This window comes from Roseateles sp. (genome assembly GCF_049240545.1).
Classification (GTDB): domain Bacteria; phylum Pseudomonadota; class Gammaproteobacteria; order Burkholderiales; family Burkholderiaceae_C; genus Paucibacter_A.
Genome location: NZ_JBMLSK010000374.1, coordinates 27,033 through 74,869, shown reverse-complemented (window position 1 = coordinate 74,869; position 47,837 = coordinate 27,033). Strand labels below are relative to the sequence as shown.

Annotated in this window: 36 protein-coding genes and 1 riboswitch; of the genes, 19 read left to right on the top strand and 17 right to left on the bottom strand. The window is 63.0% G+C overall.

Annotated elements, in window-relative coordinates:
- The 3 genes from ACOVRJ_RS22850 to ACOVRJ_RS22840 form a co-directional block, all read left to right on the top strand.
- Positions 1–1,032: CAP domain-containing protein (locus tag ACOVRJ_RS22850; protein WP_422046122.1), on the top strand; the 1,032-nt coding region annotated here is incomplete at its 5' end.
- A gap of 173 nt (positions 1,033–1,205) precedes the next feature.
- The gene (locus ACOVRJ_RS22845) at positions 1,206–1,400 is read left to right on the top strand and encodes a YqaE/Pmp3 family membrane protein (RefSeq protein WP_422046121.1); all 195 of its coding nucleotides are present in this window, start codon (positions 1,206–1,208) and stop codon (positions 1,398–1,400) included.
- Positions 1,401–1,418: 18 nt separating this feature from the next.
- Positions 1,419–2,018 carry a hypothetical protein gene (locus ACOVRJ_RS22840; protein WP_422046120.1) on the top strand — a complete coding sequence of 200 codons (600 nt, stop codon included), beginning with the start codon at positions 1,419–1,421 and terminating at the stop codon, positions 2,016–2,018.
- Between the two features lie 83 nt (positions 2,019–2,101).
- Here ACOVRJ_RS22840 and ACOVRJ_RS22835 read toward each other — a convergent pair whose 3' ends face one another.
- Positions 2,102–3,373 carry a Glu/Leu/Phe/Val family dehydrogenase gene (locus tag ACOVRJ_RS22835; protein ID WP_422046119.1) on the bottom strand — a complete coding sequence of 424 codons (1,272 nt, stop codon included), beginning with the start codon at positions 3,371–3,373 and terminating at the stop codon, positions 2,102–2,104.
- Positions 3,374–3,523: 150 nt separating this feature from the next.
- Positions 3,524–4,045 (bottom strand): ABC transporter ATP-binding protein, encoded by a 522-nt coding sequence (locus ACOVRJ_RS22830; RefSeq protein WP_422046118.1) that lies wholly within the window; start codon positions 4,043–4,045, stop codon positions 3,524–3,526.
- A gap of 25 nt (positions 4,046–4,070) precedes the next feature.
- Here ACOVRJ_RS22830 and ACOVRJ_RS22825 point away from each other — a divergent pair, with 25 nt between their 5' ends.
- Both ACOVRJ_RS22825 and ACOVRJ_RS22820 read left to right on the top strand, forming a co-directional pair.
- A complete protein-coding gene (locus tag ACOVRJ_RS22825) occupies positions 4,071–5,069 on the top strand; it encodes an alpha/beta hydrolase (RefSeq protein WP_422046117.1) in 999 nt (332 codons plus the stop codon).
- Between the two features lie 49 nt (positions 5,070–5,118).
- Positions 5,119–5,721, top strand: a complete 603-nt coding sequence (locus tag ACOVRJ_RS22820; protein ID WP_422046116.1) for an urease accessory protein UreE — start codon at positions 5,119–5,121, stop codon at positions 5,719–5,721.
- 56 nt (positions 5,722–5,777) lie between these two features.
- On the opposite strand, the gene ACOVRJ_RS22815 is transcribed toward ACOVRJ_RS22820, so the two are convergent.
- From ACOVRJ_RS22815 to glpD, 3 genes are all read right to left on the bottom strand, one after another.
- On the bottom strand, positions 5,778–7,889 hold the full coding sequence (locus tag ACOVRJ_RS22815) for a TonB-dependent receptor plug domain-containing protein (protein WP_422046115.1): 2,112 nt from the start codon (positions 7,887–7,889) through the stop codon (positions 5,778–5,780).
- 187 nt (positions 7,890–8,076) lie between these two features.
- Entirely contained in the window at positions 8,077–8,826 is a 750-nt protein-coding gene (gene lepB / locus ACOVRJ_RS22810; protein WP_422046114.1) for a signal peptidase I, read from the bottom strand.
- A 174-nt stretch (positions 8,827–9,000) separates the two neighbouring features.
- A complete protein-coding gene (gene glpD / locus ACOVRJ_RS22805) occupies positions 9,001–10,554 on the bottom strand; it encodes a glycerol-3-phosphate dehydrogenase (RefSeq protein WP_422046113.1) in 1,554 nt (517 codons plus the stop codon).
- Positions 10,555–10,577: 23 nt separating this feature from the next.
- Here glpD and glpK point away from each other — a divergent pair, with 23 nt between their 5' ends.
- Positions 10,578–12,071, top strand: a complete 1,494-nt coding sequence (gene glpK, locus ACOVRJ_RS22800; RefSeq protein WP_422046112.1) for a glycerol kinase GlpK — start codon at positions 10,578–10,580, stop codon at positions 12,069–12,071.
- Between the two features lie 23 nt (positions 12,072–12,094).
- Here glpK and ACOVRJ_RS22795 read toward each other — a convergent pair whose 3' ends face one another.
- The 3 genes from ACOVRJ_RS22795 to ACOVRJ_RS22785 form a co-directional block, all read right to left on the bottom strand.
- The gene (locus ACOVRJ_RS22795; RefSeq protein ID WP_422046111.1) at positions 12,095–15,262 is read right to left on the bottom strand and encodes an ATP-binding protein; all 3,168 of its coding nucleotides are present in this window, start codon (positions 15,260–15,262) and stop codon (positions 12,095–12,097) included.
- 27 nt (positions 15,263–15,289) lie between these two features.
- Positions 15,290–16,444 carry a response regulator gene (locus ACOVRJ_RS22790; RefSeq protein WP_422046110.1) on the bottom strand — a complete coding sequence of 385 codons (1,155 nt, stop codon included), beginning with the start codon at positions 16,442–16,444 and terminating at the stop codon, positions 15,290–15,292.
- A 111-nt stretch (positions 16,445–16,555) separates the two neighbouring features.
- The gene (locus tag ACOVRJ_RS22785) at positions 16,556–17,137 is read right to left on the bottom strand and encodes a TMEM165/GDT1 family protein (RefSeq protein ID WP_422046109.1); all 582 of its coding nucleotides are present in this window, start codon (positions 17,135–17,137) and stop codon (positions 16,556–16,558) included.
- A 55-nt stretch (positions 17,138–17,192) separates the two neighbouring features.
- Positions 17,193–17,344, bottom strand: a riboswitch (yybP-ykoY riboswitch).
- Between the two features lie 121 nt (positions 17,345–17,465).
- On the opposite strand from ACOVRJ_RS22785, the gene ACOVRJ_RS22780 reads away from it, so the two are divergent.
- The 3 genes from ACOVRJ_RS22780 to ACOVRJ_RS22770 are packed head-to-tail and all read left to right on the top strand — an operon-like array spanning position 17,466 to position 20,145.
- A complete protein-coding gene (locus ACOVRJ_RS22780; RefSeq protein WP_422046108.1) occupies positions 17,466–17,855 on the top strand; it encodes a VOC family protein in 390 nt (129 codons plus the stop codon).
- 11 nt (positions 17,856–17,866) lie between these two features.
- The gene (locus ACOVRJ_RS22775) at positions 17,867–18,115 is read left to right on the top strand and encodes a TfoX/Sxy family DNA transformation protein (protein WP_422046107.1); all 249 of its coding nucleotides are present in this window, start codon (positions 17,867–17,869) and stop codon (positions 18,113–18,115) included.
- A gap of 35 nt (positions 18,116–18,150) precedes the next feature.
- On the top strand, positions 18,151–20,145 hold the full coding sequence (locus tag ACOVRJ_RS22770) for a cation:proton antiporter (RefSeq protein ID WP_422046124.1): 1,995 nt from the start codon (positions 18,151–18,153) through the stop codon (positions 20,143–20,145).
- On the opposite strand, the gene ACOVRJ_RS22765 is transcribed toward ACOVRJ_RS22770, so the two are convergent.
- From ACOVRJ_RS22765 to ACOVRJ_RS22755, 3 genes are read right to left on the bottom strand one after another with little or no spacing between them, the layout of a single operon-like run.
- A complete protein-coding gene (locus ACOVRJ_RS22765) occupies positions 20,135–21,799 on the bottom strand; it encodes a SulP family inorganic anion transporter (protein WP_422046106.1) in 1,665 nt (554 codons plus the stop codon). The genes ACOVRJ_RS22770 and ACOVRJ_RS22765 overlap by 11 nt on opposite strands.
- A 44-nt stretch (positions 21,800–21,843) precedes the next feature.
- Positions 21,844–23,940, bottom strand: a complete 2,097-nt coding sequence (locus ACOVRJ_RS22760; protein WP_422046105.1) for a diguanylate cyclase domain-containing protein — start codon at positions 23,938–23,940, stop codon at positions 21,844–21,846.
- Positions 23,937–26,024: a diguanylate cyclase gene (locus ACOVRJ_RS22755; protein WP_422046104.1), complete on the bottom strand. Its 2,088-nt coding sequence runs from the start codon at positions 26,022–26,024 to the stop codon at positions 23,937–23,939. The genes ACOVRJ_RS22760 and ACOVRJ_RS22755 overlap by 4 nt, the downstream gene beginning before the upstream one ends.
- Positions 26,025–26,308: 284 nt before the next feature.
- Here ACOVRJ_RS22755 and ACOVRJ_RS22750 point away from each other — a divergent pair, with 284 nt between their 5' ends.
- The 4 genes from ACOVRJ_RS22750 to ACOVRJ_RS22735 are packed head-to-tail and all read left to right on the top strand — an operon-like array spanning position 26,309 to position 29,323.
- Positions 26,309–27,049: a TetR family transcriptional regulator gene (locus ACOVRJ_RS22750; RefSeq protein ID WP_422046103.1), complete on the top strand. Its 741-nt coding sequence runs from the start codon at positions 26,309–26,311 to the stop codon at positions 27,047–27,049.
- Positions 27,046–27,561, top strand: a complete 516-nt coding sequence (locus ACOVRJ_RS22745; RefSeq protein ID WP_422046102.1) for a DUF2867 domain-containing protein — start codon at positions 27,046–27,048, stop codon at positions 27,559–27,561. Before ACOVRJ_RS22750 ends, ACOVRJ_RS22745 begins: the two co-directional genes overlap by 4 nt.
- A 7-nt stretch (positions 27,562–27,568) precedes the next feature.
- Positions 27,569–28,900 (top strand): ABC1 kinase family protein, encoded by a 1,332-nt coding sequence (locus ACOVRJ_RS22740; protein ID WP_422046101.1) that lies wholly within the window; start codon positions 27,569–27,571, stop codon positions 28,898–28,900.
- A 30-nt stretch (positions 28,901–28,930) separates the two neighbouring features.
- Positions 28,931–29,323: a DUF6463 family protein gene (locus ACOVRJ_RS22735; RefSeq protein WP_422046100.1), complete on the top strand. Its 393-nt coding sequence runs from the start codon at positions 28,931–28,933 to the stop codon at positions 29,321–29,323.
- A 301-nt stretch (positions 29,324–29,624) separates the two neighbouring features.
- On the opposite strand, the gene ACOVRJ_RS22730 is transcribed toward ACOVRJ_RS22735, so the two are convergent.
- The 6 genes from ACOVRJ_RS22730 to ACOVRJ_RS22705 all read right to left on the bottom strand — a co-directional run bounded on the left by ACOVRJ_RS22730 (position 29,625) and on the right by ACOVRJ_RS22705 (position 36,007).
- Positions 29,625–30,965, bottom strand: coding sequence for a diguanylate cyclase domain-containing protein (locus tag ACOVRJ_RS22730; protein ID WP_422046099.1), 1,341 nt, complete (start codon positions 30,963–30,965; stop codon positions 29,625–29,627).
- A gap of 3 nt (positions 30,966–30,968) precedes the next feature.
- Positions 30,969–31,619: a chemotaxis protein CheC gene (locus tag ACOVRJ_RS22725; protein WP_422046098.1), complete on the bottom strand. Its 651-nt coding sequence runs from the start codon at positions 31,617–31,619 to the stop codon at positions 30,969–30,971.
- On the bottom strand, positions 31,616–31,987 hold the full coding sequence (locus ACOVRJ_RS22720; protein ID WP_422046097.1) for a response regulator transcription factor: 372 nt from the start codon (positions 31,985–31,987) through the stop codon (positions 31,616–31,618). Before ACOVRJ_RS22720 ends, ACOVRJ_RS22725 begins: the two co-directional genes overlap by 4 nt.
- 197 nt (positions 31,988–32,184) lie before the next feature.
- Positions 32,185–33,876 carry an ABC transporter ATP-binding protein gene (locus ACOVRJ_RS22715; RefSeq protein ID WP_422046096.1) on the bottom strand — a complete coding sequence of 564 codons (1,692 nt, stop codon included), beginning with the start codon at positions 33,874–33,876 and terminating at the stop codon, positions 32,185–32,187.
- A 140-nt stretch (positions 33,877–34,016) separates the two neighbouring features.
- Positions 34,017–35,060: an ABC transporter permease gene (locus tag ACOVRJ_RS22710; protein WP_422046095.1), complete on the bottom strand. Its 1,044-nt coding sequence runs from the start codon at positions 35,058–35,060 to the stop codon at positions 34,017–34,019.
- An 8-nt stretch (positions 35,061–35,068) separates the two neighbouring features.
- The gene (locus ACOVRJ_RS22705) at positions 35,069–36,007 is read right to left on the bottom strand and encodes an ABC transporter permease (protein WP_422046094.1); all 939 of its coding nucleotides are present in this window, start codon (positions 36,005–36,007) and stop codon (positions 35,069–35,071) included.
- 429 nt (positions 36,008–36,436) lie between these two features.
- Between ACOVRJ_RS22705 and ACOVRJ_RS22700 the strand changes: the two genes are divergently transcribed.
- The 6 genes from ACOVRJ_RS22700 (at position 36,437) to ACOVRJ_RS22675 (ending at position 47,746) form a co-directional block, all read left to right on the top strand.
- Positions 36,437–38,299 carry an ABC transporter substrate-binding protein gene (locus tag ACOVRJ_RS22700; RefSeq protein WP_422046093.1) on the top strand — a complete coding sequence of 621 codons (1,863 nt, stop codon included), beginning with the start codon at positions 36,437–36,439 and terminating at the stop codon, positions 38,297–38,299.
- 190 nt (positions 38,300–38,489) lie between these two features.
- Positions 38,490–40,334: an ABC transporter substrate-binding protein gene (locus ACOVRJ_RS22695; protein ID WP_422046092.1), complete on the top strand. Its 1,845-nt coding sequence runs from the start codon at positions 38,490–38,492 to the stop codon at positions 40,332–40,334.
- A 40-nt stretch (positions 40,335–40,374) separates the two neighbouring features.
- The gene (locus ACOVRJ_RS22690) at positions 40,375–42,249 is read left to right on the top strand and encodes an ABC transporter substrate-binding protein (protein WP_422046091.1); all 1,875 of its coding nucleotides are present in this window, start codon (positions 40,375–40,377) and stop codon (positions 42,247–42,249) included.
- A gap of 12 nt (positions 42,250–42,261) precedes the next feature.
- Positions 42,262–44,106 (top strand): ABC transporter substrate-binding protein, encoded by a 1,845-nt coding sequence (locus tag ACOVRJ_RS22685; protein ID WP_422046090.1) that lies wholly within the window; start codon positions 42,262–42,264, stop codon positions 44,104–44,106.
- Between the two features lie 5 nt (positions 44,107–44,111).
- Positions 44,112–45,947: an ABC transporter substrate-binding protein gene (locus ACOVRJ_RS22680; protein ID WP_422046089.1), complete on the top strand. Its 1,836-nt coding sequence runs from the start codon at positions 44,112–44,114 to the stop codon at positions 45,945–45,947.
- Positions 45,944–47,746, top strand: a complete 1,803-nt coding sequence (locus tag ACOVRJ_RS22675; protein ID WP_422046088.1) for an ABC transporter substrate-binding protein — start codon at positions 45,944–45,946, stop codon at positions 47,744–47,746. Before ACOVRJ_RS22680 ends, ACOVRJ_RS22675 begins: the two co-directional genes overlap by 4 nt.
- The last annotated feature ends 91 nt before the right edge of the window (positions 47,747–47,837 follow it).

Genomic DNA, 47,837 nt, shown 5'->3' with positions numbered 1-47,837 from the left:
GCTCCTGCTCCTGCTCCTGCTCCTGCTCCTGCTCCTGCTCCTGCTCCTGCTCCTTCTCCTGCTCCATTCAGCACTTTGCAGACGACTGTGCCCGCCGCCACCTACACCTCCGGCAGCTCCGAGCAGGTCGCCTATGAGCATTTGAATGCCGCTCGACTGAAGTGTGGATTTGGCCTTCTTGCTCAATCCAAGGCTTTGGATACCGCCGCTGCTGCTCACAGCAACTACACTGCGCTGGCTTCGATTGCCGGCCTGAATGTTATGAATACCCACACCCAAGTGGCCGGCTCACCTGGCTTTACTGGCGTAACGCCAACAGACCGGGCCGCAGCAGCGGGTTACAAGGGTTCCGCTGGTGAAAACGCAGGCACACGGCCTGTCCTTGCAGACAGCACCAACGGCAGCATTGGTTTTTACGCCAGCCGAGGCTTCTTGAGCACTGTGTTCCATTTGAGCGCTGCGCTGGGCAACTTCCGTGAAGTTGGCTTGGGCATCAAGTTCTATACGATTCCTGAGCATATGGTTGCTGGTATTCCGATTCCCAAACCAGCACAGAATGTGGCCGCCGTAACCTGGAATTTTGGGCGCGCAGCCGGCGCTTCAATTCAAGAATCAGGCGAAGCCTTGGTGAACTATCCATGCGAAGGCTCAACAAACGTTGCAACCTCCTTCCAGCCAGAAAGTCCTGACCCGTTCGAAGGCATGAATTTCGGCCCACAGGTCAGCAACGGCCAGCCGATCTTCTTGAAGGCTACCGGCGTCGGTTCGACTGGTGCGGTGAAGCTGCTCAAAGTCTCGAATGCTTCGTTGACTTCCGCCTCGGGCAAGTCGGTGCTGCTGTTCACCTACGACAAGTCGGTGACGAGCATCAAGCAAAGCCTGCGCGAGCAGAACATGGTGAACAACGAGGTCTTCTTGATCCCGCGTGAAAACCTGGCTCCCAACACGGTCTACACCGCCCAAGTGAGCGGCACGATTGACGGCGCTCCGTTCGCCAAGGCTTGGCAGTTCACCACAGGCGACGGGAAGTAAAGCCAAGAAGTTGCCCCACGCGGCAACTGCCACATAAGAAGGCCGCGTCTTTTCTGAGGCGCGGCCTTTTTCCTCTTTCAGTCGTTTTGCTCGTCAACGAACTCTTGCAGCCCGCCGTTCAGTCGCGAGAGGCTCACTTCAAAAAAACAGCTCCCCTCAGAAAGGCCACAAGCATGCGTCTCATATTGGCACTCTTTCTCCCATTTACCGTGTTCTTCACCATCGGCAGGCCGTTTGCCGGGGTGTTTTGCTTTCTCTTGCAGGTCACGATTCTTGGGTGGATTCCAGCCTCAATTTGGGCCGTTTACGCCTTGGGGCAGTACAAGACAGACCAGAAAATCAAGCAAGCCTTGGCTAAGGCCCAGTAACAACAGGAGGAAGAACGAATGATGAAAAAGCTTTTTGCGTGCGCACTGCTTGTGGCTGGCGCCCATGCCAACGGCGGGACGATGGACCTGACCGGGGCCCAGGTTTCGATCAAGGACTCAATGACCCTGTCGGTCATTGGGGCCGCAGGTTCCGGTGGTCGTGCTGAACAACGCTTTCGTTGGGACCCGAGCAGTGATAGCTTTGTCCGCACTGGGACGAAAGACACGGCTTATTGTTCGACGGGAGCATTCCGTGACGCGGGCACCAGCGACGGCGCCTTTTCTTTGAGCTTCTCCTCGTCTCGCATCGACAAGTCCATGACTGTGACTCTGGAGAGAATCCAAGGTTTCGCCAACTTCCCGGTTGGCGTTGCTGGAGTCACCCTGTATCAAGGGAAAAAGTGGTTTCGACTCGAAGAAACAGCGGGTGTCCAGGGGAATAGCTTGTACGCCAAGCGGATAGAACCAACCAGTTCAGGCTGGTTGGTGCTGCCAGTGGGCGGGCGGGCCGTTTACCGGATCGAAGGGGTGCCACCCTCACTTGATCTCGGCGCGCCGCTCACAGCCGTAGTGACGAAAGATGCGCTGCGATATGAGTGCAAAGAGATCTCCGAGTGAAATTCAGTAAGCAAAACAGTTGATGCATGAAAAAAAGGCCACCCGAGGGTGGCCTTTCGCCTTTACCTGAGTGCCTCAGTACATCAAGGGTACAAACCGCGCTCTTCGCGTGCTTCGAGCACGCGAGTGCAAGCCACCACAAAGGCGGCGGTGCGCAGGCTGATGCGGTGCTGCTCCGACACCTCCCAGATGTGCTTGAAGGCGCCGGTGATGATCTTGTCCAGGCGGACATTGATCTCGTCTTCGGTCCAGAAAAAGCTGCTGAAGTCTTGCACCCACTCGAAGTAGGACACGGTCACGCCGCCCGAGTTGGCGATCACGTCCGGCACCACCACGATGCCACGATCCGCCAGCACGGCGTCGCCGTCGGGCGTGGTCGGGCCGTTGGCGCCTTCCAGCACCAGGCGGGTTTGCAGGCCTTCGGCGCGCTCTTTGCTGATCTGGCCTTCCAAGGCGGCCGGGATCAGCACATCGCTCTTGACCTTCCAGAAGTCTTCGTTGGCGATCTTGTCGCCGCCGCTGAAGCCACCGACGCCGCCGGTCTTGGCCACATGGTCGAGCAGGTTCTGCATATCAAAACCGCGCTCGTTCAGGATGGTGCCGGTGTGGTCTTGCACGCACACGATGCGCGCGCCGCTGGCCGCGAACAGCTTGGCGGCGATGGAGCCGACGTTACCGAAGCCCTGCACGGCGATGCGAGCGCCTTCCATCTCGATGCCCAGACGGCGCATCGCTTCGCGACCGATCACGAACACACCACGGCCGGTGGCCTGCACACGACCCAGCGAGCCCCCCAAAGCGATGGGCTTGCCGGTGACGACGCCGGTGGCGGTGGCGCCCACGTTCATCGAGTAGGTGTCCATCATCCAGGCCATGATCTGGCCGTTGGTGTTGACGTCGGGCGCCGGGATGTCCTGCTGCGGGCCGATGATGATGCCGATCTCGCTGGTGTACCGGCGTGTAACTTTTTCCAGCTCTTTTTGCGAAAGTTGCTTGGGATCGAGGCGGATGCCGCCCTTGGCGCCGCCGTAAGGCAGGTTGACGGCCGCGTTCTTGATCGTCATCCAGGCCGACAGGGCCATCACTTCTTCCAGCGTCACATCGGGGTGGTAACGCACGCCGCCCTTGCCGGGGCCGCGGGTCAGGCTGTGCTGGACGCGATAGCCTTCATAGTGAGCGATGGTGCCGTTGTCGAGCTCGATCGGCACATCCACAATCAGCGCCCGCTTCGGGCGGCGCAGCGTTTCGACCCAGCGCGCCAGATGGCCCAGATAGGGCTCCACAGCATCGATCTGAGACAGGTAGGTGCCCCAGGGACTGTTGCGCGTGGGCGCAACAAAAGACAGGTTGGACATTCAGTAATGCTCCGTAACTTTTGGTGGCCCGAACGGTATCTCGACTTCGATACCACTCGGCCCCAAAAGCCAAGCCTTGTCTACATGCCGCTATGCGGCTTGCGCATAACCTTGAGGAAGGCCTGTCGGAGCAGCGTTGCCCGGTGCGGCTCAGTGCCAGTCGTAGCTGAGCTTGAGCATCACGCCGGCGTCGCCCAAGATGTTGACCTGCGCCGCCCATTTGTTGTCAAAGGTCCAGCCCAGACCGGCCAGCACGCCGGGCGAAAAGCCGCGGTAGTTGAAGGGCACTTTGTCTTTGTACTCGCCCTTGTAGCCATACAAAATACCGGCCGTCCACTGGGCATAGAGCTTGGGATAGCTGGCCATCAAGCCGGTGTAGCGCTTGCCCACATAGAGAAAGCCACTCTCCTGGCCGAAGGAGTTGCTGAAGAAAGAGGCGCCGGCCAGCCAGTCGTTGTGCTGTTGGCGCTCAATGCCCACCGCCCAGACATAGCGATGCTCGGGGCTCGGGTGAAAATGCAAGGTGTAGGGGGAAACGGCAAGACGCCAGTGGCCGTTTTTGTCGTCCAAGGCTTCGGTCAGATCCATGGCCGCAGCCTTGCCCGACAAGGCTGACAAGGCCAGTCCCATCCACAAGAAAGAAGAAAGCATGCCGGAGCGTTTTGTTCGCATGGTCATAAAAGCAGGAAAGCAAGGGATGGCGCGGATTCTCTCCGATGCGCGCAAGCGCCGACTTTTGCCTTGGCGCAGCGGCGCTGTGCTGTGCCTGGCCCTGAGCTTGAGCGGCTGCGCCTGGCTGTCCGCCAAGGAGCGCGCCCTGGTGCTGCGGCCTTCACCGGGGCGGCCCGCGGCATTCCTGGATGACGCGACGGGTCTGCGCCCCGGCGACCTACGCTACACCCTGCAGGTCCCCAGCCAAAATGGCGCGACGCCCCCCAACACCGAAGACCGCCTGGCGATCTGGTGGCTGCCGCATCCCGACCCGCAAGCGCCGACCCTGCTGTACCTGCACGGCACGCTGCGCAGTTTGTACGGGAACCTGCCCAAGATCGAGGCGGTGCGCGATGCGGGCTTTGCGGTGCTGGCGGTGGACTACCGGGGCTGGGGCGACAGCAGCCCCATCATCCCTGACGAGGCCAGCATCGATGCCGACGCCGCGCGGGCCTGGGCTGAACTGGTGAAGCGCCAGCCCGATGCGAGCAAGCGCGTCATCTTTGGCCACTCGATGGGCGGCGCCGTGGCGGTCAGCCTGGCCAGCCAGCTGCGCCGTGGCGTCGACTATGGCGGCCTGGTGCTGGAGTCCACCTTCACCCGCATGCCCGATGTGGCGGCCTCGGCCGGCACGCTGGGCCGCATCGGCGCGGCCATCACCTCGCTGAGGTTTGAGTCCATCGACAAGATCGCCCGCGTCGATGCGCCCACGCTGATCTTGCACGGGGATGCCGACAAACTGGTGCCGGTGGACCTCGGCCGGCGCTTGCGCGATGCGGCTCGGCCCGGCGTTTGCTGGGTGGAAATTGCCAAAGGCAGCCACAGCGGTCTGCACCGCGAGGCGGCTGAGCGCTACAAGCAGTCCTTGCAAGGCATGGTCAGCGTCTTGCCGCCGCGCTTCTCCGGGCCCGAGGCAAGGCCTTGGCCGGCCGGGGTTTGCTCGGCGCTCAGCACAGCGCCCAAGGCGAATGCCGTAAAGTCTTGACCCATCTTCACCCCAACCCGCGCCCCCTCGGCGCGCGACCCGAGTCCCCATGCTGATCATCAACAAACTGCTGCCCCAAGGGGCCGGCCTGGCCCCGGTGCTGCTGAAGCGCGCCGGCGTTTTGTCTTTGCCCTTTGCGGCGCGCCAGCACCACGAAGCCAATCTCAGCGATGGCCAGGGCCATGAGCTGGGCCTGCGCTTGCCGGCCGGCACCACGCTGCGCGGCGGCGATGTGCTGGTGGCCGAAGACGGCTCGCTGATGCGCGTCGAAGCGGTGGCCGAGCCCCTGCTGCTGGTGCGCCCCTCCGCCCAACAAGGCCTGGGCGACCTGCTGCGCCTGGCCCACCAGCTGGGTGAGATGCATGTGCATATGGAAGCGCATGAGGACCATCTGCGTCTGCCCGGCGACCCGGAGTTGGCGCAATGGCTGGAGCGCCAGCATTTCGCCCTGGCGCCGCTGGAAGCGCCCTTCGATCCACCGGCCTTGCTGAGCCAACTGCCCGAAGTGCTGGCGCATCAAGAAGGCCATGTGCATGGGCCGGGCTGCGGGCATGACCATTCACACGATCATGGCCATGGTCATTCACATGATCACGGGCACGACCATGGCCACGGTCATGTGCACGGCCCCGGCTGCAAGCACGATCACTGAGCTGAAAACAGAGGCCGAGTCCGTCTGAGAGGACTCGGCCTTGATCAGGCATCGACTCAGAACTTGTACTCGAAGCCCACGTTCGGCATCAGGCCGAGCTCCGACACCTTCTTGCGCTTGCTGTAGTCGGCCGTGTATTCATAGCCGCTGATGTTGTTGCGGTTGTAGGCATTGTTCAGCTCGAAGTAGTAGCTGGCCCGCTTCGAGTATTGCCAGTCGGCGCGCAGGTCCAGACGGTGGTAAGCCGGCAGACGCTCGGAGTTCAGTTCGCCATAGACCGGGCGCAGGCGGCCGCCCGCATCACGCCGGGTGCCCACCACCGGGGTGATCAGATTGCCGCTGTGATAGCTCCACTTGGCGCCATAGGTCCATTTGTCCGAGTACTTGTAATTGCCCACCAGGCTGATCACCACCGGCTGGTCGTACTCGAACTTGAACTCCTTGCCGGTGACGTCGTTCTTGCGCTTGGTTTCCGCCAGGCTGACCGAGAGCCAGCCGGAGAGCTTGTCGGTCAAGTCCTTCTTGACGAACAGCTCCAGGCCCTTGGACGTGCCGCTGCCGCCATTGATGTAGTTCAGCGTCGGGTCGCTCAGCACGAAGTTCTCAAAGCTCTTCTGGTAGACCTCGGCCTTCACCGACCAGCCCTGCGACAGGCGCTGCGTCACGCCCAGCACGGTTTGTTCGGACTGCACATGGCCGAGCTTCGGATTGCCGAACTCCTTCAGGACCTGGATGCCATCGGGGAACTGGTTGTGCTTGCCCCAGGCCGCATTGATGACCGTGTTCTTCAAGGCGCGCCATTCCAGACCCAGGCGTGGCTCGGTGTAGTTGCGCTTGAGGTAGCCATCTCGGGTGTAGTGGACGCCGACGGTGGCGGCAAAGTCGGGCGTCAACTGCCAGCGGTCCTTCAGGTAGAGATTGGTGTAGTTGATCGACAAGTCATCCTGCAAGTTCTTGCGCGGCGCGCTGCTGATGTCGCAATCGGGCTCGAATTCGGTGCAGCGCGCATCCAGCAGGTTCAAGCCCAGCTTGAGCTTGTTGACAAAGGCCACCGCACCGGCGGTCACATCATGCGAGTCCCCCAGGCGCAGGCGCAGCTGATTGCGCAAGAAGTAGCTGTCTTGCTTCAAGTCCAGATCGGCTGCGCTGCCCGCCTTGGACTTGTTGACGTAGTCCATATGGCCAATGGCCAGCTTGTTGCTGATCTGCGGGCTCAGCACCGAGTCCCAGACCACGGCCTGGGTGTTGCTGGACAAGTTGGCGCGCGAGGTGCCCGCCAAGGCCGGCTCCTGAATCGCCACATCGCTATCGGCCGGCCGGAACAGCTTGAGCTTGTCGGCCGCGCCCGTGGCATGGAAGGTCAGCTCATTGCTGGGGTTGAGCTTCCACAGGTATTTGGCCTGGTAGTCGCTGAAGCTGGGCATGCTGTAGACCACGCCGCTGTCCTTGTCGGTCTGGTCCTTTCGGATGATCAGGTCGATATAGCTGCGCTTGGCGGCAAAGTAAAAGCTCTGGTTTTGCGCCACCGGGCCTTCGACCAAGACATCGGCGCCCAGCGCGCCGACATTGACCACGCCGCCCAAGCGGTCGGTGCGCGGCTTGCGCAAGGTGATGTCGACCACGCCGCCATGCACATCATCAAACTCCGGGCCAAAAGCGCCGGTGTAGAGATCAAACTGCTGGACCAGGTCTTTGTGCACCACGCTGAAGTAACCACCCAGGTGATAGACATAGCCGACCGGCAGAAAGTCGATGTAGTAGGTGTTGTCCTCGGGGCGCGAGCCGCGAATCGCCGGGGCCGCATTGCTGTCGCTGGTGGACACCACACCGGGCAGGCTTTGCAGCGCCCGCACCGGATCACCGCCGGTGCCGGCAACCCGCGTCAGCTCTTCGCCGGTCAAGACAAACTTGCTGGCCGGCTGACGGTTGGAGCTGACCTGCACCGGCGCCAGCTTCTGGGGCTGCTCGTCCGCACTTGGGTTCGAAGCAGCCGCCGAGACTGCCGCAGGGCTGGGCGCCTTGGGCGCGCTTTGTGCCATCGCCTGCGCGGCGAAACTGCCACCCCAGATGGCCACCAAGGCCATCCACAGCGGGCGCAAAGGCGCGATCTGATGGGCTTGAGATTGGGCGCTTTGCCGATTCGAGCTGCGCTGCTGACTGCTGTTCATAAATCCCTCATCGTGGTTGGTAGCGGGCTCCACAAACGCAGACCGCTCGCTGCGGGCCGCAGTCTCGCTGGTGTCGGAGACAAACGCCGGTCGAAGCAGCAAAGTCGCGGAATACGCACCCAAGGGTGTCGATACGAGACACCGCCCGCAGAAGTCATGCCTGCCAAAAGTCAGGCAAGCACCGACCTCAACGCAGGGCCGCCACCCAGCGCTCCCAGCGCGGCTGCCAGCGATCGGTGATGTCGGCCGAGACCAGGATGTGTTGGGCGCGCCCGGCCAGCAAGCGGCGCGGCACCGGGCCGATGAAGCGCGAGTCTTCGCTGTTGTCGCGGTTGTCGCCCAGCATGAAGTAGTGGCCTTCGGGCACGCGCATGGGGCCGAAATGCGGCTCCTTGTCGGCCATGTCCTTCGATTTTGGCGCTGAGGAAAGGTCACCAAAGCCACGCAGCACCAGCACACGGCGGCTGTGGCCGGCCACGGTTTCGGTGGCTCGCTTGGCCGCGACCACAAAGCCGGCGCCAACGGTTTCGGTGGTGGCGGCAAAGTCGCTGTAGGCCGCCGCCTCGCCGTTAATGAACAAGGCATTGCCGCGCAACTCGATCTCATCACCGGGCAGGCCGACTAGGCGCTTGATCAAACGCGTGCCGTTCTGGGGCGAGGCAAACACCACCACATCGCCGCGCTGCGGCTCGCCCAGCGGCGCCAGGCTGATATCGCTGAGCGGCAGCTTGGCGTCATAGGCCAGACGGTTCACCAGCACCACATCGCCTTCCAAAATGCTGGGCCGCATCGAGCCGGTGGGCACCGGGTTCCAGTCGGCCACGGCGGTGCGGAACACGCCGAAGCACAGCACGAAGAGGATCAGGCCGCGGTTCTCACGCAGCCATGCGCTGCTCCAGGTCTTGATTGCCGAAGTTTGAGGCTTGCCGTTCGCCATGATGCATTAACTCCCGCTGCTGGGTCTGCGTCTGGCACAAGAGGTGCCGACTTCGGAGTGAAGTCTGGCCTAGGCTTGGTGCTCAAGCCAGGGCGATGCGGCGAATAGCGGGTCGGCTGAGATGAATGGCGGCCTGGGTGACTCCAAGCCGGGGTCACTGCGGGCGGGGTAGCGTCAGACCGGGTTCTGATGAAACCAGGCGGCCACTTGTTGGCGCTGGGCCGGCGTGTAGTGCAGGCCCAGCTTGGAGCGGCGCCACAAAACGTCTTCGGCGCTGCGGGCCCATTCCTCACGTTGCAAATAGCGCAGTTCCATGGCGTACAGGCCCGGCGCCACCTCTTGGCCCAGATCGCTCAAGCGGCTGGCCGCGCCCAACACGCGGTCCACCCGGGCACCGTAAGCCCGCGCCAAGCGGCGCGCCAGTGGGGCCGGCAGATAGGCGTAGCGCGACTGCACGGCCGCGACCAAGCGTTCGAAGTCTCCCGCCGGGTCGGCCGCTGCGCCGGGCTGAGGTGCACCAATCCAAGTTTGTAGATCACCGCCGGGCAAGTGGGCGCCTTCGGTCCAAGGCTTGCGGGTCTCACCCAGCATTTGGCCGACCAGTTCGGCCGCGTCTTCCGCCAGCTTGCGGAAGGTGGTGATCTTGCCGCCCCAGACGCTCAGCAGCGGCGCACCGTCAGTGTGCGTTTCGAGCAAGTAGTCGCGCGTCACGGCGGAGGGATCGCCGGATGCATCGTCGAGCAGCGGCCGCACGCCGGCATAGCTCCAGACCACGTCGCTAGGTAGCACCGGCTTGACGAAGTAACGGCTGGCCTGCTCGCACAGGTAAGCAATCTCTTGCTCATTGATGCTGGCCTTGGCAAAGCCGGCCAGCGCATCGGGCGGCAGTTCCACATCGGTGGTGCCGATCAGGGTGTAGTCGCCCTCGTAGGGAATAGCGAAGATGATGCGCTTGTCGGGGTTTTGGAAGATGTAGGCATGGTCATGCGTGAAGCAGCGCTTGACGATGATGTGGCTGCCCTTGACCAAGCGCAGGCTCTTGGTCGCCAAGGCCTCGCCCCGAGCGGGCTGGGCCACCTGACGCAAAAAGGATTCGGCCCAAGGGCCGGCCGCATTGACCAGGGCGCGAGCACGCACCTGGCGCTCGCCCAGCGGGGTTTGGATGCGGGCGGTCCAGCCCTCGGCGTCGCGCTGCACTTGGGTGACTGGGCTGCGGGTCAGCAACTCGGCCCCCTTGGCTTGGGCGTCCAGGGCGTTCAAGAGCACCAGGCGGGCGTCGTCCACCCAACCATCGGAATAAACAAAGCCGCGCCGGTACTGGGTCTTCAGCGGCTCGCCCAAAACCGAGGCGCGCAGGTTCACGCCCTTGGAGCCAGGCAAGACCTCGCGGCGCGCCAGATGGTCGTAGAGGAACAGGCCCATACGGATCAACCAGCTGGGGCGCATGGCCTCGTCATGCGGCATCACAAAACGCAGCGGCCACATGATGTGGGGGGCGCTCTTGAGCAGCACCTCGCGCTCTTGCAGCGCCTTGCGCACCAGCGAAAACTCGTAGTACTCGAGGTAGCGCAAGCCGCCGTGGATCAGCTTGGTGCTGCTGGAGGAAGTGTGGGCCGCGAAGTCCGAGGCCTCGGCCAGCAGCACCGTCCAGCCGCGCCCTGCCAGATCGCGAGCAATGCCCGCGCCATTGATCCCACCACCCACCACCAGTACGTCAAAATGATCCATCACGCTACTCTAAGGCAAGACCGATGCGCTATTTGTTGGCACTCGACCAAGGCACCTCCAGTTCACGGGCCATTGTTTTTGATGCACAGGGCCAGATCGTGGCCATGGCGCAGCGCGAGTTCAAGCAGATCTACCCGCAGCCCGGCTGGGTCGAGCACGACGCAATGGAGATTTGGGCCAGCCAGCTGGACACCGCCCGCGAAGCACTGCGCAAGGCCGGCCTGACGGCTGCCGACATCCGTGCTTTAGGCATCACCAACCAACGGGAAACCACGGTGCTGTGGAGCCGCAAGACCGGCCTGCCGCTGCACCACGCCATCGTCTGGCAAGACCGGCGCGCCGAGCCCACTTGCGCGGCGCTGCGCGAGCAGGGCCTGGGGCCCTTGGTCCAGCAGAAAACCGGTTTAGTGATCGACGCCTATTTTTCCGGCAGCAAGCTGAAATGGCTGCTTGACCATGTGCCCGATGCACGTGCGCAGGCCGCACGCGGCGAGTTGGCTTTTGGCACCATTGACAGCTGGCTGGTCTGGCAACTCACCAACGGCGCGGTGCACGCCACCGACGTCAGCAATGCCTCGCGCACCCTGCTCTTCAATGTGCACAGCAACAGCTGGGACGATGACTTGCTGGCCGCGCTGGACATTCCGCGCTCGGTGCTGCCCGAGGTCTACCCCTCGGCGCACCGCTTCGGCCAGGTGGCGGCCGAGCACCTGGGCGGCGAGATCCTGATTGGCGGCATCGCCGGCGACCAACAGGCCGCGCTGTTCGGCCAAGCCTGCTTCAAGCCGGGCATGGCCAAGAACACCTATGGCACCGGCTGCTTCATGCTGATGCACACCGGCTCGCAGTTTCAGAGTTCAGCCAATGGCTTGATCACCACCAGCGCCGCGCAGGCCACGGCCACGCCCGAGTTTGCGCTGGAGGGCAGCGTCTTCATCGGCGGCGCGGTAGTGCAGTGGTTGCGTGATGGGCTGCAAGCCATCAAGGGCAGCGCCGAAGTTCAAGCCTTGGCCGAAAGCGTGCCCGATGCCGGCGGCGTGATGTTCGTGCCCGCCTTCACCGGCCTGGGCGCGCCCTACTGGAATGCCGACGCACGCGGCGCCATCGTCGGCCTCACGCGCGGCTCCAGCGTGGCCCATATTGCACGCGCAGCGCTGGAGAGCATCGCTTTTCAGAGCGCCGCGCTGCTGCAGGCCATGAGCCGCGACGCGCTGGCCGCCGGCGGCGCGCCGGTCAGCGAGTTGCGCGTGGACGGTGGCGCCTGCGTCAACAACCTCTTGATGCAGTTCCAGGCGGATCTGCTGGGCATCCCGGTGCTGCGCCCCAAGGTGATCGAAACCACGGCCTTGGGTGCAGCCTATCTGGCCGGCCTGTCCAGCGGTCTGTACAGCGACTTGGCGGAGCTAGCCGGGCATTGGCAGGCCGAGCGGGTGTTCCGCCCGACGCTGCCGCGTGAGCGCGCACATGAACTGATGAGTCAGTGGGAACACGCGGTTCGGCAAGCCTGCGCGACTTGAGATCCAGCTGCTGCCGCTTGGCCTCACTGCGCCCGCAGTCCATAACGCCGATGCCACTCGGCAACCTCGCTGACCAGTGGGCCTAACTCACGGTTCAGCGCATCCAGCACTTCCGGTACTTCTGCCGGATTACCTTTGGGGCCGGCCGCCAGCTCCAGGGCCGAGGCTCGCTGCGCCAAGCTGTCCAGCCCCAGATTGCCGGCTAAGCCTCGCAAACGATGGGCAGCGCTGCACAGCGAGGGCAAGCCGTTGATGCGCGCCTCTTCAAACTGGGTCAGGTGCTGCGCATATTGCTTGGCAAATGTGCCCAGCAGTTTGGCGAGCAACTCCTGACGTCCGGCACAGCGGGTCAAGGCCGCATCGAAGTCGGTGCCAGGGATCTGCGGCCATAAGGATGTCGTCTCGGTCAGGTCGAGATCCGCCTTCGGCGCACTCGCCAAAGGCTCCGAGCTTGCCGGCCCAGGCGGCGTAGGCGGCGTAGGCGGCGTAGGCGGCGTAGGCGGCATGCTCGCAAATGTCGCACGATGCGGGCTGAGCGCCCGTCGCGGCAAATCCTCCGCCTGCGACATCAGCACCTGAATCAATTCGGCCTGATCAATCGGCTTGGTGACGTGCGCGACCATGCCGGCAGCCAAGCAGCGACGTCGTTGCTCAGGCAGCGCATGCGCCGTCAAGGCGATCACCTTGAGCTTGGGCGCCAACTGATGCAGGCGTTTTGTCGCTTCGTAGCCGTCCATATCAGGCATCTGGATATCCATCAGGACCAGATCAAAGCCATCCGGTCCGGCCTCTCGCAGACGAGCCACCGCCTGCGCCCCGCTGTCTGAGGCCATCACTTCGGCACCCGCGTGACTCAACATGTCTTGAAGAATCTCGCGATTGATGTCGACGTCATCGGTGATCAGTATCCGCAGGCCGCGCAGCGGATCAGGCCCGATCTCCACGGTCAGCATCATCGGCGCGGTGGCCTCCGCCGGCGCCACTTCTGGCGTGGCCAGCGTCAAGGGCAGATCCAGCGTGAAGCAAGAGCCCTTGTCGACCTGGCTGCTGGCCGTGATGCTGCCGCCCATCAAGGCGGCCAACTGGCTGCTGATGCTCAGGCCAAGGCCTGTACCTCCGAACTTGCGCGTGGTCGAAGAGTCGGCCTGCTCAAATGCGGTGAAGACCCGCTTGAGCTGCTCCGGCGCAATACCGACCCCGGTGTCCGAGACGCTGAACACCAAACGTTCGGCCACTTGCTCCACGCTCAGGACCACGCGGCCTTTGTCGGTGAACTTGATCGCATTGGACAGCAGATTGACCAGAATCTGGGTGGCACGCAGCGCGTCCAGCATGACCCAGTCCTTGCTGGCCTTGTATTCGATCCGAAGCCGCAGATTCTTGGCGTCAGCTCGCTCGGAGACCAGATCGGTCACCTCCTTGACCAGATGGCTGAGGTTGCAGGGCAGGCTTTCAATGTCCAGCTTGCCGCTTTCCACTTTGGAGTAGTCGAGGATGTCGTTGATGACGCCCAACAGATGGCGGCCGGAGCGAACAATGCGCTCAAAGCCGCTGCGGGCCGCGGCGGGATCACCGCTGCGGCTGACCCCAAGCTGCGCCAAGCCCAGTACCGCATTCAACGGTGTGCGGATCTCATGGCTCATATTGGCGAGAAAGTCGCTCTTGGCCACCGCCAGCCGCTCGGCCTCATCCTTGGCCTGGCTCAACTCGCGCTGCAGTCGCTTCAAAGACGTGACTTCGGTGCCCAGATTCAAGACCGCAAGCGGCCGTTTATTGGCATCCAGCAGTGGGACGGTGGTGATCAGATAGTCATGCGCAACGCCCGCGCCGTCGGGAAACTGCCGCTCCACCGTGAGACTGCTGGTCCCGGCCATCAATTTGGCGTCACCATCGGCAATTTCGGCCGCCACCTCGGCCGCAAACAACTCACGCGCGCTCGCGCCCAGCGCCTGCGCCCGCGTCAGCTGAGTGGCCTGTTCAAAGTTCCGATTCACCAGGGTGTAGCGTCCCTGCAGATCCCGGATGCTCAGGGTGATGGGCAGGGCCTCCAAAATGTCTTGCATCAGTTGCTTCTCGGCCAGCAACTCGGCGGTGCGGGCTTGGACTTCGTCTTCGAGCCGCGCGCGTCCGATGCGCAACTCGGTTTCGGCTCGCACCCGCGCCGTGATGTCATGGGCGAACAGAACCACACAGACTTCCTCACCCAGTTGCAAGCGGTCTAACTTCACATCCCACCAGATGGGGTAGCCGTCCATATGACGCGACTGCCACTCAAAATACTGGGCCGTTCCGACTTCCACCGTTTGCCGCAAACGCTTCAGCATCTGCTCGCTGGAGAAGGGCTCGCCGGGGTACATGAGATTTGCATCGAGCTCGGTCAAACGTGTGCAGCCATAGACCACCAAGGTCTGGGCGTTGGCGAAGCGCAAGGCGCCGGTGTCGCCTTCCAGAATCTGGATGCAGGTCAGCGAGTTGTCCAAGAGGATGCGCAAACGCTCCTCGCTCTCGCGCAGACTCTGAGCCGCCGTCTGCTGGGCCTTGACCGTCTCCACCAGCAGGCGGCGCGAACGCTCCAGCGAACCGGTCACTTCCCAGAACAAGCTGCCGTAGCGCAGCGCCATCCAGCCCAAAACCAAAGAGGTGACGATGTACACCGTGGCATAGCTGGCCAGTGGCGGGCCGTTGCTGCGATTGACACCGGAAATCACACCGTAGGCCTCGAGCGCCCACAAGCTCAGATAGCCCAGCACCGCGCCCAGGGTGGCCCATTTGGCCGCTTGAGGGCCGACCATCAGCCCCATGGCCGCCAACAAGAGCAAAACCCCGGCCATGCCCGAGGAATGCAGGCCCACGCCATACAGGGCTGCGGCCACAAACAGAGTCAGCATGGCGGTGATGCTGAAGAAGGCGGTCGCGGCACGCACGCCCACCATGCGCGCCAGGGCCACGGAGATCAAAGCAATGGCCAGCACGCAAGCGCTGGTGCCCATGCGCGACACCCGCTCCGGCCAAGTCTGCTCGGTGCTCATGGCCAACGTCAGCATCTGCGCCAGGGCACCCAAAATCACAAGAAAAAGAAAGACCTGGGCGCTGCGCGCCATTAGTTGATCGAGCCTCTGCTTGAGCTCGCTCAGCGACTCCTCGCGCGGCGCCTGGGCCGGCATCAAAGCAGCGCCCAAACGCTCGTCCATTGCGGCCGACATGGCTGCTTGCCCGCTCTAGGCTTGCTGATTGAGCTTGCTGATCACACGCCCCAGGAACTGCTCGACTTCCTGACTCTTGTCCAGCGAAGCCATCACCTGCGACGCATGCTTCTTGATGATGCTGCTCAGGAAGTTCTCTTGATCATCGGTCAAACCCAGCTTCATGAAACTGGCTTCAACTTCTTCGGAGAGGTCTTCAAACGCACGCTGCACTTCCATGCGTTGCGTGTGGCTGCGCGCCGAGATATCCGTCAAAGCGTTGCGCGTCATATTGACCAGATAGCGCACATCGGCGAGATCACGGGTGGCCAATTCGGTGTCGAGCGCCGCCACCCGAACGATGGCCCCCTCGACCAACATGGCCACATTGTCAATCGCTCGGCCCATGCGCTCGGACTCTGCGCGATCCATATCGCTGCCGCGGTCCATGCGCAGATTGCGCACGAACAGCACCACCGAGCCATAGACAAAGCCGGTGTGCGGACCCAATGGGCGGATCCGTTGCCCGGTCTTCTGGGCAATCAGATGGTCAAGAATGGAATTCTCCAAGGCACTGCAAGGGCCTCGGCTGTTGCGAGCGATCAACTCGCCACGACCTTCGATGCGCACGCTGCCTTCCAGGGCATAGCGCTGCAAGGCATCAAAAACCGCTTGCGCGACCTCGGCATAGCTGCTGCAAGCGCCCAACTGACGCTGGAACTCAAGCACCACACCCGCTTCACCCATCATGTCGGCGGTGGACAAGACCGCATTCATGGTCTCTTCCAGCTGCCCACTCAACTCCAGTTGCCGGGCGCGATTGCTCAGCACCAGGCCAATCTTGGCAATCAATTCGCCCGCGTCAAAAGGCTTGGGCAGGTAGTCGGAACCGCCCGCCGCATAACCTTGCAAACGCTCGTCAATACTGACGCGAGCCGAGTGAAAGATCACCGGAATATCGGCACTGGTCGGGCTGCTCTTCAATTGCTTGCAGGTCTCATACCCGTCCAGTACGGGCATGTCGACATCCAAGACGATCAAATCAAAGGCCTGCTCTTGGGAGCAAAGTGCCAAGGCCTCCGTGCCACTGGTGACACTGGTGACCTCAAACTCCTCCTCCAAAGTGGCTTCCAACATCTGCAGGGTCAACTCGTCATCGTCAACGAGCAACACACGTGAACGCTTTGTCATTGATGGCTCCCCTTGCAAGCTTGAGCAAACCCAAGAAAACAGAGGCCTATTGAACCAGCAATCTCAGGCCAAGCCAAGGCGTCTGTGTTGCATCGGTGCCGCGTTAAGCGATCAAAGCCCCAGCCCCTCGCCAAGCCCCATCAAAGTGGCGATACCCAAGGCCGCAAAAATCAATGCCGCAATGCCATGCACCAAGCGCAGCGGTATCTTGTGCGCGATGCGGTCGCCCAACAAAACGGCCGGCACATTGGCCAGCATCATGCCCAAGGTGGTGCCCGCCACCACCGCGATGAAGTCATTGAAGCGAGCCGCTAGCGCCACCGTCGCGATCTGGGTCTTGTCGCCCATTTCGGCCAAGAAGAAGGCCACGATAGTGGTGCCGAGGACGCCCAGCTTCAGCCGGCTGCCGCCTTCGATCTCATCGTCAATCTTGTCAGGTATCAGGGTCCAAACCGCCATGGCCAGGAAACCGACGCCCAGCACCCACCGCAAAACCTGCGGGCTGACTTGAGCGGTGATCCATGAACCCAGCGCACCGGCAAATGCATGATTCGCCAAGGTGGCGATCAAGATGCCCAGGCAAATCGGGATCGGCTTGCGAAAACGCGCGGCCAACAAAAAGGCCAGCAACTGGGTTTTGTCGCCGATTTCGGCGAGCGCCACGAGGCCGGTGGAGACGAGAAAAGCTTCCATATCACTCTTTCGCGGCCGGCTTGAGAACCCGATGACCACGCACACGCCGGCCGCAAAGCAGGAGTGGGTGGTCAAAGGTCTTGCCAGGCAGAAAGGTCGTGATCGACCTGTTGCTGCTGCCAGCGGCATGATCCTGTGGGATCAATTGTGTTGACGCGGGCCTGCACCTCAAGTGCAACGGCTACTCCCCAATGACGCCTCCATTGTAACAAGGCCTGCCCCTAGGCTCGGTCCTCGGGGTCAGGTCTTGCTGCTGCCAAGCCTTGTCAGTGGCGGGCTGGCATGATGGCTCGCGTTCTCGATCCAGCGCCACCCAAGGAGCAAATCCATGCAATTCACCTACACCATCGTCTATGTCACGGATGTGGCTGCATCCTTGCAGTTCTTCGAGGCCGCTTTCGGTCTGCCCACCCGTTTTCTGCACGAATCCGGCTGCTATGGCGAAGTCGAAACCGGCCCCACAGCCTTGGCTTTTGTCGACCATGCCACCGCGCACGACAGCGTCGGCCGAGACTATGTCGTCGCCGCCAACAGCGCCGCACCGCTGGGCATGGAGATTGCCCTGAGTACGAGCGATGTAGCCGCGGCCTTTGATCGAGCATTGAAGGCCGGCGCCAGCGCCGTCAATCCGCCCAAGACCAAACCCTGGGGCCAGACCGTGGCCTATGTGCGCTGCCCGGACGGCACGCTGGTGGAACTCTGCTCGCCGATGGGCTGAGGCTCGCGCCCATGCGCGGCCTCGGACCCCGCAGTCGTGCCCAGTTGGCGGCGCTGGGCATCGATACCCTGGAGGAGTTGCGCCGGCATGAGCCGGTGGCCCTCTATGCCCGGCTCAAGCAGCAGTGGCCGGCGGCCGGCATGAATCTGCTTTACGCCCTGATCGGCGCACAGGAGGACCTGGACTGGCGCCAGGTCGCGCGCGAGCGGCGCAGTGAATTGCTCTTGCGATTGGACGATTTAGGGCTGGCGCCGCGCTGAGCCGCCTTGATGCTGCGCTTACCATCGGGGTCATGATGACCTCGCTGGATCTCGCCCTGCTTTACTTGGTTGCCGCTGTCCTGGGCGTGGCGCTGTGCCGCTCGCTCAAGCTGCCGCCCATCTTGGGCTACCTCGCCGTGGGCGTGTTGATTGGACCGAACGCCCTGGCCTTGGCCGGGGACACCGCCAGCATCCGCTACTTGGCCGAGTTCGGCGTGGTGTTCCTGATGTTTGTGATCGGCCTGGAGTTCAACCTGGCCAAGTTGCGCAGCATGCGTAGCCTGGTGTTCGGCTTGGGTCTGTTGCAGGTGGCGCTCACCATTCTCGGCACGGTGGCCGGCCACTTTCTCTTGGTCTGGTTGTTCGGCGCCTTCGGCATGCACTGGGAGCTGAGCTGGCAGGGCGGTCTGGCGCTGGGCGCGGCCATGGCCATGAGCAGCACCGCCATCGTTGCACGTTTGATGGCCGAGCGACTGGAGCTGGAAAGCGAGCATGGCCGCCGCGTCATCGGCGTGCTCTTGTTCCAGGACTTGGCCGTCGTGCCGCTGCTGGTGATGATTCCGGCGCTGAGCAGCGAAAGCGGCGATTTGGCGCATGCCCTGGGCTGGGCGGGATTGAAGGCCGTGGTGCTTTTATCGATCTTGCTGATCGGTGGCCAAAAGGTCATGCGCTGGTGGCTGACGCTGGTAGCTCGACACAAGAATGACGAGCTGTTCATGCTGAACCTGCTCTTGGTGACCCTGGGTCTATCCTGGTTGACCGAGCACTTTGGCCTCTCGCTCGCCCTGGGGGCCTTTGTCGCCGGCATGCTGATTGCCGAAACCGAGTTCAAACATCAGGTGGAAACCGATATCCGGCCCTTCCACGATGTGCTGCTGGGCCTGTTTTTCATCACCATCGGCATGAAGCTGGACTGGCGCACCCTGGCCGACCATTGGCTGCTGGTGGTTATCTTGAGCACCATTCCGATCTTGGCGAAGTTCGCCTTGATCGCGGGTTTGGCCAAGCTCTTCAAGGCTCCCACCGGCGTTTCACTGCGCACCGGCCTTTACCTCGCTCAAGCCGGTGAGTTCGGGTTCGTGCTGCTGACGCTGAGCGCGCAACATCAGCTGATCGCCCCGCAATGGGTCAGCCCGGTCCTGGCCAGCATGGTCTTGTCCATGCTCGCATCGCCCTTCATGATCATGTACAGCAACACGATCGTGATGAAGCTGTCCAGCAGCGATTGGATGCTGCAGTCGGTTCAACTGACGACGATTGCCAAGAAGTCGATCAAGTCATCGGCCCACGTGATCATCTGCGGCTACGGCCGCAGCGGTCAGAACCTGGCCCGCTTGCTGGACGGCGAGAGCATTCCCTATATGGCCCTGGACCTCGACCCCGACCGCGTCCGGCAGGCGGCCGCTGCGGGCCAGAGCGTGGTGTTCGGCGATGCGGCCCGACTGCAAAGCCTGATGGCCGCCGGCCTGGCACGCGCCAGCGCCGTGGTGATCAGCTACCCAGATACGCCTTCTGCACTCAAGATCTTGCGTCTGGTGCAGGCGCATGCGCCGCAGGTGCCGGTGGTGGTGCGCACGATTGACGACAGCGATCTGGAGCGCCTGCGCGCAGCCGGCGCCACCGAAGTGGTGCCCGAAGCCATCGAAGGCTCCTTGATGCTCGCCAGCCATGCGCTGGCCCTGGTGGGCGTGCCGATGCGGCGGGTGATTAGGCTGACCCGTGATGCCCGCGATGCGCGTTATGGGCTCTTGCGCGGCTACTTCCATGGCGCCGATGACGACACCACCGAAGAACGCCATCAAGCCCGCTTGCACACCGTGACCTTGCCGCCCTTGAGCATGTATGCACATCAGACCTTGGGCTGGCTGGCCTTGCATGCGGTCGGCGTCGCCGTGGTCTCGGTGCGCCGCGCCAGCGGGGCCGTGGTGCCGGCGCAGGATCAACTGATCCTCGAGGCTGGCGACACCTTGGTTCTCTCAGGACTGCCCGAGGCCTTGGCGCTGGCCGAAGAAAAACTGCTCAGGGACTGACCCAGTCCTCGTCGCCCATCATGCCCTGGTGATGACTCAGAAACAGCTGCCCCTCGAACCAACGCGTCCAGTCGCTGGCCTTGAGCAAATCCAGCACCGGGCCTTTTACTTCGGAGACATCCAGGCGCAGGCCCTGGCGCTTGAGGCTGTCATGCAGCTCGCGCAACGCTTCCAGGCCACTGAAGTCGATGCTGTTGACCGGTGACATCATGATCACCACCCGCTTGACCCCCGGGTTCTGCGTCAGATGCACCTGCACCACATCGGCCAGGGTGCGGGCATTGGTGAACAAAAGGCTTTCATCGATGCGCAAGCCCATCACATCGGACAAACGCTCCACCGCATAACGGTCGACATTTCGGTAGTGCTCGGTGCCGGGTACCCGACCGAGCAAGGCCACATGGGGCTGCGCCGTGCGCTTGAGCAACAAGGCGATGGAGCCCAGCACCCCCAGGCCCAAGCCGGCGGCCACGCTCCAGCACAAGACGATCAGGGTGACGGCCACCATCAACAAGGCCTCGGGGCGCGCATAACGCCAAGCCTCGGCATAGGGCTTGAACTTCAAACCCGACAAGACCGCCACCAAGATGGTGGCCGCCAGCACCGACTTCGGCAACCAAGCCAAGGGCGCCGCCAACAAAAGCATGGCCAGCAACATGAAAACTGCCACGAACACGCCACTCATGCGCGTGCGGCTGCCGGCATCGTGCAGCAAGACGCTGCGTGAGAAGCTGCCGGCCACCGGCATGCCGCCACTCAGCGCTGCCGCCACATTGGCCGCGGCCAAACCGCGCAACTCGGCAGCCGGATTGACGCGAGCATCGCCCAGCTTGACACGCCGACGCCCCAAGGACTCGGCCACCACCAGGCTGGACACATAGGCCATCAAGGCGATCAAGAGCGCATCCGGCAGCAGGCTCAGCCACAGCGCCGGATCTAGGCGCGGGAGGGTGAGACCCAAGTCCAAAGGGGGCAAGGTGCCAACGAGTTGGACACCTTGCGCATCGGCGCCGGTCCAGAACGCCATGCCCATGGCCGCCAAAAGCAAAGCCAGCGGCATCAATCGCCCCCAGTTCACCGGCAGAAAACGCCGCGCCGCAAGCAGGGCGGCACAGGTGAGCAAGCCATAGAGCGCCGTCAAGCCTTGCCAAAGGAGCGGCGCATGGAGCCACTGCGTGGCCAAGGTAGGCAGGTCGAAGCCCTTGGCCGAACTGCCCAGCAAGATCGGCAACTGACTCATCGCAATGGCCAAGGTGGCGCCGGTTTCAAAGCCATGCAAGACCGGCACCGACAAGAGCGAAGCCAAGGCATCCAGACGCAGCAGTGCCGCGAGGAACAAAAAGATGCCGATCAGCGCCGCCAAGACCAAGGCCCCTTCCGAAGGGCTGACGCCGGCAGGCAACTGACCGAGGGCCTGCGCGATCATCAGCGCCAGCACCGCCACCGGGCCGACCCCCAGCACCGGGCTGGAACCCAAGGCCGCGTAGGCGAGCAAGGGCAGGAGGCTGGCATACAGACCCACTTGCGCCGGCAAGCCCGCCAACATCGCATAGGCCAGGCTTTGGGGAATCAGCAAGACGCTGACCACAAAGGCCGCCATCAGATCGGCGCGCAACAACTCGCGACGCGTACTCGGGGCTGGGCTTGTTCTCATCATGGATGAATTGTCTCAGCCCGGCCGCAGCAGTCGACCCAGGGTCAAGCGGCCTGGGGGCCTAGCACTTGAATCAGACTGACCCGCTCCGAAGAACAGGCCGCGTCGAAGTCGGCCTCAATCTGGGTCAGCGCGTCGGTATCGCGCGCGTCAACCGTGGCAATGCCCATGGCGCGGTTGCGTCCCTGGGACTTGGCCGTGTAGAGCGCCATATCGGCCCAGTTGACCGCCTGCTCCCAAGGCAGGACCAGGTTCGAAGGCGGCAGCGGAAAGTGAGCGAAACCGACCGACACGGTGATGCGCAAGGGGCCGTCCTCGGTGTCGATCGGCGTCGCACCCACGCCTTGCAAGACCCGCTCGGCCAGGGCCTTGAGCTGCTCCTGACTGACGTCGGGCGCAAACACCAAAAACTCCTCGCCGCCCCAACGCACCACCAAGTCCTCGGCCCGCACCGCATGGCTCAAGCGCCGGGCGACTTCGCAGATCACCACATCGCCGATGCCATGACCATGCTGATCGTTGACGTGCTTGAAATGGTCGATGTCGATCATCATCAATGCGCCATTGAAGCTGGCTTGCTGGGGCGTTTGCTGCTGCTCCATCACCGCCAGGAAATAGCGCCGGTTGGCCAGATCGGTCAAGGGGTCGCGCTCACTCTGCGCGCGCAGCAAGGCCTCATTCGCCTTGAGTTTTTTGTTGGCGGCCCGTACCCGCTTGACCATGACGCCCGCCAAGACCAAGGACAGGGCCAACAAGACGGCCACGGCGAAACCGACCTGTTGCGCCAACTGACGATTGGCCAGTTGCCGCTCGACCAAGGACTTGTCGCGCATCAGCAGTTCCAGCTCACGCTGCTTGCGCTCGCTGTCGAACTTGACCTTCAACTGATCCAATGAACTCTCGCGGTTACGCGCCACCAGTTCCGCATTCAATTTGCGTTCTTGATGGAAGTTAGCAATCGCCTCCTTCGGTCGGCCGGCCGCGGCCCAGGCCTCAGCTTGCTCACGCAACTCTTCCATCAAGTGGACCTTGCCTGCCTGGTCTTTGGGCATCAGATCGAGCTTGGCAATCTCGCGATGGGCGAGCTCAAACTGCCGCAGCAGGATCAAGGACTGAATCAGGTTGTTGCGCGCCGAGCGCTCGGGCCGCTGATCGCCATAGCGCTGCAAGGTCGGCAAGGCCTGCAGCACCAAGGCCTTGGCCTTGGCCGCTTGCCCCAAACGCAGATTGGCATCCGCCAGATTGAGTTGCATATAGGCCGCCACATGGGGCGCATCGGCCTTGTTGGCCAGATCCAGGGCTTCATCCAAGGCGCGCACCTGGACCTCGAGCTGCCCCTGGCGAGAGGCCAGAGTCGCCTCGTAACCTTTCACATGGGCCTGCAAGAGGGGGTTGCCTTGCGCCAGCTGTAGCGCCTGCGTCAGCCAGCGCTTGGCCTGCTCGGGCTGATCCATGCGTTGGCTCAACAGCGCCAAGGCGCCCATGCTCAAGGCGCGCAAATGCTCGTCGCCACTGGCATCCGCCAACGCCTGGCGCCAGCGCGCAGTGACTTCGGCCTGCGCAAAAGCACCGTCGCCTTGTTGCTTTTCTTCAATCAGTCGCAAGGCCGCCCAAGCATTGCGGAAGTCGCATCCCAGCTGAAGCGACTGTTTGGCCTCTCTTTCCGCGGAGCACCAGGGCGCCAGGGCACTCAAGGCCTTGGCCGCATGCTCGGCGGCCTCTTCGGAACGGCCGGCGTAGTCGGCCTCCTCGGCCCGCAAAACATGGGCGCGTGCCAGCCGCTGTGGGTCTTGGGCGAGTCGGTCCGCAATCGCCAAGGTTTGCGCCGAGTTACCGAGCCGCATTTGGATGCGGCCTTCGGCCGACAAGATCTGCGCCTCAAAAGCGGCATATGCGGCATCGGACTGCAAGCGCCGCAGCGCCTGCAAGGCTTGATCCGGGTGATCGAACGCCTGGCGCTGCAGGGCGCTCAGCGCTTGATCCAGCGCCGCATCAAGCTTTGGCGCAGCCGGCAGGCTGCTCGCGGCGGCCCGCTCTATCCACGCGGCTTGCGCCCAGGCTGGCCGCTGCGCCCCAGTGCACAGGCTGGCCAAGAGAAACAAGGCAACAAGGCGCCCAGACAGGCGCATGCGAGGCGTCATGCCTCAGCCACCAGTTCTGGATTCAAGGCCGGGCTGCTCGGCCCACTCAGCGCCCGCAGCTTGACGCGGCCTTCGTGCCAAGCGGCTTCCATGCGGCCGGCCAAAGCCAGCAGCGTGGGCTCATCGTTGGCGTCGATGGATTCGATGCCATAGGCCTTGTTGCGTCCATGGGCCTTGGCCATATACATGACGGTGTCGACCAGATCGATTGCGCGCTCCCAGCTCAAGGCCAGACCCTGCGGCGCCACGGGAAAGGTCGCAAATCCGATCGATGCGGTGATCGGAATATGCAAAGTACCATGGGTCACGGGCAACTCTGCCATCTGGTCCAGCAGTCGCTGGGCCAGGGTGTTGGCATAGTCCGGATCGCGCGTCTCCACGACGATCAGAAACTCCTCGCCACCCCAGCGCACCACCAAATCCTCCTCGCGCAGAATGGCCCGCAAGCGCTTGGCGATGTCCACCAGCACCGTGTCACCGGCCGCATGACCATGCACATCATTGATGCGCTTGAAATGGTCAATGTCGATCAGGAACACCGTGCCACTGAGCTTGCCTTGATCCGCCAGTCGCTTGATCGCTGCCTGAAAGTGGCGGCGATTCGACAAACCCGTCAAGGGGTCGCGTTCGCTTTGCTTGCGCAGGGCCGCATTGCTTTGCGCCAGGCTCTCATTGGTCTTGCGGATGCGCTGGTAGGCCAAGAACATCAAAACACCGGAAAGCAAGACACAACCCGCCAAGGCCGCCCAAAGCTTGAGTTGCAGATTGCGCGCCAGCAATTGCTCGCTCTTCAGACTCATGTCGCGGTTGAGCAGCTCCAACTCCTTGCCACGGCGCTCGTCGTCGTAGCTGGCCTGCGTCTCCAGCACCGCTTTCATGGTCTCCTCGCGCAAGACTTGGTCAATCAGCTCGCGGTGGCGGTGGTAGGCTTCGATGGAGCCTGCCCCATCATCCGCCCTTTCCAGGTATTGGCCCAACTCCCTCAAACCCAGTGCCGCACCGTTGAGTGCGCCCCGTTGGAGTTCGATCTCGGTCGAGGCGATCACATCGCGCTTGCCCTCCGCCACACGCTTGAGGGCGATCTTGGCCAGGCCCATATTGGCCAGGGCAACCGATTGCGCAGCCAGGTCCTTCTCCTCGCGAGCCAGCGGCAGGCTCTCTTCGGCATGCTTCAAGGCTTCTGGATAGTTGCCTTGCTTCAGATGAAAGTCGGCGTAGTTGGCCAAGGCCAGAGCGATGCGGTCCCGCGCGCCGGACTGCCGCGCCACCTGCAAGGCCTCTCGCTTGGCCTGCGCGGCCAACTCAGTCCGGCCCAGTTCGGCATAAATGATGCCGCGCATGGTGTGCGCCGAGTACAGCAGCATGGGGTCGGGGTCACGCTCCACGTCTTTCAGCGCCTCGGCAACGGTCTGCTCCGCCCGCTCGAACTGCAGGGCTTGCACATAGGCATCGGCCAAATCAATCCGCGCCAGAGCCCGACGCCAACTGACCCCACTGTCCTCGGCCAGCTTCAAGGCCTGATGCAAATGGGTCAAGGCGGCTTCGACCTGCCCGGTGTCGGATTGCAAGCGACCCAAGAGCTGATGCGCGTTAAACAACAGGGGCAGCGGCGTGCTCTGCGGGGTGTAGGCGGCCAAGCCCGCCAGTTCCTTCTTGGCTGCATTCAATTGACCCGCCATAGCCAGGCGGCGGGCGTTCAGCAGATGGGCGACCAAACTCGCCTGCGGCTTGTTGCTCTCAGACGGCCAGTTAGCCAGTTCGGCAAGCACGCGGGTGACCTGTTCGTCCTGCCGCAGCCTCATCAACAAATTGCCCTTCAACAACAGCAGCTGAAGAACCTCGTTGCTGCCGGGCTGCAGGCGGCTTTGCAAGCGCTCCAACTCTTGCAAAGAATCGGCGGCCTGCAGACTGCCGCGCCGCTCGATGCGATCCAACTGCGCTTGCACCGGCGCATCGGCATTCGCCCAGGGTAGGGCCACGACCTGCAAGGACAAAGCCAAAAGCACGCACCGAAGCAGCCTCACGGCCAAGCTAGCGCCCACGCGGGAACATGCCAGCTCGCCTGAGAAATCACCTGTGCTCATCACCGCCTCTATCGGCCTTCATCCACCGGACTTGATTCAAACCGCGCCCCCCCGCAAGCAAAGCCTGGCCCGACCTGAGACATTTTTAACGCGCTGGGCCGAGCGCCGGGGCGGCTCGCGTTGCAGTGTAGTGAACACGCGGCAGCAACGAACCCGCGCTTCTACGGGTTCGACGCCTGATATTCAACCCAATGACAGGCTGAATGGAGCGCGCCACAAAAATACAGTATCCACACTTCTTAAATGATGATATTGTTCTAGCTAAAGAGTAGTAGGTATTCATTATGCGCACCAGCAAAAGCCAGCAAGAGAAGACCCGACGCCAGATCCTGCGCTGCGCCGTCGACCTGATGACGACCCAGGGCTTCGAAGGCACAACGATGAAGCAGATCGCCCGCGCGGCTGAGCTGGGCGATGCCACGATCTACAAATACTTCCCCAGCAAAGAGAAGCTGGTGCTGGCCTACTTCGAGCAAGCAGCGGCCGACGCCCTGGTCTTGATGCAAAAGACCAAGGGCCAGCAAGACTTCGCTTTGCAAGAGCGCTTGCAATTGCTGGTGGACAGCCTGCTGGAGTTGCTGCTGGCCGACCGGGAGTTTGTGGCCATCGCCCACCAGATGGTGCAGGGCGCGCCGATGCTGCTGATCGGCCAGAACATGCCCGGCAAAGAGTTGCTGCGCCAAGCTTTTGTCGAGATGCTGACGCAGGCCGAGGCCGCCGGCGAAATCGCCCCCTGCGCCTTCAAAGCGAGCCTGGGCGGCCTGCTGGCGGACTATGTCTACGGCATTGCCGCCTACTGGCTGAAAGACGACTCCGAACAATTTGGCAACACCACCCAACTCGTCGACCTGAGCCTGGGCGTGCTGGTGCTGGCCCTGCAGAGCGGCATCGTCAACAAGCTGCTCGATCTGGGCGGCTTCATGCTGCGCAGCCAACTGTCTCGCCTGCTGCAAAACCAGGGCGGCGGCTTGATCGAACTCTTGAGCCTGGCCAAGCGCGGCCTGAGCCAGGGAGCCCGGCCATGAGCGCCCGGCCCACCATCAGCGCTTGTGCGCTGCCCGCCGCCAGCCGCATCGCCCAGCGCACGGCCGGCGCCGACTTTGCCGACAGCTACAGCTTCGCCGACCCCCAGCCCGAAGCCAGCGCCTTGCAAAGCTATCTGGCCTTGACGGCGCAGACGCCGGCCTGGATGAACGCCTTGATGAGTTTGCGCAACCAAGTGGTGCGCTGGGTCGGGCTGAAGCATTTGGGCCAGCTGAAAACGCGGCGCCCTGGCAAGGCCTTGCAAGACTACCGGCTTGGCGACCGCGTCGGCATCTTCAGTCTGTCGGACCTGCATGCCGATGAAGTGATTCTTTATGACGACGACAAGCATTTGCGCGTGCAGGTCTCGCTCTACAAGGCCGAAGGGCGCATCTGGCTCAGCACCGTGGTGCATGAACACCAAATTCTTGGCCGCGTCTATATGAGCGTGGTCGGCCCGGTGCACAAGCTGATCGTGCCGCTGATGCTGGCGCAAGCGAGCGCCAAACTCTGAGCGCCGCATGAGCAGCAGCAAGCCCCCTCGCACCGGCCGGCTGGCGCGCAGCGCCATCGCTGGCGCCGCCGTGGCGCGGGCCGGCGTGGCGCATCTGGGGCACAAGCTCAGTCGTCTTGGGCAAGACCTGACCCCGATCGACGAAGCTGCGGCTCAAACCGAGCACCAAGCGCAGCTGGGCCGCATCCTGTTTGCCGCGCTCAATCAGCTCAAGGGCACGGCGCTGAAGGCCTCGCAGCTGCTCAGCATGGAGCTGGGCCTGCTGCCGCAAGCCTTGCGCGATGAACTGGCGCGGGCGCATTACCAAGTGACGCCGCTGAACCGCGCCCTGGTGATCAAGCTGATGCGCCAAGAGCTGGGCGCCGGCCCGGAAGACTTGTTCGCCAGCTTCGAGCCCCAGGCCTTTGCCGCCGCCAGCCTGGGCCAGGTGCATGCGGCCACGCTGCACAGCGGCGAAGCTGTGGCCGTGAAGCTGCAATACCCCGGCATGGCGGCCTCCATCCACAGCGATCTGGCCCTGCTGCGCGGCCTGTTGAGTCGATTCGGCAGCAGCTCGGCCTTGCCCCAGCCCGAGGTGCTGGATGCGCTGATGCAAGAGATCGCCACCAAGCTGAATGAAGAACTCGACTATCTGCACGAGGCCGAACAGCTGCGCTGGTTTGCCGATCGTCTGAAAGACCAGCCCCTGCTGCGCCTGCCGCAGCCGGTGGATGCGCTGTGCAGCAAGCGCATGCTGACCATGCAGCGCCTGGACGGCCTGCATCTGAATGAATGGCTGGCCACCCAGCCCAGCCAGGCCGAGCGCGACCACTATGGCCAGCTGCTCTTCGACCTGTTTTTGTACAGCGTCTTTGAGCTGCAGCGCTTGCAAGCCGACCCGCATCCCGGCAACAGCCTCTTCATGCAGGACGGGCAACTCGGCCTGCTGGACTTTGGCTGCACCCGCAGCTTGCGGCCGGCGTTCTGCCGGCATATCAGCGCCGCTTGGTGCGCGCTGCTGCGCCAGCCCCTGGATGCCGGCGCCTTGCAGCAGTCTTATATCGATCTGGGCCTGCTGAGCCCGACGATGAGCGCCGACACCTTTGCGGGAGAGCTGCTGCCGGCGCTGCAGGATTTATTGGCTTGGCAGGTGCGGCCCTTCACTCAGGAACTCTTTGACTTCGGCCAACACCCGCCGCCGCCACGCACCGAAGCCGCCCATCAACGCACTGCCGTCGGCCATCTGCAAAGCATGGCGCCTGAGCTGCCCTATTTCGACCGCAGTTATCTGGGCCTTTTGCAAACGCTGCGCGCACTCGGCGCGCGGGTGCGCACCCGCAACCGCTGGATTCACGGCTAAACCCCCCACTCACAAGAAAGCACGCATCGAATGCCTACGCAAACCTCCGCCCCCAATGCTCTCCCCCGCGCCTGGATCGGCCACTGGCTGATGAGCGTGGCCGCGATTCACACCTTGTTCGCGCTGCTGGTCTTTCAAAAGCCGCTGCTGGGCATCGTGCAGCGCGGTGTGTTCGACACCGTGGGGCAAGACCCGATGACGGCGGCCACGGTTTGGTTCTTGCTGTTTGGCCCACCACTGGCCTTGTTGGCCCTGGCCATCACGCCTTTGGAGCGAAGCCACGAGGCCCGCACCTTGCGCCGCTTGGGCTGGGGTCTCTTGGCGCTCTGCGTCCTGGGCCTGGTCTTGATGCCCGCCTCCGGCTTTTGGTTGGCTCTGCCCGCCGCCATCGCCTTGATTCGCAAAGTGGACGCCGCCAGCTGATTGCCGCATCGGCGTGGTCAGCGGCTCGCGCGACGCGGAGGCCGACTTTCTCTTAGCCGCTCTAGACCGCGCATCAAATCGGTGCTCATCACTGCATGTTGGACGCCAGGTGATCAGATGATCACGCGCCCATTCGCAGAGGGCCGTGGCTTCAAGCCCACGCACGCCACGAGTTCCCCTTGAAATCAAGTCCTCTCGAAGGTCCGCCACCACCAAGCTGGCTCGGCGCAGCAGCAAGGGCGCTTGAGCAGATTCACATATCCCATGGATCTGCCCCCCATTGAAGTCCAATACCGCCGGCTCACAACTCCCCAAAGCCGGTCGGCACGTTCCCATCGGCCTTGCGGGAATTTTTGTGTCGATACATCTTTTGGTCGGCGGCCACCAACAAACCGGCAGGATCGTGAGCATCTTCTGGAAAGTGCGCCACACCCCATGAGCCGCCCACCCGCAAGACCTGTCCGCCAAAGTGCACCGGCTCTTCGATGGCCTGGACCACCTTGCCCATCACCGTCAGCACCTGCTCGGCCGTCAAGGCATCGGAAAGAATCAAAGCAAACTCATCACCCGCCAAACGCGCCACCACATCCTCGGCACGCAGGCTGCGGCGCATGCGCTGAGCCACAGCTTGCAAGAGCGCATCGCCGGCGGCATGGCCATGGGTGTCATTGATGAACTTGAAGCCGTCCAGATCGATGAAGACCAAGCTGACCCGGTGCCCGAGATTGCGGGCCGCCGACAAGGCCTGCTCCAGGCGCTGCATCAAGCGCTCTCGGTTGGGCAAACCAGTCAAAGCGTCATGGTGGGCGCGATGTTCCAAATGCTGGGCCCGGCGATAGAGGTCGGTGACGTCCACCAAGCTGGCCAAGCAACCAAAGGGATGGCCGTCGGCATTGCGCAGCTCACTGGCTTCCAACTGGAGCCAACGCTCCGGCCCGAGCGCATCGCTGACGCAAGCATCCAACTGAACCTTGCTCTGCCCCTGGCCCAGTTGCCCAAAGGCGGGGGCCAAAGCCTGGGCGGCCGACTGTGGCAACAAGGCCGTCCAATGCCGCCCCAAGGCCGGCGCAGCGGGCATGCCCCAGAGGCTGAGAAAACGGTCATTGCAGTACAGGAGATGGCCCTGCAAATCGGTTTCGAACAGCGCGACAGGCGCCAGCCGCGTCAACTCACGCAAGCGCGTGGCATTGCGGGTCAGCTCGTCCTGCGCCAGTTGCAGCTGACCCAAGTCCAAGGCCAGCTGGCGCGCCTGCTGCTTCAACAGCTGCTCACGACGCAGGGTCTCGGTGAGATCGCGAACCTGCACCATGCAACCGGGCTGGCCTTCATAGCTGCAGGCGAGCACATCAACCGCCTGCTGCAGCCGCTGGCCGCGATCCCCGCGCCGGGGCAACAAGGGCAGGGGCGTGGGATGAAAGGCGTGTGAGAGCCTTGCCGGCCGGCCGCTGCGCAAGGCTTCGGCCACCGCCCGCAGCAAATGCGGATCCAGCTGCTCTTCACCGAAGGCCTGCGACAAGCTCAGGCCCAGCGGCGCGTGGCTCAAGGTGCTGCGCTCCAGAATCCAGGCATTGCAATGCTGGATCAGACCTTGCGCATTCAGCCAGAGCAGGCCGCAGTCCAAGCTGTCGAGCAGGGTTCGCATGACTCAGTCCTGCCCTCCCAGCGCGGCGTCGAGCCCGAAGTACTGGCGTACCTTGGCGATCACATGCTCCAGCGAGGGCATGTCCATCAGGAACAGCACATAGCCAGTGACGTTCTGCGAACTCATGGACAGACCGATGCGCGCCATCAGCACCATATCGCCGGTCTCGCTGCCCTGAAACAACTCGGCGGCACTGCTCTGCGTTACTTCCGGCAAGCTGCCGATAAGTTCCGACTCAAAAATCTCCGACAGCGTGCACATGCAGCTGTTGATGATGATGTTGCCGATTTCGCCCAGCGCATCCTGCTCCAGCTCGGTGATTTGTTCCAACGGCATGTCCACTTCGCCCAGCATGCGGCGGACGATTTCCAGCCCGCCCTGCTCGGCAAACAAGAGCAGGGTTTCGGTGCTCAAACTCTCGTCGACATTGTGAAAAGACTGCGTGATCGAGCAAAGCCTTTCACTGAGACCAGGGAGCGAGACATTCGACAGCCGTGCCGCCAGGTCTTGTCGGCGCAGCAACTCAACCTCGGGCACGGTGATTCCCACTTCCTCGTTCACCAGATCCGCAAAGCTGGCGGCGGCTCCACCGAGCGCAATATTGAACGCCTCGCCGAGGGCGTCGCGTTCCAGCTCGCCCAGCAAAGTACTCATGGCTCGACCAGCAGGCTCAAAACCTGCTCGATCACCTCGGCCTTGGCCGGCTTGCGAAACAGCGGCACACCCAGCACCTCGGCTTTGGCCCGCGTTGCATCCTGGGCATTGGCGGTCAGCAGGGCCAAGCGCAACTCCGGTGCTTGCGCACGCAATTGCTCGGCCACTTCCAGCCCCGACATATCGGGGATATTGATGTCCAGCAGTACCAGATCCGGCCGCTCGGCCAGCGCTAGCGCCAAGGCGCTGCGACCATCACCGGCTTCGAGAAACACGGCTTCAGGAATGCGGTTGCGAATCAGGCCGCAGACCACCGTGCGAGACACCTTGCTGTCATCGACGACCAAGATGTGGGGGGGATTCCTCATGGGCCTGATCCTGTGCTGACGATCGCGAAGACGCGCCAGGGAAGCAATCACTTGCCCCGAGCGCGAAGCCTGCACCATTTATACAGCAAAGATCGGGCCGCGCGATGCTTGGATTTGAAGACGAAAACAGGGGCCTTTGCCACTGTTTTCGGTTCGCCAAGCGCGCCAGTCAAGGCCCGCTCCCGCGGGCGTCGCGATCAGGCAGCGGCGGCTTGCAACCCGCCTTGGTAACCGCGCGGCACCGCGCCCAAGAGCTTGCGGGTGTATTCCTGCTTCGGTGCATCGAGCAAGGCCTGGGTCTCGTTTTGCTCGACCACATCGCCGTTTTGCATCACCAGCACTTCGTCGGAGATGAACTTCACCACTGCCAGGTCATGGCTGATGAAGACATAGCTCAGGCCGAATTCGTCCTGCAGGTCCTTCAGCAGGTTCAGCACCTGGGCCTGCACCGACACGTCCAGCGCCGACACCGCTTCGTCCAGCACCAGCACCTCGGGGTTCAAGGTCAAGCAACGTGCAATCGCAATACGCTGACGCTGGCCGCCGGAGAACTCATGCGGGTACTTGTTCAAGACCGTGTCGTCCAGGCCCACCTTCTTGAGCAGGGCGCTGGCGCGGGCCAGACGCTCTTCGTGGTTGGCACCGATCTGGTGGATCTCCATCGGCTCAACCAGGGTCTGGCCAATGGTGAAGCGGGGGTTCAGCGAGGCATAAGGGTTCTGGAACACCACCTGGATGCGGCGGCGCATCTTTTGCCAGTCATTGCCGCTCATCTTGAGCAGGTCCTTGCCCTCGAACAGCACCTCGCCGCCGGTGGGCTCGTGCAGGCGCAGCAGGGTCAGGCCCATGGTGGTCTTGCCGGAGCCGGACTCGCCCACCACGCCCAAGGTGTAACCCTTGCGCAGCTTGAAGCTGACTTCCTTGACGGCCTTGAATTCCTTCTTGCCGAACAGGCCGGCCTTGAAGAAGAAGCTCTTCTTCAGGCCGCGCGCTTCCAGGATCACCGGTGCATTCGGGTCCTTGGCCTTGCCCACGCCTTCGCTGATGCTGCGGCCGGCGATGTGGTCGTCGATCACCATCAGGCGGGCCGGGTTCTCGGTCAAGGAGGGGCGGCAGGCCAGCAAGGCCTTGGTGTAGCTGTCTTGCGGATTGCTGAAGATCTGGGCCACCGGGGCCTTCTCGCGGATCTGGCCGTGGCGCATCACCACCACCTGGTCGGAGATTTCGCCCACCACGCCGAGGTCGTGCGAGATGAACAGCAAGCTCATCTTGTGCGTTTCCTTCAGCTTGGCCATCAGCTCCATCACCTGGCGCTGGATGGTCACATCCAAGGCCGTGGTCGGCTCGTCGGCGATCAGCAGCTTGGGCGAACAAGCCAAGGCCACGGCAATCATCACCCGCTGCTGCTGGCCACCCGACATCTCGTGCGGATAGGCCTTCAGGCGGCGCTTGGGCTCGGGGATGCCGACCTCATTGAGCAGCTCTTCGGCACGCACCAGCGCCTGCTTCTTGCTCATGCCCATGTGCTTGATCAGCGGCTCCATGATCTGGTCGGCCACGGTGAACACCGGGTTCAGCGAGGTCATCGGATCCTGGAACACGCAAGCGATGTCGCGGCCACGGATGGCTTGCAACTCGCGCAGCGAGCATTGGCGCAGGTCCTGCCCTTGGAACAGGATCTTGCCCTCGCGCTCGGCGTTGTCGGGCAGCAGGTTCAGGATGGACATGGCCGTCACCGACTTGCCCGAACCCGACTCGCCCACCAGGGCCACGGTCGAGTTTTCAGGGATGTCAAAGCTGATGCCCTTGACGGCCAATGCGCGTTGCATCTGGCCGTCCACCTTGCCCATGCGGAAGGCGACCTTCAGGTCTTGAATGGATAACAACATACTCAATCTCTCCGTCTCGCTTTACAGCGCCCGCGTGGCGCTGAAGCACTGAAACCAAGCGAAGCCCGCAGATCCGGCTTTGCCGGTCTGTCGGGCTTGCCCCCTTGAGGGGGCGCGCGCAGCGCGTAGGGGGTGGGTCATCACTCCAGGCCGCGCAGTTTGGGATCCAGCGCATCGCGCAAGGCATCGGTGAACAGCGCGAACGCGGTCACGAAGATGGCCATCAAGCCCGTCACGGCGGCGAGCTGCCACCAGTAGCCCAGGATCAGCTCGCTTTGCGATTCGCTCAGCATCGTGCCCCAGGACACTTGGTCCACGCCCACGCCCAAGCCCAGATAAGACAAGATCACTTCGCTCTTGATGAAGCTCACCACATGCAGGCTCAGCTGCACCAGGGCCACATGCGAGACGTTCGGCAGGATGTGCTTGAACATGCGCGAGTACTTGGAAGCGCCAATCGCCTCGGCCGAACGCACGTATTCGCGCACCGAGTGCTTCATGAACTCCGCACGAATCAGGCGGTAGATGCCGGGCCAGCCGGCCAGGCCCAGAATCATCACCACCGACATCACGCCGCGGCCGAAGATCACCGCGAAGGCGAAGATCAGCAAGATGCTGGGGATGGCGGTGAAGACGTTGTAGAGCCACTCCAGGAAGTCGCCGATGCGGCCACCAAAGAAGCCCGACAGAGCGCCCAGCACGGTGCCGATGATGGTGGCCACGACAGCCGCCAACACGCCCACCAGGATGGAGACTTCCGCGCCCTTGATGGCCTTGTCCAGCACATCGCGGCCCAGGCGGTCACCGCCCAAAGGCAGCGTTTCGGCCTTGACCAGGGTTTCGGTCTTGTACTGCTTGGCGCGCTCTTCCCATTCCTGGTACTTCGGTGCCAAGGGGTCGATATCGCTCAGGTCCACATTCGGGCCCTTGGGCGTGACGATGGCGCCGGTGGCTTCGGCAGGCGCCGGGCCGAGCAAGGTCGGCGGCGCATTCGGCACGCCGACTTCTTTTTGCCAGTTCTTGGCGATCAGACCGGTGCTGGAGGCAATCACCATCAGCAGGAAGAAGCCGACGATGACCATGGAGACCATGCCCACCTTGTCGCTGCGCAGGCGGCGCCAAGACGCGGCCCAAACGCCTTCGGATTTCTGAGCCGCCTTCGGTGCGGCTGTGTTGTTCGACATGACCGCACTCATTTCAGCACCACCCGTGGATCGACCAGCTTGTAGAGCAGGTCGGTGATCAAGTTCACCACCATGGTCAGGAAGGCGATGTAGATCGCAAAGGCCTGAATGACGGGGTAATCGCTGCGGTTCACCGCCAGCAAGATCTCACGGCCCAGGCCGGGGATGGAGAAGAACACTTCCAGCAAGAAGCTGCCGACGAACACGCCGGGCAGGGCCACGGAGATGTTCGTCATGATGGGGATCATGGCGTTGCGCAAGACATGCTTGAGCAAAATCGTGCCTTCGGTCATGCCCTTGGCACGCGCGGTGCGCACATAGTCGTGGCCGATTTCATCGAGGAAGAAGGTGCGGTACAGACGCGTGTAGGGCGCAATCGCCACCGCCACGGCCACCATCACCGGCAGCGGTGCATAGGTGGTCAGGTTGGTCCAGACGCTGTCGGTCCAGCCCTGCACCGGGAACCAGCCCAGACGGAAGGCGAACACATACTGGCCCACGATCACATAGACCAGCAGCGAAATCGACACCGCCACCGTGCTGATGATCATCACGGCGCGGTCGGTCAGGCTGCCGCGCACCGAGGCCACGGCCAGGGCGAAAGGAATCGCGATCAGCACTTCCAGAATCAGAATCGGCAGCATCACCGTCAGCGTGGCCGGCAAGCGGCTGCTGAACAGGCTGGCGACCGACTCATTGGTGGCCCAGCTCTTGCCCCAGTCAAAGGTGATGATCTGCTTGATGAAGATCCACAGCTGCTCCAGCACCGGCTTGTTCAGGCCGAGCTGTTCACGGATCGCATCGATCTGCTCAGGGCTGGCGTTCAGGCCGCCGAGGATTTCGGCCGGGTCGCCGCCAAAGTACTTGAAAAGAAAGAACACCAGCAGCACGACACCGAGCAGAGTCGGAATCATTTGCCACAGGCGCCTGAGCAGGTAGGCCAACATCGCTGTCGTGTCTCCAGGGTTGCAGGTCGCAGTTCGACAAAAGTTAAACCCCGCAGGCTCGTGGCGAACGGGGTTTGCGCAAAGAAAACTGGCGCGAGTCTAGTCGAACTGCCGCCACTCGCTAACCGGCATTTGCCCTCAAGGCCCCCGCGCCTGCGGGATTGAGTCGGATAAAGCAGACCGCGGAACCCTTGTTTTCAGGCTTGGGCAAGCAATCTCACCTGACCTGATGCATCTTGTGCATAAGCCGGATCAAGCACGAAGCACTAGACTGCGCGGCTCTGCGTTCGCCCTTACCCAGGGTGAAAACCCGCTCCCATCGGCATTTTCGGGCCTTTGTGCGGGCCCAAGACCCGGTTCTCAGCGGTGTTGCTGTGACTCGAGCCAGCCTCAGCAGGGCTGATTAGATGAAAAAGAGATGAACCTCGAATGAAAAATTTCATAAAGCACGGCTCGGTAACTTCCTTGGCGCTGCTGCCTTTGATTTGCAGCCTGCTCGCGACCAGCGCCGGCTCGGCGCTCGCCCAAAGCACTCAAGCCGCCCAAGCCACGAACGCCTCGCCCAAGGTGCTGCGCTACGCCTTCCGCGTCGCAGAAACCGGCTTTGACCCGGCGCAAATTTCCGACGGTTACTCCAAGGCGGTGGCCGCCGGCATCTTCGACGCCCCGCTGGAATTTGAGTATCACACCCGCCCGGCCAAGCTGCGCCCCAACACCTTGGTGGCCATGCCCGAGGTGTCGGCCGACTTCAAGACCCTGACCTTCGAACTCAAGCCCGGCATTTACTTCGACAACCACGAAGTCTTCGGTGGCAAGAAGCGTGAGCTGGTCGCGGCCGATTACGTCTACTCGATCAAGCGCCATTACGACCCGGTCTGGAAGAGCCCGAACCTGTACCTGCTGGAGAACGTCAAGATCCTCGGCCTCTCGGAGCTGCGCAAGGAGTTGATGACGGCGAAGAAGCCCTTTGACTACGACCGCCCGGTCGAGGGTCTGCAGGTGCTGAGCCGCTACAAATTCCAGGTCAAGCTGGGCGTGGGCGACCCGCGCTTCATCAATCAGTTTGCCGACGCCGGCTTCCTGGGCGCGGTGGCCCGCGAGGTGGTGGACAAATACGGCACCAAGGTGATGGAGCACCCGGTCGGCACCAATGCTTGGCGCCTGGCCGAGTGGCGCCGCAGCTCGCAAATCGTGCTGGAGAAAAACCCCAACTTCCGCGAAGTGCGCTACGCCGAAACCGCGCCCAGCGACAACCCGGCCTTGGCCGCCCAAGTGGCCGCGCTGCAAGGCCGCCGCATGCCGATGTTGGACAAGGTCATCATCGCCATCATCGAGGAGTCGCAGCCGCGCTGGCTGTCCTTCGTCAACGGTGAAAAAGACGTGATCGAAGAGGTGCCGGCCGACTTCGCCGGCATCGCCATGCCCGGCAACAAGCTGGCCCCCAATCTGGCCAAGCGCGGCATCCAGATGACCCGCTACCCGCGCGCTGATTTGGTCTTCACCTATTTCAATATGGAAGACCCGGTGATCGGCGGCTACACGCCGGAGAAGATCGCGCTGCGCCGCGCCATCTCGCTGGGCACCGACATCGACAAGCAGATCCGCCTGGCCCGCCGCGGCCAAGCGGTGCCCTCGCAAGGCCCGATCGCCCCCGGCACCTTCGGTTTCGATGCCAACTTCAAGTCCGAGATGGGTGAGTTCAACCTCGCCAAGGCCAAGAGCCTGCTCGACCTGTATGGCTATGTGGACAAAGACGGCGACGGCTGGCGCGATCAACCCGACGGCTCGCCGCTGAAGCTGGAATACGCCACCCAGCCCGACAGCGCCAACCGGCAGCTCAATGAGCAATGGCAGCAGAGCATGAATGCGCTGAAGATCCGCATCAAGTTCAAGACCGCCAAATGGCCCGAGAACCTGAAGTCCGCCAACGCCGGCAAGCTGCAAATGTGGGGCGTCTCCTGGGTGGCCACGGCGCCCGATGGCGACACCTTCCTGGCCCTGGGCGACGGCGGCGCCAAGGGCAAGGCGAACAAGGCGCGCTTCGACCTGCCGGCCTTCAACGAGCTCTATGCCAAGCAGAAGTCGCTGCCGGATGGCCCCGAGCGCCAGGCGGTGATGACCGAAGCGACCAAGCTGTTGATCGCCTACATGCCTTACAAGACCGAGGTGCACCGCGTCTTCACCGATATGGCCCACCCCTGGGTGATTGGCTACAACCGCAATGTCTTTGTGCGCGACTTCTGGAAGTATGTGGACATCGACACCGAGGTCTTGAAGCGCCAAGGCCAATAAAACGCGGCCGCTGCGGCGCACCCCGTGACCCTGGGGTTCGACTGCATGGCCGAGGTGGCAGACAGGCACTAGACTTCGGCCTGTGTCGCTTTTGTCGAGCGGCGCAGCGAGAAGCTTCATCGCGCCGAGGCCAAAAGCCTGCCGGCGCGTTTGTTTGTCTGTCTGTCCACACACCAGGATGCAAGTGACCGTGCTGCGACTCCAGAACCCGGCCGCCCTGCTGCTGATAACTGCCGCGCTGGCGCTGACCAGCGCCGGCTCGCTGCATGCCCAGGAGGCGCCAGCGGCTAGCGCCGAAGCACCCAAGGTGCTGCGCTACGCCTTTCGCATCGCCGAAACCGGTTTCGACCCGGCGCAGATTTCCGATCTGTACTCGCGCAATATCGCCGGCGCCATCTTTGACGCACCGCTGCAGTTTGAATACCTGGCCCGGCCGGTGCGCCTGCGCCCGAGTACCGCCGAAAGCCTCCCGGACATCTCGCCGGACTTCAAGACGCTGACCTTTCGCATCAAGCCCGGCATCTATTTCAATGATGACCCGGCTTTTGAGGGCAAGAAGCGCGAGCTGACCGCTGCCGACTACCTCTACTCGATCAAGCGCCACTTTGACCCGCGCTGGAAGAGTCCGAATCTCTATTTGCTGGAAAACGCACGCATCCCAGGCATGGACGCCTTGCGCCGCGAGGCGCTGCAAGGCAAAACCCCGTTTGACTACCAGCGCGCCGTGCCCGGCCTGACGCTGATCGACCGCTACACCTTCGAGGTCCGCACCGAAACCGGCGACCCGCGCTTCATCAACCAGTTTGCCGACCCCTCCTTCTTGGGCGCGGTGGCGCAGGAGGTGGTGGAACGCTACGGCGACAAGATCATGGATCACCCGGTCGGCACCGGCGCCTGGGCCTTGACCGAATGGCGGCGCAGCTCGCGCATGGTGCTGACGCCCAACCCCAATTACCGCGAGGTGCGCTACGACGAGCAGCCGCCGGCCGACAGCCCCAGGCTGGTCGCGCAGGCCGCAAAGCTGCAAGGCCGCAAGCTGCCGATGATCGACCGGGTCGAGATCGCCATCATTGGTGAGAACCAGCCGCGCTGGCTGTCCTTTTTGCGCAATGAGGCCGACTTGGTCGACGAGGTGCCGAACGAGTACGCGCCGATCGCCATCCCGAACAACAAGCTGGCCCCCAACCTGAGCAAGCGGGGTCTGCAGATGGTGCGTTATGCGCGGGCCGATGTGGCGATCTCCTATTTCAATATGGAAGACCCGGTGGTCGGCGGCTACACGCCGGACAAGATCGCACTGCGCCGCGCCATCGCCTTGGCGATTGATTTGGACAAAGAGATCCGACTGCCGCGGCGCGGCCAGGCCATGGCCTCACAAGGGCCGATCAGCCCCGGGGTGTTCGGCTACGACCCGAGCCTGAAAACCACCATGAGCGAGCATGACCTGGGGCGTGCCAAAGCGCTGCTCGACCTGTATGGCTATGTGGACCGCGACGGCGATGGTTGGCGCGATCAGCCCGATGGCAGCCCGCTGACGATTGAATACAGCACCGAGCAAGACGGTGAAAAGCGCGCACTGGCCGAGCTCTGGCAAAAAGCGATGGACGCCATCCAGGTGCGCATCAAGTTCCGCCTCGCCAAATGGCCCGAGAACCTGAAGGCCTCCACCGCCGGCAGGCTGCAGATGTGGGGCGTGGGCTGGAGCGCCGCCTCGCCCGACGGCGACACCTTTTTGTCCCTGGGCTATGGGCCGAGCAAGGGGCAATCCAACAAGTCACGCTTCGACCTGCCGGCCTTCAACGCCTTGTACGATGCCCAGAAGAAGCTGCCCAACGGCCCGGAACGTTTGGCCTTGATGACCGAGGCGCAAAAGCTGCTGGTCGCCTATATGCCCATCAAGTTTCATGTGCACCGCGTCTACACCGACCTGGCCCAACCCTGGGTGATCGGCTATGACCGCAATGTGTTTGTGCGCGACTTCTGGAGCTATCTCGACATCGACACCGAGTCGCTGAACCAGTCCCGCAAGCCTTGAGTCCACCCGTTTGAGCCGCCGATTCCAGGACCCCTCTCTCATGACCTTCCGCTCATTCTCAGTCGCCCGCCGCAAGAGTCTTTGGCGCGCCCTTGTCAGCGGCGCGGCCTTGAGCTTGTTGGGGCCTGCGGCCTGGGCGGCGGCCTCGACAACGCCAGCACCGAGCAGCGCAAACGGCGCGCAAGCCGCCCCCAAGGTGCTGCGCTACGCCTTCCGCGTGGCCGAGACCGGCTTCGACCCGGCCAAGGTGCAAGACCTGTACTCGCGCATCATCACCCAGCACATTTTCGAAGGCCTCTACACCTACGACCACCTGGCCCGACCCGCCAAACTCAAACCACTGACGGCAGCAAGCCTGCCCGAGGTCAGCGCCGACTACAAGACCTGGACCATCCGCATCCAGCCCGGCATCTACTTCGCCGAGCACCCGGTCTTCAAGGGCAAAAAGCGTGAGCTGACGGCCGAGGACTATGTCTACAGCTTCAAGCGATTTGCCGACCCGCAGACCAACTCCCCCACCTGGGACGGGCTGGAAGAAAACCATCTGCTGGGCCTGAACGAATACCGCGCCGAAATCCAGAAGAGCAAAAAACCCTTCAACTACGACAAGCCGATTGAAGGCCTGCGCGCGCTGGACCGCTACACCCTGCAAATCAAGCTGGGCAAACCACGCCCACGCTTTGCCCAGGTCTTGGCCGACGGCAGCCTGCTGGGCGCCGTGGCCCGCGAGGTGATCGAGCTCCACCCGGAACAAAGCACCGACCACCCGGTTGGCACCGGCCCCTTCCAGCTGGCCAGTTGGCGGCGCAGTTCCCTGATCGTGCTGGAGCGCAACCCGGGCTACCGCGAGCGGGTTTACGACGCCGAACCGAATGCCGATGACGCCGAGGGTCAGGCCTATTTGACCCGCTTCAAGGGCCGCCGCATCCCGATGGTGGACCGCGTCGAGATCGCCATCATCGAAGAAAACCAGCCACGCTGGTTGTCCTTCCTGGACGGCCAGTTCGACCTGCTGGAGCGCACGCCCGAGGACTTCATCAACCAAGCCATGCCGGGCGGCAAGCTGGCGCCCAACCTGGCCAAGCGCGGCATTCAAAGCTACCGGGTGGTGACCTCGGACGTGCTGTTCACCGTCTTCAATATGGAAGACCCGGTGGTGGGCGGCTACAGCCCGGAGCGGATCGCCCTGCGCCGTGCGATGTCGCTGGCCACCCACTCGGAGCGCGAGATTCAGCTGGTGCGGCGCGGTCAGGCGATCAGCGCGCAGTCCATCATGCTGCCGCACACCACCGGCTACGACCCGCAGTTCAAGAGCGAGAGCGGCGACTACGACCCGGCCCGCGCCAAGGCCTTGCTCGATCTGTACGGCTATCTCGACCGCGACGGCGACGGCTGGCGCGAGCAGCCCGACGGCAGCCCCTTGGTGCTGGAGAGCCTGACCACGCCCGAGCAGTTCCAGCGCCAGATCGACCAGATCTGGCAGAAAAGCATGGCCGCCATCGGCGTCAAGGTGCAGTTCAAGACCGGCAAATGGCCCGAGAACCTGAAGCAGATGCGCGCCGGCAAGTTCCAGATCTGGTCACTGGCCAGCTCGGCCGCCTCGCCCGATGGCCAAGACGCGCTGGGCTTTTTCTACAGCGAGCGCATCGGCGGCCAGAACTATGCGCGCATCAAGCTGAAAGCCCTGGACGATCTCTACGATCAGGCCAATGCCCTGCCCGATGGCCCCGAGCGCCTGGCCCTGTTCACCGAACTCAAGCGCCTGGGCGCCGCCTACGCGCCGTATCGGCCGCGCGGCCACCGCATCATCACCGACCTGACACAGCCCCACCTGATCGGCTACCGGCGGCCCCAGTTTTGGCTTAGTTTTTGGGAGTATGTCGACATCGACACCCGCCCCCCTGCGAACCCGTAATCAAGAGCATTCATGAAGAGAATCACCCCCGTCCTGGCCAGCCTGCTGAGCGGCTGGCTTTTGTTGAGTACGCCCGCCCAGGCCGCGCCAAACGCCACATCAAACGCCGCGAACACCACCGCCACTGCGGCACCCAAGGTGCTGCGTTACGCCTTCCCGATTGCCGAGACCGGCTTCGACCCCTCGCAGCTCAGCGACATCTATTCGCGCACCGTCACCGCCGGGATTTTTGAGGCCTTGTACCGCTATGACCATCTGGCCCGGCCGGTGCAGATCAAACCCCTGGTGGCGGCGGGCATGCCCGAGACCTCGGACGACTTCCGCACCTTCACCATCAAAATCCAGCCCGGCATTTACTTCGCCGATGACGCGGTCTTCAAGGGCAAGAAGCGTGAGTTGACCGCACATGACTTCGTCTACAGCTTCAAGCGCTATGCCGACCCGGCACTGAAGAGCCCCGGCTGGAGCAGCTTCGAAGAGGCCGATCTGGTGGGCCTGGCGGCCCTGCGCAAGCAGGCGCTGGACAGCAAGAAGCCCTTCGATTACGACAAAGAGGTTGAAGGCCTGCGCGCCTTGGACCGCTACACGCTTCAGCTCAAGACCACCAAGGCCCGGCCTCGCCTGATCGAATCCATCATGGTCGGCAGCGACCTGTACGGTGCGTTGGCGCGTGAGGTAGTCGAGCATTACGGCGACAAGATCGCCGAGCACCCGGTCGGCACCGGCCCCTTCCGCTTGGCCGAATGGCGGCGCAGTTCGCGCATCGTGCTAGAGAAGAACCCCGACTACCGCGAACGTGTTTACGATGCCGAGGCCACGACCGATGATGCCGAGGGCCAGGCCATCCAAGCCCGCTTCCAGGGCCGCCGCATCCCGATGCTGGACCGCATCGAAGTCGCCATCATCGAAGAGGTGCAGCCACGCTGGTTGTCCTTCTTGAATGCCGAAAAAGACCTGCTGGAACGCGTGCCCGCCGAGTTCATCAGCCAGGCCATGCCCAATGGCAAGGTGGCGCCCAATCTGGCCAAGCGCGGTGTGCAGGGCTTTCGGGTGATCGGCCCGGACAACACCCTGAGCACCTTCAATATGGACGACCCGGTGGTCGGTGGCTACACGCCGGACAAGATCGCACTGCGCCGCGCCATCAGCCTGGCCATCGATGTGCAACGCGAGATCCGCCTGGCGCGGCGCGGCCAAGCGGTGCAGGCGCAGTCGCCCATGGTGCCGCACACCACCGGCTACTCGGCCGACTACAAGTCCGAAACTGGTGACTACGATCCGGCCCGCGCCATGGCCTTGCTCGACCTCTACGGCTATGTCGATGCCGACGGCGACGGCTGGCGCGATCTGCCCGATGGCAAGCCGCTGGTGGTGATCCGCAATACCCAGCCCGATAACGCCTCGCGCCAGCTCGATGAGTTGTGGCAGAAGAACCTCAAGGCCGTTGGCATCAAGGCGCAGTTCAAGACCGCGAAATGGCCCGAGAACCTGAAGAGCGCGCGCGGCGGCAAGTTCATGATCTGGGGCGTGGGCTCCTCGGCCTCGCAGCCCGATGGCGTCAGCGCCCTGCAGCGTTTGTACGGCCCGGCCACCGGCGGGCAAAACCTGTCCCGCTTCAAGCTGCCGGAATACGACGCGATTTACGACCGCCTGCAGGCCCTGCCCGATGGGCCGGAACGCGAAGCCCTGTTCCTGCAAGCCAAGCGCATCGCCACCACCTATATGCCTTACAAGCAGCATGTGCACCGCATCCTGACCGATATGGCCCACCCCTGGGTGGCGGGCTACCGCCGTCCGCTGTTCTGGCAAGACTGGTGGCAGTACGTTGACATTGACGAGAGCAAGAAGCCGAAGTGAGTTTGATGAAGTTGTCCCGTTTTTCCAGTCTGCTGGCCCGCAGCGTCACCGCCCTGGGCCTCGGCCTGTGCCTGGCTGTGCCCGCCCTTGCCTCCAAGGCCGAAGCCCCCGCCAGCCCCAAGGTGCTGCGCTACGCTTTCCAGGTCGCTGAAACCGGCTTCGACCCGGTGCAACTCAGCGACACCTACTCGCGCATCATCACCTCGCATATCTTTGAGGCGCTGTACAGCTACGACTATCTGGCCCGGCCAATCAAGGTCAGGCCGCTGACGGCCGCCGGCATGCCCGAGGTCTCGGCCGACTTCAAAACCTGGACCATTCGCATCCAGCCCGGCATCTACTTCACCGATGACCCGGCCTTCAAGGGCAAGCGGCGCGAACTGGTGGCCGAGGACTATGTCTACAGCTACAAGCGCTTTGCCGACCCCGCCAGCAAGAGCCCCAGCTGGACCACGGTGGGCGACTTTGGCCTGATCGGCTTGAACGAGTTGCGTGAGCAAGCGCTCAAAACCAAGAAACCCTTCAACTACGAGCAGCCCATCGAAGGCCTGCGCGCGCTGGACCGTTACACCCTGCAGTTCAAGCTGAAGGAAAGCCGGCCGCGCTTCCTCTACGGCCTGGCGCAAAGCGATCTGTTCGGCGCGGTGGCCCGCGAGGTAATGGAGGCCTACGCAGACCGCAGCATGGAACATCCGGTCGGCACCGGCCCCTTTGTGCTGAAGGACTGGCGCCGTAGCTCGCGCATCGTGCTGGAGAAAAACCCCGCTTACCGTGAGCGTTATTACGAGGCCGAGCCGGCCGCCGACGACGCCGAAGGCCAGGCCCTGCTGACCCGCTTCAAGGGGCGGCGCATCCCGATGATCGACCGGGTCGAGATCGCCATCATCGAAGAGTCGCAGCCGCGCTGGCTGAGCTTTGTCGGCGGCGAACATGATTTGCTCGACCGCGTGCCGCCCGAGTTCGTCAACGTCGCCCTGCCCAAGGGCAAGCTGGCGCCGAATCTGGCCCAACGCGGCCTGCAGTTGTTTCGCGTGATGGGCGCGGAGAGCGCTTTCACCTTCTTCAATTTGGAAGACCCGACCCTGGGCGGCTACAACGAGGAGCGGGTGGCGCTGCGCCGCGCCCTGTCGCTGGCCTTGAACATCGAGCGCGAGATCAACGGCGTGCGGCGCGGGCAAGCGGTGCCGGCGCAGTCGATGGTTCCACCGCACACCTCGGGCTATGACGCGGCCTACAAGAGCACGAACAGCGACTTCGACATCCCGCGCGCCAAGGCCTTGCTGGACCTGTACGGCTATGTGGACAAAGACGGCGACGGCTGGCGCGATATGCCCGACGGCTCACCACTGGTGATCGAGGTGGCCACCCAGCCGGACGCGCTCTCGCGCCAGTACGACGAGCTTTGGCAGCGCAATTTCGGCGCGATCAATATCCGCACCAAGTTCTTCCACGGCAAATGGCCGGAGCAGCTCAAACAGGCACGTGCCGGCAAGCTGATGCTGTGGATGCTGGCCGAAAGCGCCACCTCGCCCGACGGGCTGAACTCGATGCTGCGCCTCTACGGCCCCGCCATCGGCTCGCGCAATTACGCCCGCTTCAAGTCCGCCGAGTTCGACAAAATTTACGAGCAATTGCAGGTAATGCCAGATGGCCCCGAGCGCGAGGCGCTGTTCCTGCAGGCCAAGCGCATCCAGGCCGCTTTTGTGCCCGAGAAAACCCATGTGCACCGCATCATCAATGACATGAGCCAGGCCTGGGTGATCGGCTACCGCCGGCCGCTGTTCAGCAATGACTTCTGGCATTTCATTGATATCGACAACAGTCTGAAGCCAAGCCGATGAGTTCAAGACGCCGCTTTCTTCGCCAGGGTGCGGCGCTCGCCGGTAGCACTTGCTTGACGGTGCCGAGTTTGGCGAGGGCTAACGCGTCATCTAGACGCAAGGTCTTGCGCACCGCCTTCAACTCGGCCGAGGTCGGCTTTGATTTGCCGCAGGTCTCGGACCGGACCTCGGTAGAGGTCGCCTCCAACATCTTTGAGTCGCCGCTGACCTTTGACTATCTGGCGCGGCCAGCGGTGCTGAAACCGCTGACGGCGGCGCGGCTGCCCGAGGTCTCGGCCGACTTCAAACACTTTGTCTTCACCATCAAGCCCGGCATTTACTTTGCGGACGACCCCGCCTTCAAGGGCAAGAAGCGCGAGCTGGTGGCCGAGGACTATGTCTACAGCATCAAGCGCTATTACGACCCGCGCATCAAGACCGAGCACCTTTACCAGTTCGAGTCGGCCCAGCTGCTGGGCCTGTCGGAGCTGCGCAATCAAGCGCTGAAGAACAAGACCGCGTTTGACTACGACAAGCCGGTGGCCGGCCTTCGGGCGCTGGACCGCTACCGCTTCGAGGTGCGTCTGGCCGAGCCTGACCCGCGCTTTGTCAATGTGTTTGCCAGCAGCAACTTCACCGCCGCCGTGGCGCGCGAGGTGATTGAGGCTTATGGTGAGGACATCATGGCGCATCCGGTCGGCACCGGACCTTTCAGGCTGAAGAGCTGGCGGCGCAGCTCGCAGATCGTGCTGGAGCGCAACCCTAATTTCCGCGAGCAAGTGTTCGAGTCGGAGGGGCCGCCCGCCGGTGATGCCGACGCCGCCCGCGCCGCCAAGGAATTGGCCGGCAAGCGCTTGCCTCTGCTTGACGAGGTGCGCATCAGCATCATCAATGAGTCCCAACCGCGTTGGCTGGCCTTTGCCGGCGGCGAGCTGGACTTGGTCGAGATGCCGGTCGAAGTGGCTCGCCTCGCCCTGCCGAATGGCCAGCTGGCCCCGAATCTGCAGAAACGCGGAGTGCGCGCGTTGGCCTCGCATGGCACCGACATTTCCTTCAGCTACTTCAATCTGGAAGACCCCCAGATTGGCGGCTACACGCCCGAGAAAATCGCGCTGCGTCGCGCCGTGGTGCTGGCCTATGACAACGCCGATGAAACCCGGCTGGTGCTGCAGGGTCAGGCCTTGTCGGCACAAAGCATGTTGCCCCCGCAGATCTACGGCCACTCACCGGAACTGCGCAGCGAAGCCGGCGCCAGCGACCCGGCGCGTGCCCAGGCGCTGCTGGACCTGTACGGCTACGACAAGCGCGATGCCGAGGGCTACCGCCTCAACCCCGACGGCAGCCCGCTGACGCTGCGCCGCGCCGGCCGCGAAACCGCCCGCGACCGCCAGCTGCACGAGCTGTGGAAAAAGAAGATGGACGCGGTGGGCCTGCGCATGCAGTTCGAGACCGCCACTTTCGGCGAGCTGATCAAAAAGGCCTTGGCTGGCCAGTTGATGATCTGGGGCTACACCTGGAGCATGGGATCGCCCGATGGCGACTTTGTCCTGAGCATGGGCTATGGGCCGAACGCAGGTCAGTTGAATGACGCTCGCTTCAAGCTGGCCGAATTTGACCGGCTCTACGAACGCCAGCGGGTGCTGCCCGACGGCCCCGAGCGCCTGGCCCTGATGCACAAGGCCAACCATCTGATGCTGGCCTATATGCCCTATCACCCGCACAACTACCCGCTGCGGGTGGACATGCTGCAAAAAGAGGTGCGTGGCTTTGTGCGCCACCCTTTCAACCGGGATCGTTGGCGCTTTGTGGACATCGGATAGTTCGCGCGGTAGCAGTCCGGTGGCGCGTTTTGCTCCGTGTCATTCCGGCGTGACCTAGGGTCACGGCCTCCCTTCTTTACCTGCGCAAAAC

Excerpts from the sequence above, each read along its gene's own strand:
- ACOVRJ_RS22845 (WP_422046121.1), top strand. The coding sequence starts at position 1,206 with ATGCGTCTCATATTGGCACTCTTTCTCCCATTTACCGTGTTCTTCACC.
- ACOVRJ_RS22840 (WP_422046120.1), top strand. The coding sequence starts at position 1,419 with ATGATGAAAAAGCTTTTTGCGTGCGCACTGCTTGTGGCTGGCGCCCAT.
- ACOVRJ_RS22835 (WP_422046119.1), bottom strand. The coding sequence starts at position 3,373 with ATGTCCAACCTGTCTTTTGTTGCGCCCACGCGCAACAGTCCCTGGGGC.
- ACOVRJ_RS22830 (WP_422046118.1), bottom strand. The coding sequence starts at position 4,045 with ATGCGAACAAAACGCTCCGGCATGCTTTCTTCTTTCTTGTGGATGGGA.
- ACOVRJ_RS22825 (WP_422046117.1), top strand. The coding sequence starts at position 4,071 with ATGGCGCGGATTCTCTCCGATGCGCGCAAGCGCCGACTTTTGCCTTGG.
- ACOVRJ_RS22820 (WP_422046116.1), top strand. The coding sequence starts at position 5,119 with ATGCTGATCATCAACAAACTGCTGCCCCAAGGGGCCGGCCTGGCCCCG.
- ACOVRJ_RS22815 (WP_422046115.1), bottom strand. The coding sequence starts at position 7,889 with ATGAACAGCAGTCAGCAGCGCAGCTCGAATCGGCAAAGCGCCCAATCT.
- lepB (WP_422046114.1), bottom strand. The coding sequence starts at position 8,826 with ATGGCGAACGGCAAGCCTCAAACTTCGGCAATCAAGACCTGGAGCAGC.
- glpD (WP_422046113.1), bottom strand. The coding sequence starts at position 10,554 with ATGGATCATTTTGACGTACTGGTGGTGGGTGGTGGGATCAATGGCGCG.
- glpK (WP_422046112.1), top strand. The coding sequence starts at position 10,578 with ATGCGCTATTTGTTGGCACTCGACCAAGGCACCTCCAGTTCACGGGCC.
- ACOVRJ_RS22795 (WP_422046111.1), bottom strand. The coding sequence starts at position 15,262 with ATGGACGAGCGTTTGGGCGCTGCTTTGATGCCGGCCCAGGCGCCGCGC.
- ACOVRJ_RS22790 (WP_422046110.1), bottom strand. The coding sequence starts at position 16,444 with ATGACAAAGCGTTCACGTGTGTTGCTCGTTGACGATGACGAGTTGACC.
- ACOVRJ_RS22785 (WP_422046109.1), bottom strand. The coding sequence starts at position 17,137 with ATGGAAGCTTTTCTCGTCTCCACCGGCCTCGTGGCGCTCGCCGAAATC.
- ACOVRJ_RS22780 (WP_422046108.1), top strand. The coding sequence starts at position 17,466 with ATGCAATTCACCTACACCATCGTCTATGTCACGGATGTGGCTGCATCC.
- ACOVRJ_RS22775 (WP_422046107.1), top strand. The coding sequence starts at position 17,867 with ATGCGCGGCCTCGGACCCCGCAGTCGTGCCCAGTTGGCGGCGCTGGGC.
- ACOVRJ_RS22770 (WP_422046124.1), top strand. The coding sequence starts at position 18,151 with ATGACCTCGCTGGATCTCGCCCTGCTTTACTTGGTTGCCGCTGTCCTG.
- ACOVRJ_RS22765 (WP_422046106.1), bottom strand. The coding sequence starts at position 21,799 with ATGAGAACAAGCCCAGCCCCGAGTACGCGTCGCGAGTTGTTGCGCGCC.
- ACOVRJ_RS22760 (WP_422046105.1), bottom strand. The coding sequence starts at position 23,940 with ATGACGCCTCGCATGCGCCTGTCTGGGCGCCTTGTTGCCTTGTTTCTC.
- ACOVRJ_RS22755 (WP_422046104.1), bottom strand. The coding sequence starts at position 26,024 with ATGAGCACAGGTGATTTCTCAGGCGAGCTGGCATGTTCCCGCGTGGGC.
- ACOVRJ_RS22750 (WP_422046103.1), top strand. The coding sequence starts at position 26,309 with ATGCGCACCAGCAAAAGCCAGCAAGAGAAGACCCGACGCCAGATCCTG.
- ACOVRJ_RS22745 (WP_422046102.1), top strand. The coding sequence starts at position 27,046 with ATGAGCGCCCGGCCCACCATCAGCGCTTGTGCGCTGCCCGCCGCCAGC.
- ACOVRJ_RS22740 (WP_422046101.1), top strand. The coding sequence starts at position 27,569 with ATGAGCAGCAGCAAGCCCCCTCGCACCGGCCGGCTGGCGCGCAGCGCC.
- ACOVRJ_RS22735 (WP_422046100.1), top strand. The coding sequence starts at position 28,931 with ATGCCTACGCAAACCTCCGCCCCCAATGCTCTCCCCCGCGCCTGGATC.
- ACOVRJ_RS22730 (WP_422046099.1), bottom strand. The coding sequence starts at position 30,965 with ATGCGAACCCTGCTCGACAGCTTGGACTGCGGCCTGCTCTGGCTGAAT.
- ACOVRJ_RS22725 (WP_422046098.1), bottom strand. The coding sequence starts at position 31,619 with ATGAGTACTTTGCTGGGCGAGCTGGAACGCGACGCCCTCGGCGAGGCG.
- ACOVRJ_RS22720 (WP_422046097.1), bottom strand. The coding sequence starts at position 31,987 with ATGAGGAATCCCCCCCACATCTTGGTCGTCGATGACAGCAAGGTGTCT.
- ACOVRJ_RS22715 (WP_422046096.1), bottom strand. The coding sequence starts at position 33,876 with ATGTTGTTATCCATTCAAGACCTGAAGGTCGCCTTCCGCATGGGCAAG.
- ACOVRJ_RS22710 (WP_422046095.1), bottom strand. The coding sequence starts at position 35,060 with ATGTCGAACAACACAGCCGCACCGAAGGCGGCTCAGAAATCCGAAGGC.
- ACOVRJ_RS22705 (WP_422046094.1), bottom strand. The coding sequence starts at position 36,007 with ATGTTGGCCTACCTGCTCAGGCGCCTGTGGCAAATGATTCCGACTCTG.
- ACOVRJ_RS22700 (WP_422046093.1), top strand. The coding sequence starts at position 36,437 with ATGAAAAATTTCATAAAGCACGGCTCGGTAACTTCCTTGGCGCTGCTG.
- ACOVRJ_RS22690 (WP_422046091.1), top strand. The coding sequence starts at position 40,375 with ATGACCTTCCGCTCATTCTCAGTCGCCCGCCGCAAGAGTCTTTGGCGC.
- ACOVRJ_RS22685 (WP_422046090.1), top strand. The coding sequence starts at position 42,262 with ATGAAGAGAATCACCCCCGTCCTGGCCAGCCTGCTGAGCGGCTGGCTT.
- ACOVRJ_RS22680 (WP_422046089.1), top strand. The coding sequence starts at position 44,112 with ATGAAGTTGTCCCGTTTTTCCAGTCTGCTGGCCCGCAGCGTCACCGCC.
- ACOVRJ_RS22675 (WP_422046088.1), top strand. The coding sequence starts at position 45,944 with ATGAGTTCAAGACGCCGCTTTCTTCGCCAGGGTGCGGCGCTCGCCGGT.